A 57,671-nucleotide genomic window follows, 5' to 3' on the forward strand; every position below is an offset into this window, starting at 1 on the left:
TTTGACTTGCTCAATAACGTTGTTGCTTTTCTGTCATTAATGACAGGGCATTTTCGCTCGTTGTTCAGTTTTCAAAGAACAATCTTATGTCTTTCATTTTCTTGCGTGTCAGCCGTTTGTCTCAGCGGCGACTTTTATAATATATCACAGGTGCCTATCTTATTGCAAGTACTTTTTTTCGACTTTCGACATTTTTTTTAATCTTGTCTGCTGTCGATTTGTTTCACTCGCAAAAGCGGCGAGTTCTAATGTATCACAGATCTCTAGAACTCGTCAACACCAAATGACATATTTTTTGCAAGCCTCATATAAAGAGACGCACCAAGCTTATTCAGCTCAGTACGTCTCCCCTTAGCCCGTCTACGATGTGGCGGTAACCATATATCTTAGCTCAAGGGCTCCAGACTCTTTGGGCTCCTGCATAACAGCAACTTCTCTAATGTAAGCACGCTTGACTAACTTGTGAATGACCAGGGATAACTCGATTCGCAAAGGACTGATCGACGGATGGCTTTGCAGCTCCCCGATACTCCAAGGCTCCTCACGGCTATTCATAATATCCAATAAGATCGAACAGCATACTTTCATCTTGCTCATAACGGAGAACTCGCACGCCAGCATAACAAGCTGCACTCGCTGCTCCAGCGTCTCCGGACTTGCCGTCAACTCTTCATATAACTTGTACACGCCGGGATGTACCCGTCTAAGCTGCTTCCATACGGTAAGCTCCGGATGTCTTCCTTCTTCTATAAGCACAATATGCGCCCAATGATGAAGAGCCGTCAGCACATGACTGTACGCATCCAGCAGATTGCCATCCAATAGATCCTGTTTTGCCTGCAAATACGTTCTCAGAAATCCGGTAAATTCGATGAATTGCTTTTGCTCACGCATGGATTCAGGGAACAGAAGCATCCGTTCACGAACGCCTGCCAGATAACCGTCGCGATCCAACCATATCTCCCCCCGCACTAACCATTCAATAATATTGCGATTCTCGCCGCCTGTAATCCACTTATCCAGCTCATCACGATGTACCAGTCGAATAAGCGCTCGTTCATCGTCCAGTTGAACATGCTCCGCGGATTCCACGTCGACAGATCGCTCGGTCACGAGAAGCACTAGCATATCTAAACCATCAATAAGCGGGTTATAGGAGTACGGGTTTTTGATGACAGATATGGCCAACAATCCAGGCAGTTCCCGATAGGTGTCTATTACATGCTCTCTGATATGCTCCACTGGGTTCCTCCGTATAGCTAATCGAAGTAGATTAGGCTATAATAATAATCTACAGATTTATTCCTTTTCGACAAACCGGATGCACTTTCCTGCTTTCCGTCGTAGAAATTGCGTCTTATTTTCGTAAGCCAATAGTCACAGGAAGGGTATGAATAATGAAAAAGATCTTTTTTAAATCGGCAAAAATCAATGAATTCCGCCTTTGGGGACTTGTCTTTACGCTAGTCGGCATGGGGATTATGATACTGGGTACCGCCGGTATTGTCCTCTGGGGACAAGCAGGCAAAATCATTGCGGGAATCTTCATGGTATTCGGCATGATAGCGCTGCTCATAAGCGTGGCCATCTACTTCTGGGCCGGCATGATGTCGACAAGCGCCACCATGCTGCAATGCCCGGAATGCGGAAGACAGACCAAGATGCTGGGCAAAACCGATCGTTGCATGTTCTGCCGTACGATCCTTACGTTGGACCCCTCCCAAGCGACTGATCTGAAGGTGGAAGACATTAAAGCGTAACTCATCCGTATACATAACAAGACCTCCGAGCGATAGCGCCCGGAGGTCTTGTTTTATTAGGAAGAACGTCATTATGGCATCTTGGTCAAAGCTTCATCAATAGCTCCCCAAATGGAAGGCGTCTGGAATGATCGCTGCCAGGTGGCAACTCCAGCCAAATCATATTTTCGCGCAATCTCCACTCTCGACTTCATGGAGAGCTCATCTTCGATCCAGATCCGCTTAAGCGCTCCTTCTTCCTGATATTCCACATAATGCTGTCCAGCAGCTTCGTCCAGTACCGGCTTCAGCTTCTTCTCGCTAATGATGGATTTCACCGTCTCCATCCCTACAGCTTTCGAAGAAACCTTCACAGCCCCGGACTCATCCTTCTGCTCTGTCCAAATTCTCGTATATAACGGCATGCTCAGGATAAGCTTGCTTGCTGGCACGCCGTCTTCCTCCAGAATACGGGTCATAGATTTCTCTACCCAAGGCAGCGAAGCGACGGAGCCGGCTTTCGGGCTGGAAGCCCAATGCTCATCGTAGGCCATGACCATCATATAATCGACGACCTTGCCAAGTGCGGGACGATCCAGGAAGACCGACCACATCTCGCTGTTCGACTTCGGCGTCACATCGATGGAGACGACGAGTCCCTGCTCATGAAGCAGCGGCGTCATTTCCTTCACGAATTGCACCAGATTTTCCTTATCCTTCGTATAGACGTTCTCAAAGTCAATGTTGATTCCTTGCAGGTTATAGATTTCGGCGAAGGCCAGCAGCTGTTGGATCATAGAGAATCGGGTCTCAACAGTCGACAGTGCTTCGGTCGTCTGCTTCGGCTCGAAGCCGTTGCTGAATAGTCCCCATACCTGATAACCGCGATTATGCGCCCACTTCACGTAAGCCGGGTCCGCTTTTCCTTCAATGGTGCCTTTGGCGTCCTTCAGCTCGAACCAGGTTGGACTGACGACATTGACACCCGGCATGTCCCCAATCTTGGACGTATCCGTCTTCCGGTTATAGACTGCTTCCCATGTCAGATTAATTTTGCTGCCCATGACCTTCCATGGGATAAAGGCTTTTGGCTTCTCACGCTCCGGAATCTGATCGATCTTCGTTAGTCTCAGATCCTTTTTGTTCATATACCCGACATGACCTGCTGTGTTCTGAACAAGCATCCATCCGTCGGCTTCTTCCCATATGCGTACTGTATCTCCTTGGGGAACCTTGAACAAATACGGCTCTCTAATAGAAGGAGCAACTCGAATGGCCGAGCCATCCTTCGACGTAGCTTCCGCCAGTTGAATGGCTTCGGCTTCCCGAACGATCGTAATGATCGAGCTGGCCTCGTCATATTCGGCATGAATGCCGAACAATTCCTCAAGCGGCTCCGTAGGAATATACACGGTATTATCCACGACTTCCGCAGCTATCGTTAGCTTGTAGTCGCTTTGATTCATAATCCCGGTCAAGGCATCCGTCTTCAATCGCAGCACCTTGTCTGCTGTAGTCATGACAAGCGTCTTGGACTCTTCTTCATAATGAATCGGCTTGTCCTCTCCGAGCAACGTCTCCAGCAGCGGAAGCGGAAGCTTCACTCCCCCGTCGTCTATGACAGCCCCGTACCCCGTATCCTTGCCGGATACGACAATCGGGTTCGCCGAGCTATAGCTTGGTGCTTGATGTTCATTGCTTGGGATGAACTTCATATATCCGAACCACCCGAAGGTAATAATGGCCGCTGCAAAAAACAATACAAGCATTAGACCGCAGCCGCCTCTTCGTCTCTTGCGGGTTGCGCGCCCTACATTCGTCTCCAATCTCTCACTCTCCAATCCACGTATTGAATCAAGTCTCCTCTCAAACAAAAACGTGCAGTGTAGCGTATGATCGCTTCCGGCACGTTATGTGTAAAGACTTATCTAGTTTATATACGTTTTATTTCGCGGTTGTGTTGCAGGAAGTACACAATCCGTATATTTCCATCCGATGACCCTGTACCGTAAAACCCGTCTCTCTCGAAGCAGCCTTCTCCACTTCAAGCAGCGGCGGGTAACCAAAGTCGACAATTTGTCCGCAGCTCTTGCAGATGGCATGATAATGATCGGATAAATCCGCATCGAACCGGCTTGAATCGTCGCCATACGTAAGTTCACGCACTAAGCCAGCTTCTACAAACAACCTGAGATTGTTGTATATGGTCGCTACGCTCATGCTCGGAAATGCCGGTGAGAGCGCCTTATAGATCTCATCTGCTGTAGGATGAGACTTGGAATCCATTAGATAGCTTAATATGGCGTGACGTTGCGGGGTCATCCGGACGCCATTCATCTTCAGTTGCTCTAGTGCCAATTGAACGCTGGCCGCCATTCCCCTCACGCCTTTCTATATAGTAGTTATTACTATTGTACGTTCACGTTCGCAAATTTGTCAATGAATGCACCGTTCGCCTAAAGTCCCTGACCATGTATCGATATGCTGTTTGTCGCATTAATATGAATGCGATAATCGCCGTCTCCAATGACACCTCGCAGCGTTTTGCGCGTCTGGACCAGCGGAAGATCGGTCGTAAGATTGCCGAAAGTTACCGATCCATATACCGTATAGCTGCCGCTATATGGTACGTGAAGATTGATCTCTCCCACAGAGCTGTCCAGATCCCAGTTGCCGCCAACGACAGAACTATCGATCTCCACGTTGCCGTTCAATGTGTTCGCTTTAATGTCCATTGCAGCGTTCGAGATCCGAATGCCGCCGTTTTTCGTCTCGGTGTCCAGATCGCCATAGATATCACTCAACTCCAGATTGCCGTTCATCGTGCTTGCAAAGACATCATCAGTCGCAGATTCGACTTTGATGCTCCCGTTCTTCGTCACGAGACTGCTCTGCCCTTGAATGGAATACGCTTCGAGACTGGCGTTAATGCCCTCCACCGATATATCGCCATGAATGGCGGTCAACTGCACGAGACCGCTCGCACTCCGAACAAGCACGCCGCCCTTCGCATACACATCCATGACTGTAACCGAACCATTGCCGCTGTTAATGTTCAGCTTCAATTCTCCCACTCCAGGCGATCTCTGTTCTTCCGAACCCATAGAGTCACCTGTATCGATACCCGGCACCGGACCGTCTTGCACCTGATCTTGACCCGCACCGTCTTGGGAAGTGCCGGAATCGCTCGCCAAGCCATCTTCAAGCGCAGTATCGCCCGGCTTGATCGGAGCATCCGCTTCTTGCGATTCTACGGTATGATCAAGCGAATTCTCCGCTAAAGGCATGCCGGAATCTTCCGGTAAAAGGGAGCTTTCTGATGCGCTGTCACCTTCAGCCTCTTGGGGGCCTTCAGTCTGCCCGTCATCGGGCTCCTCCGGGGGCGGAGTTGGCGGCCCCATGATGTCTTCCTGCGGCTCGTCCAGCTTCGGTATAATGATCTCCACGTTCATCTTCGGCAGCCGATTGCCGTTCGCTCCGTAGGCTTGCCCCTTCCCTTCTAACACCGTCTCCACGCCAGGGACGGCATGAATGAGGGACTGCTCCGCAACAGCCTTGGCCTCAGCCTCGTCGGTCAGATCAACCCATACGGTCGTATAGATCTCGATTTCATTGACTTCGCCCATGCGGACATGAATATCACCATTGGCATTCTCAATCCGCAGCGATTCCACGCTATCGTCGAAGGGCACCTTCATCACATTTTTGTCAAAACGGAAGCCGTTCTCCTCCGCATATTCCTTCCTGCCATTCAAATCCACATTGAACTGATCGAGCCACTTCACCGGAAAATCCGCATACTGCGTCACCGCATAGGCTGTGACTACAATAACAAGAGAGGCGGCTATGCCTGCGGCATCCAGCCGGAGACCCGCTGCTTTCCGCTTCAGCAGCGTGCTGTACAGGATAATCTCCATGCCGAGGAACACAAACACAAGCGGCCACCAATCCCTCAGCAGCGCAATGTCATTGCGGCCCCGAATATGGTCCCATAGCAGCAAAGCGCCAAGAACCAGCAGGATGATGCATGCCGTTATCCGCCCCAGCCTGAACATAATGCCGTCTCCCTTCCTTGTTGCGCGCAGCCATAAGAGCGAGACGAGCATAAGCAGCGGTCCGACCGACCACTCCGCCAGCTCATTCATCCAAGGCAGCATAATGGCAGGCGGCTTCAGCAAAATCAGCATGAACGCGCCTGCAAGCGTCAGCCATATTCCATCCCTAAGCCTTAGCGGGACATCTTCCTTCTTGTGCTCGTGATCAAATTGCAACACCTCAAAGACGCTAATGAAATAGAACACAGGCAACAGCAACACCAAATATACAATAAGCAGAAGATGCCTGCCTCCGTCGGAATCCGCCAACCGGAAAATCGCAACATAGTCAAGCAGCAAAGCGGCCAGCAGAAGAAAACCTCTGGCATACTGCCCATTCCGAACATGGCCGAGACCTGGCAGCGCAAAAGCAAGCAGGATGGAAAGCAGCCTACCGGCCTGCCGTTTTATTCCGAGCTTACCCAACGTATGCCCTCCAGTTTCTTCAGTTCGTCCATTAATTGCATCAGCTTCTCGTTCTTGCGCTGCGGCATGATAATATGCAGCACAAGCTTGGTCAGAGGCTCATCGCTGCCCTTCCGCTTGTCGCTATCCGCCACGTCTTCCATATACATTTTTTTGATCGTCACCTTGCGGTGATCCAAAATGTGATTGAGCTTGTTCATTACAGCAGACAAGTCCGCAGCATGGACGCTGATGAGATGTTCCTTTTTAGCTTTAATATACCGCTTCTCCAATTTGTTAAACAGCCATAGCGTAAGTAGAGCCATCACCGTGACGCTTGCGGATGCAAAATAAAACCCGGCGCCTACCGCCAGACCAATCGCCGCAACAACCCAGAGCGATGCCGCAGTGGTCAGTCCGGTAATCGACTTGCCTGTGAACAAGATGGTGCCAGCGCCCAAGAAGCCCACACCTGTAATGACTGCCGCTGCCAGACGAGCCGGGTCGACTCGTACATTCGGCTCCTCTACGAAATCCGAAAACCCGTATATGGACAAGAGCATCAGCAAGCAAGCGCCCAGACAAACCAAAATATTCGTACGCAGGCCTGCAGCGTGATTCGATTGCTCACGCTCCAACCCAATCAGGCCGCCAAGCAGCAATGCTAGTGATAAACGGATCAATATGTCCACTTCATCAATAAACCATGGATTATGCAATGCGCTCAATGTCATCATCGTCGATCTTGACCTCTCATCTTATAATCTTAGCACCCTATCCCTGCCTACCTCATCATATGCGGCAAAAGGCGCGACTCATCTCTACATGATGAATCGCGCCTTACAGGATACGAGGTCAATCGTTATTGAAGACGCTCAAGCAGCAGCTTGTTGACAAGTGCCGGATTCGCTTTGCCCTTCGTTTCCTTCATAATCTGTCCGACAAGGAAGCCGATTGCCTTCTCCTTGCCAGCACGGAAATCTTCGACAGATTGCGGATTTTTCTCGATGATTGCATCGACAATGGCTAGAATCGCACCTTCATCGCTAATTTGAACGAGGCCTTGCTCCTCTACGATCTGCTGCGGCAGCTTGCCGCTCTCCAGCATGGCTTTGAATACGGTTTTGGCGATTTTGCCGCTGATGGTGCCCTTCTCCAGCAAGCCGATCATCTCGCCTAGTCCTTGTCCGGTAATCTTGACATCGGACAATTCAAGGCCGTTCGCATTCAGATAGCCCAGCAAGTCTCCCATAATCCAGTTCGAGACGGCTTTCGCATCCTTCGTGTAAGAGAGGCTCTCCTCGAAGAAATCAGCCAGGTTCTTCGATGAGGTGATGACCTCGGCATCGTAGGCCGGCAAGCCGTAATCCGCCGTATAGCGGGCTTTGCGAGCATCAGGAAGCTCCGGGATGGAAGCGCGGACGCTCTCCTTCCACTCTTCGCTAATATGCAATCTGACCAGATCCGGGTCCGGGAAGTAGCGGTAATCATGCGCTTCTTCCTTGCCGCGCATCGAGAACGACTTGCCCGCAGCGTCGTCGAACCGGCGTGTCTCCTGTACGACTTCCCCGCCCGCGTCCAGAATCTCTGCCTGACGGAACTGCTCATATTCCAGTCCGCGCTGTACGCCGCGGAATGAGTTCATGTTCTTCAGCTCGGCGCGCGTGCCGAACTTCTCTTGACCGTATGGACGAAGGCTGATGTTGGCGTCGCAGCGCAGGCTGCCCTCTTCCATCTTCACATCAGACACATCGCAATACAGCATAATGGCCTTCAGCTTCTCCAGATATGCCTTTGCTTCCTCTGGCGTGCGGATATCCGGCTCCGATACGATCTCGACAAGCGGCGTGCCGACCCGGTTGAAGTCGACCAGCGATGCGTACCCGCCGTCTACGTGCGTCAGCTTGCCCGCGTCTTCCTCCAGATGAAGGCGCGTAATGCCGATGCGCTTCGTCTCGCCGTTCACTTCGATATCTAACCAGCCATTCTCGCCGATCGGCTGATCGTATTGCGAGATTTGGTACGCCTTCGGCGAATCCGGGTAGAAATAGTTTTTGCGGTCGAATTTGCTGACGTCGGCAATGGTGCAGTTCAGCGCCATCGCAGCTTTCATCGCGTATTCCACAGCTTGGTGGTTCAGCACCGGCAATACGCCGGGATGACCTAGGCATACCGGGCAGGTATGGGTATTGGGCGGTGCGCCGAAGGAAGTAGAGCAGCCGCAAAAGATCTTGCTGTTCGTATGCAGCTCGACGTGCACTTCCAGCCCGACGACCGTCTCGTATTTGTTCGCTACAGACATTCTTATCGTTCCTTTCCTAAGCGTCCTACTTGTACGCGATAATTACAGCTGCGGGCGCAGCTTGTGATGGTCGGTATGAGCCTCGAAGGCATGCGCGGCGCGAAGCACCGTCGATTCGTCGAATGCCTTGCCGATAATTTGCAGGCCGATCGGCAGGCCGTCAGCCGTTCCGCACGGAACGCTGATCGCCGGAATGCCGGCCAGACTGACTGGAATCGTACATATATCATTCAGATACATCGTTAGCGGATCGCCGACTTGCTCGCCGATGCGGAAAGCTGGAGTCGGAGCCGTAGGTCCGATGATCAGGTCGTATTGTTTGAAGATGTTGTCGAAATCGCCTTTGATCAGCGTGCGCACCTTTTGCGCCTTCAAGTAATAAGCGTCGTAATAGCCGGAGCTTAGCGCATAGGTGCCGAGCATAATGCGGCGCTTCACTTCCGGTCCGAAGCCTTGGCTGCGCGACTTGCGGTACAAGTCGATCAGGTTGTCCGGGTTGTCTGCGCGGACGCCATAACGAACGCCGTCGAAGCGAGCCAGGTTGGAAGAAGCTTCGGAAGAAGCAAGCAAATAGTACGTCGCGATCGCATAGTCGGTATGCGGAAGCGACACTTCCTCCCAGGTTGCCCCTAGCGATTCGTAGACTTTCAGCGCATTCATAACCGCTTCCTTCACGCGCGGATCGATTCCTGCTCCAAGGTATTCCTTCGGAACGCCAATGCGGAGCCCCTTCACGTCACCTGTCAGGGCAGACGTGTAATCCGGAATGTCGACCTTCGCGGATGTAGAATCGCTAGCGTCATAGCCTGCAATCGATTGGAGCACATAAGCGGCGTCCTCGACATTCTTCGTCAGCGGGCCGATCTGATCCAGCGAAGATGCGAAGGCGACCAGGCCAAACCGCGACACGAGGCCGTATGTCGGCTTAAGGCCTACAATGCCGCAATAAGCGGCCGGCTGACGAATGGAGCCGCCTGTGTCAGAGCCGAGCGAGAAGTAGACTTGTCCTGCCGCTACGGACGCCGCAGAGCCGCCGCTGGAGCCGCCCGGCACGTAGTCGGTATTCCATGGATTGCGCGTCGGGTAGTAGCTGGAGTTCTCGTTCGAGCCGCCCATAGCGAATTCGTCCATGTTCAGCTTGCCGATCGTGATCGCATCCGCGTCCTTCAGCTTGCGCGCGCTTGTCGCGCTGTAGATCGGATTATAATTGCTCAGGAATTGGCTTGCGCAAGTGGTCAGCAAACCTTCCGTTACGATATTGTCCTTAATGCCGGCCGGAAGGCCGAACAGCAGGCCTTTGTCGCCGCCTTCTTGCAGACGCTTGTCCATTTCATGCGCTTGCGAGCGGGCGCCGTCTTCATTCAAGGTAAGGAAAGCCTTAATGGATTCATCGGTTTCCTTGATTCTCGCGTATGACGCGTCTACGAGCTCCGTTACGGACAGCTCTTTGTTGTTTAGCTTGTTATGTACATCCTGCAGGCGTAGGTCAAACAGTGCCAACAGTAGCTCCTCCCTTCAAATAAAACCGTAATTTATTCAAGCACCGCCGGCACTTTGAATTGACCGTCTTCCTCGTCAGGCGCGTTAAGCAGCACCTTCTCAATCGGAAGCGATTCTTTCTTCACGTCGTCGCGCATGACATTCGTAATCGGCAGCACGTGGCTGGTCGGTTCAACTCCGTCCGTATCCAGCTCGTTCAGCTTCTCTGCATATTTCAATATCGCGTTGAGTTGCTCGGTGAACTGAGCTTTCTCCGCATCGCTCAAATCCAGACGGGCCAGATTGGCGACATGCTCAACATCCTTTAATGTTATGCTCATCAGGGTACTCTCCTCTGCAAAAGTCATTCTTTTTATTATAGCCTACATATGCGCCGATCAGCAATGATAGGGTACGGATTGATGCGGGCCCCTTCAAAACAAAAAGGACGGAGGGGACCCAAGTCCCAAGCTCCGTCCTTCCGCCTGCGCGAACCGTTGCCAGACGCGGGGCGCAACAGGTTAAATCCACGCCTTCAGGTTAACCTGGCGGATGAAGTCCTCGCGGCTGATGGGCTCCTTGCCCGCATGCTCTTCCTCCGCTTCTTCCTCATCGCCCTTCATAATCCGCTTGAACAGCTCTTCGTTATGCGTGGCAAGCGCATAGTCGATGAGAGTCTCCCGCTCAATGCGGTCTACTTCCAATTGAATCAGCACCTCTTCCAGTTCCACGTCCTCATCCGGAACGAGAAAGTTGCGATTCGCCTTCGGTACCCGCACCACATAGTCAAACACATTGTCTGCATTGCGGTCGTACGCGATTATATAGCCATACTCCCCAATGGGAAGCTTTTGTTCGAATTGGTCAGCCACTATGACAACCTTGGTTCCTAGCTGCAGCATAAGTCTCAACCCCTATTTCATCGTCGCTGTGCTTTTTACTTGTCTATTATCCTACTAGAAATTAATATTCATGTCCAATAGGAGAATCATAGAGTGTAGATTGGAACAGCAGCGGGAAGTAAAAGAGGGGTTAGCTCCCTTCTCTTCCAAGCTCAAGCAGCGCGGAAGGCAGCTTGAACTGCTGGTTGCCCATAAGCAATTGCGTCAGCTCCTCCGCACCGTCTTCGCCCTGCGTTTCCTTAATGACGGAGATTTCCCGGTGCAGGCGCTCCATCTGCAGATCAAGCCGATTGGCGGAGTCAGATGCTTCCTTCAGCTCCTGAAGGAGGCTCGATGGAACGGACTGATTGTATTTGTAAAATATTTTATGCTCCAGACTCGCCCAGAAGTCCATCGCAATGGTACGAATTTGAATTTCTACGCAGACGCTCTCCTGCCCGTCCGACATAAAGACCGGGACCTCCACTAGAAGATGAAGGCTCCGATAGCCGTTGGGCTTCGGATTCTCGATATAGTCCTTCTCCTCATTGACGCGGAGACCGAATTGGTTCGTCAGCATATCGCGGATATGATAGATATCCTTAATGAATGAACAAGTAATGCGAAGTCCAGCGATATCTTTAATTTGATGCTTGATATCCTCCAGCACGAACGGAATGCCTTTGCGGCTAATTTTTTTCATGATACTCTCAAGCGACTTTACTCTTGATTTGGTATGTTCGATCGGATTGTAATCATGCAGAAATTGAAATTCTTCCTTTAATATCTCTATCTTGGTCTCCAGCTCATTTAGCGCGAACTGATACATCATCATAAACCGTGTAACTTCATTCTTCATCTTCTTGAACTGTTCGAATTGTATTGGCTTCATAACGAATCTCCCTCTATAGGAACGGCAAGCGCCGCCCTTCACTTCGGATGAATCCATCTTAGTATGAATGAGACCGCAATTGCAAATAAGACAACCGGCATCAACCTGTATATGGAAAAAAGGGCATTCCGCACTGCAGGCGATCTGCAGGCGGAATACCCCTCATGCGCAATATCAAAACGGCCACTGCCGCTATTTCGGTCCATTAGACCTTCTCCAACACTCCGCGATTGTCAGCCGAGCGAATCTCGGCCTCTATGATCTCGAGCGATGCCGCCGCGCTCTCCGGCGTGCACACCGATACCGGCTGGCCCTTCGTCACAGCTTCCAGGAAGTACTTCATCTCCCTGTAATAGCCCATATCCGCCGGCAGCTCCGCGATGAAGCCGGGCTGATCGTTCGGATTGACGCGAAGCTGATCCCGCTCGAATACCAGATTGCCGCCCTCGAAGTTGATGCGGTAGGACATGGCGAAGCCGAAGTCGCCTTGAAGCGACCAGTCAGCCTGCGCGTTCAGCACCTTGCCGTCCGCATAGATATAGTTGGTCGAGACGCTGTCGTAGGCGCTGCCGGGAATGACATTTCGCGCGATGGAGGATACCCCATCCGGCTTGCCGAACAGCCAGTTGATCATATCCGTATCATGAATATGCATATCCAGCATGCAGCCGCCGCTCAGCTCCCCGTCCAGGAACCAGCCCTGCGGCGTCCCGCTGCCGCGGAAGAAGCTGCCGGACAACACGTTTCCGTAACGCCCATCGGTCACGCATTGCTTGGCATACTCGTAAGCCGGCCAGAAGCGGAGGCATTGTCCAATCATTAACGTCTTGCCTGTCTCCTTGGCCGCCTCGGCCATCCGATGCGCTTCCTCCGACGTGCGGGCGATCGGCTTCTCGCACAAGACATGAATGCCCCGCTGAAGCAGTGAGATCGTCAGATCGGCATGAAGAGGCGTCGGCAGTGTAATGTTGACGACATCCAGCTCTTCCTTCTCCAGCATCTCCTCGATACTCTCATACAATTTGTAAGGCGACAGATCGTACACCTCTTGGGCCGTTGCAATGTTGCCCCATGCAGATGCGTTTTTCAGCTCTTCAATACGAGTATCGCATACGGCGACCAATTGCACCTCTGCTCCTTCGTTCATAAGCCGCACGTAATTGTCAAAGTGCATCCGTCCCATAAAACCAAATCCGATAAGTCCTACTCTAAGCATCCTCATCTCTCCTCATCATGTAGGTTAGGGCTGACTTTCATTAGCTGCGGCCCAGAATGGCGTCCATCGCTTTGGAAGTATTAAAGATGATTTGATCCGTGTGATGCGTATAAGGCGGGATCATCTCAGCCGTCGCATAGCCCTCATAGCCGATATCCGCTAATGCCTGAACAACTGCAGGATAATCGACATCGCCAGCCAGCAGGTCTACAAACCCGTGCAAGCCGCCGGCCTGTCTTCTGTAGTCCTTGAAATGAACCTTCTTGATCCGGTGGCCCAATATCCGAATCCATTGCTCCGGGTAGCCGCTGTGCACGACGTTCCCCACATCAAAGTAGGAGCCGACAAACGAGGAGTTATGCGCGTCGATGAAGCCGCGAAGCTCCAGCGGCGAGAGCAGGAACTTGTTCCACACATTCTCGATTGCGATGGATACGCCTGCTGCTTCCGCATGTGGCGCCAGCTTGCCAATCGCCTCCAATGCCCGGTCATAAGCACGGTCATAGGACACCACCTCAGAGCCCGGAATGAAATCAACACCCACCGCGCCCGGGATAACCAGAATCGCATCCACACCAAAAGCCGCAGCCAGCTCCAATTGTTTTTTGCAAATATCGATAGCCTTCTGACGCTTGCTCTCATCCTCGCTCGTCATGGCGTAATCCCAATACAGTCCCGTCGCAAGTCCCGCGATCTCCAGTCCTTCATCCTCCAGCATCGACTTGATGGCAAGGACATCCTTGTCAGTCGCTTCAAGCCCCAGCTCTCCAGTCCCATTCAACGACAGCTCCAGACCGTCAAAGCCGGCTTTCTTCGCAATCCGGGCGCATTCCAAAATGGTGCGGTCAGCACGGAACGACCAAATGTTAATTCCTTTTTTCATCCGTAGTGCCCCTTCCTCTTTGTCGGATTCCGTTCAGTTGAGATGAACGGTTATTCATGCCATAATACCTTTATAATAACCCCTCAATCACCATTAATATTTAGCGGGAAAAGTTATTATTTGCACAAATCCATTCAATTGATTGCAGAGAATTTAGAGGAGGAGAACGACATGGAGGAGAGCAGTTTTCCGCTGCGGCGCCATGCCCCGGTGAAGGAATGGTCGCCGCGCATCCATTACGCCCAGTTCCAGCGGATGCCCACGGGCCACCTTCCCGAGAGGCGCATCTATGACTTCGAGCTGCTCTATGTAAGCCAAGGCGAAGCCGCCACTACGATGCAGGGCCAGCGTCATGGGCTGTCCGCCGGGCAGCTGATCGTGCTGCCAGCAGGCGTCTACCACCGGAATGAGGCGGTATCTAGTCCGGATACGCGATTTTTGGGCATTCACTTTGATTTCTTCGACGAATTGGATATCCAGACGGAAGCGGATATGATCGTGAGTGAAGAACATGTTCAGCATCACCGCTTTGCGCATGAGGCGGTTGCTGACGGATTCCAGCCGTTATCGCTACAGCCCGTCTATACGCCAACATTGGCCTGTGTGCAGCTATTGGAGCAATTGGTACAGGAATTTACGCTTCGGCCTATGGGCTATGAGCTGGCTTGCAAGGCTTTGATGCTGAACATCCTGACGCATCTGCTCCGGCTGCAGCAGTCCCGCTCCCGCTCGCTCACTACACAATACAGCGGCAAGCTGATGGAGATTATCGACGAAATGGAGCGTAAGCCTGCCGAGCCATGGTCGAATGCGGGCATTGCCGAACGGATGAATCTCAGTCTCGATCATGCCGCCAAGCTGTTCAAGCAGATGGCCGGCTTGCCGCCCAATGAATTTCTGCACAACGTCCGCCACCGTGAGGCGCGACGCCTGCTTCGGGAAACCGATCTGTCCGTAGAGCAAATTAGCGAGCAATTGGGCTATTCCGGCATTCACTACTTCAGCCGACTGTTCCGCAAGCATGAGGGCATATCCGCGACCGAATACCGTAAGCTGTCCCGCGTGCTGTGAGTCCTTCGTTTGGGCCGCAAGCTGCCCATACAATCCTCTGATACGCGGGATCGGCGTCTGATTGCGGACATCCAACACGTATTCGTGAGCTTCAGATTCCGCATTTGTATAGGCATCTATCACATTCATCTGGGCGTGAACATACACTGATCCTGTCAACATTCTCTACTGAAAGGCAGGAACTACACGCATGGCTGATTCCTACATGGACTTCACATCGCCGAACACCCAATTTACTTATACACTGTCCGACAATCCTTTTTTCAAAAAAGATGCCCAGAACGTCATTAATACGCTATCGATTAATCAATTGAATACGCTAGGCAATGCATCTCTGCTGGATATCTTTCTAAGCAAAGACAATGTGGTCGAACCTCATATTCATCAGAACGCGACTGAACTCGTGTACTGTATTGCCGGCGGGGCTGTCGTATCACTCATCAATCCTTTTACGAAAGAGCTGCTGAACTTCACGATCGCGCCTGGCCAAGTTGCCAATGTGCCGCAAGGCTGGTGGCATTATGAGGTGGCCAATCAGGACAACACCCATCTGCTGGCCATCTTCGACGCTCCGGTGCCGGAGGTCATCTTCGGCTCGGATATCTTGCGGCTTACGCCTGCCCATGTGCTGGCGCATACCTATTGTCTGGATGAGGCCAAGGTGAAGGATACGCTCGCTCCAATTACAGACACCGTCATCATCGGACCTCCCGCTTCCTGTTCCAAGCAGCATCCGACTCAGATGCAGCCGATGATGAATCACGGCGGCATGAACATGTCACAGATGGCTCCTGCCCCTTTTCAGCAAGCGAACCAGAACCAGACCTATCATTATCCGAACCGTCCGATCTCCGGCGAATCCGAGAGCTGCTATGCTCCGCTGGATCAGCCCTTTCATCCGATTCCGTTCCTGTATCGGAGATGGGCTTAACGAAGGCCGCGCAGCACTAACAGACGACAAAGCAAAGAAGCTACGCATGACGCACGTAGCTCCTTTGCTTATTTCTTTATGGAAAAAGACTGTATGCTCATACAAAATACAGGCCATCAAACGCAATCACGTCGTCGTCAACCGTATAACGCTTAGTCTCAAGACGCTTAAGGATTTCATTCGAGAACTCTTCAAAGGACTGGGCAATGACCTCTTCATAGCCCATCCCTGTCTTCTTGCTCCAGATTAGCGGCTTGATGCGATCCTCCCGGACCCCATTCACCTCTTCCTCATCCTCCAGCAGATCGTTCAGCATGGACCATGTTTCTATGATATCCGGAATCGGCACATATATCGGCTGCGACACCGCTTCGATATGCGCTAGTATGCTGGCCCAGGCTTCCTGCGCAACTGCGCTTCACCACCACTCTTCATAAGCTCCGCCTAAGGGCAAGGCATCATCCTAAAGCCGCATCCTACCTAATCTGCCAAAGAAATCTCATGTTTAGCAAATCGGTCCCTTAGCTCCGCTTCATGCGGAACCCACTCCCAGTCGCTCCATATCGATAGACCTGTGAGCTCGATTAGCTTGTCTGCCGCTTGTGCCGGACTCGCCATGCTTGCGAGCACATCCATCTCTTCCTGAGGAATATCCAGTGCTTCCCGCAAATAGTCATCATGAAGCCGCTCTTCCTGGAGACCATACTCGCTTCTGGTCCACTCTTCGCAAAAAATTCGTTCGGCCTGAATCTCTCCCTTCTGGAATACCGACAGCTCGAAAATCTCATCATGAATAAATCCGACCGTCATGACTGGCTCTGCGACAAGCCTGGACAGCGATTTGCCGATACGCTTCACCGTCCCCCATACAAAATAGTCATGGAGAACACTGACCCACTTTTCGTTGTTTTCGCTTATATACAGGACAAGCTTGTCCTTATCGGATTCATGGTGTGTCCCCGTTATGTCCGTGTCCCTCTGATCCTCATCCGATAACCCTAACAAGTCAGGGTTCTGTGTCGCTAACGCTCTGAATGCTTCAATCGACTTCTCCAAGCTGTCCGACTTCATATGCAGATTCGCAAATGATCTTCCCAAAGTCTCGCCTCCTGTATTCTGCCGGCAACCCTACGCTTCTTGCAGGCATCATGTTGGTATCTTATTTCCATTATAGGTATTGACCCTCCGCGGTCTACCGACTTTTTACCTGAATTTGGGGGCGTTGGGTCCCCCTTCTTATCCTTTTGAAAATAAAAAGAGCCCCAAGCCATATGGCTTGGGGCTCCCGCTACTTGCATAAACCATCCATCCTTATACTGCGTTCACAACAATCTCCTCATCATCATTGCGATTGAACGCTTCGCGGTCGAACTCGCCTTCAGAATTGGCTACAAGGAGCGACGTAACCGTTGTGCCTGTCGCATTGACCGCTGTGCGGCCCATATCGATCAGCGCTTCGACGCCAGCTACTATCGCAATGCCTTCAAGCGGCAGACCAAGCGCCGTCAATACGACTGTCGTCGAGATAACAGCCGGACCCGGCACGCCTGCCACACCGATGGACGAAATGATGCTGACCAACACAAGAATAATGTAGTCCGTCAGGGACAATGTGATGCCGAACAGCTGCGCCGAGAAGACGGCGACGATAGCAGGCCATACCCCGCCGCAGCCGTTGAAGTTGACCGACGCGCCCAGCGGAGCGACGAAGCTCGCAATCCGAGGAGAGACATGCAGCCGCTTTGTAATGACTTCTAGGTTAATCGGAAGCGTAGCGTAGCTGCTTCGCGTCGAGAAGGCGACTGCGATCATCGGATAGATTTTGCGGAAGAACTTCAGCGGGTTCACTCTGGCTACGAGCAAGACAAGACCGCCGAAGATAAGCACAAAATGCAAAATCAGAGCCACATAGGAGGATATGATAACACTGCCAAGCTCCGTCAGCGTCTCCCAGCCATAGCGGGCAGTCATGCCTGCGATTAGGGCGAATACGCCGTATGGCGTAAGGCGAATGACGAACTTGACGACCTGGTGAAGGATCTGAGTCAGCGAATGGATCAGATCGCGAACCGGCTTCACCGTTTCTTCGTTTTTGGAGCCTACTTTAATAATCGCAATGGCAATGAAGATCGCGAAGATCAGGACAGGTACAACCTTGCCTTGCGCCGCTTCATTAATCGGATTGGAAGGCACCAGCTCCAGAATAACCTGCGAGAAGGTCGGAATTTCGCGTGCGGCAAATTCAGCCGGAATATCCAGATGCAAGCCTTTGCCCGGATTGAAGGCAAGCGCGACCAGTAGACCGATAATCGAAGCGATTCCCGTTGTTCCAAGGAACCAAGCGAACGTCTTAAAGCCGATTTTCCGCAAATAGTCCAGACTCTTCAACGACGCGATGCTGTTCAGCACCAATACGAATACGAGCGGAATAACGAGCATTTTGATCAAGTTGACATAGATGCTGCCGAAGGTCGTAATGCCTTTGATCTCGAATGATTCGAGGCTTTGGAATACGATGCCTGTAATAACTCCGATCCCCAAAGCAATCAATACCCGGGTACCGAATCCAACCCGCTTCCGGGCAAGGAAAAACAACAGCGCAAACACAAATACGGAAACGACAAAGCTGTACCAATTCGTTTCGATGGCTAGTAACAAGTTGTTATCTATTTTATCCATCCGATTAAACCCTCCTAATCCTATAATTTTTATCGGAATATCGTATTCAATTTACAAACAATAAATGACATTGTCAATCCGTTTTACGAAAAATAATTTTATGGAATGTTATGGGAAATGATGTTTTTCTTTAATTCCGACAAAAACTATAGGAAAAATTAAAATAATCATTGACATCGTGTATCGGTCCGCATACACTAAAGCCAGATACAGTAGGAACAGCCACTTTTATAGGGACTGCGAACGATCAAATTAATCGACTGGATAACCAGAGATTCAATGAGAGCGAGTTTTTGCTCTTGTTGGGTCTTCTTTTTTTGTCCGAATTCATAATAAAGGAGGGTCTAGGGCGGACTGTATCCCTCTCGTACAGCAATTGGCAAGCAACGACTACAAACAAGCTCCTGGCATGGAGCCATCGCGAAAGGAAGGTCTACCAATCATGAAAAAACCAAAGGTAAACAAGCTGTCCATTACACTGCTCGCATCTGTCGCCGCGTTCACCGTGCTTACGTATGCAGCCGTATCCGCCAACAAGGCTCAAGTGGAGTCTTCCCATAATGATCCGGGTACGCAAGAGATTGTCGCTGCCGCTGCCAACGAGTCGGAAGCTCCGGCTGCTGAGGAGCCGGTTGCGCCAGTGAACGAACCGTCTCAAGCGGTTGCAACGGAAACGGCTGTAAACGACGCTGCTGTCGAAACAGTGGCACAGGTTGAAAAAACGGAAGAAGAAGCTCCTCTTGCAGTTGATGCTCCGGCAGCGCCTGCCGCAAAGACAGCTATAGAAGCGCCAAAGCAAGAATCGAATAACGGAGCAGCGAAGACATCCGCTCCAGCTCCGGCAGACAATAAGACGGCAGTAGAGACGACAAAAACCGAGCCTCAGCCATCTGCTGAACCGCAGAAGGAAGCTCCTGCTGCGACAACTCCAGCGAAAGAGAGCAAATCTCCTGCGCCTGCTGCTACGACTGAGCCGAAAGCCGCGCCAGCACCGGCTGCTACGGAATCCAGCCCAAGCAAATCGATTAATTTCGTCAACAATTCCAATTCGTCCAAACCAGTGACGGTTGCAAAGCCGGAGCCTGCTAAAACGAATAGTACTTCGGAATCGTCGTCTTCCGGTTCTTCCTCTTCGGGCTCGGCTCCGGCAGCTCCTTCCAAGCCGACGACGCCAGCGCCTGCCACACCTGCGCCAGCGCCATCAACTGGCGGCGATAGCAGCTCGGAAGAAGAATGCTAATCCCATTACAATCAGAGGAGAGATACAACTATGCAAAAGCGCAGCTTTAAAACGATACTGACGTTGTTATTGGCGCTCACTCTGGTACTGCCGGCGGTCTCCGCCGGCCCTGCCAGCGCAGCGGACAACGCTCCTGCGAAAGTCGCCAAGTACGGCACTTATACCTCCTATTTCTCTGACTCATACAGCGAGCTGGCTGGCAAGTCGAACGTATTCGAAACCTTGACTTACCACCAGCTGTGGAACTTGTTCAATTCAGACGGTACATACGTCGTTCTGTTCGGTGGCGCGTGGAGCGATCACACGCAATCCGTCATTGGTTACATCAATGATGTAGCGAAGGAATACGGCGTTAAAGCAATCTACAACTTCGATACTAGATTGGACGGGGACACGGCTTCCGCCGATATTGCGGACAGCAGCAGCCCGGATACATACCGCAAGCGTTATGTGGAGCTGGTGAACCAGCATTTGACGAACCTTGAGCTTGAAGGCGCGGCCAAAATCTCCTATACCGTCGGCGCCCAATCTGGCGAGGCCGACCGTATCGAATCACCTTATCTGTTCGTCTATAACCGGACCAACGGCGATGGAGCAGCCCCGATCGTATCGGACTTGCAGGAGCTTCTGACCGAGGCAGACTTCCAGACCGATGGCAAGATCGATCCTGCCAAGGTGGAAGCCTATAAGGCAAAGGTACGCGAGGTATTCGATCCGATCTCCAAGGAAACGGACGGCAAGAAGGCAGCCATCCACTCCCTGATCGATAACGAAAGCTATTTCAGATCCACTTACAATGCAGCGGCGGGCCGAACGGTCTTCACAGGCAGCCGCGTTGTATTCCAGACTGTCACGTATGACGAGCTGAAGAAGCTGCAAGAGAGCTCCGGCGACTATGCCATCCTGTACGGGGGTCCTTGGTGCCCGAACACGCAGCCGGTCATCGATCTGATTAACCAATGGGCGATTGACGAAGGCATTCAGACGGTCTATACATGGGATACAAGACTGGACAACGGCTTTGACCCGGTCACAAAAGAATTCAAGAGTGCCGAGCTTCATGTGCGCGACGTGAATCATCCCAATGCCCGTATCTACGTCGATCTGGTCAATCAGTATTTGACGAACATTACGACAGCGAACAGCAAGCATGCGAACGGCAATCCCGCTGCACCGCCAGAGACGCCTAGCGGCAGCTATCTGATCTGGTCCGGCGAAGGCGAGGGCAGAGTCTATGCGAAGCGCCTGCAAGTACCTTATGTATTCACGTATAACAAAGACAATGTCGACTCCACTGGCACTTCCGCTCCAATCTACGGACATGTTGAACTGATGTACACTTGGACTAACATTGAAGAAGGCCATACAAGCGGCAACCGCGACCGTTTCAAAAAAGCGCTGAATCTGCTGTCTACCAGACAAGAATCGGTGCCGACTGATCTGACTACGGTCAATGCTTCTTCGTCCAGCGCCAAAAATGGCCAAATTAAAGGCGTATCCGAAGCGCTGGAATACAAAGCGAACGGTTCCGATGCTTACCTGCCTGTAGAAGGCACATCCATCACAGGTCTGGCGGCTGGAACCTATCAAGTCCGCTACAGGGCAAAAACAGGTTATAATGCAGGCGCTACAGAGCCTACAGAACATTATTATGCAGCCGGACAAACGGTGGATGTCATTGTGAGGGCGAACTCGGGCTCCCCTGGAAGCGGAGACCCAGGCCCTTCAACTCCATCTCCGGAGCCGACTACAACACCTGAACAATCGGGCAGCAATGGCAAGCCTGTTGCCGTGACGCTCCCTGCAAGCAAGGATGCAACATCGGGGATTACAGTTGCGGTTGTAAGCGAAGAGGAAGCTGCGAAGCTGATTGAGGTTGCGAAGCAGGATGCGGCGGCTGGCAAGCCGACTGCTGTAGAGCTGAATGTGAAAGCCGACTCCGCTGATGGCACGACGCAAGTGACGCTGACGCGCGAGGACTACAACAAGCTGATTGCCGGCTCCAATGTGGAGCTGAAGGTAAATGTAGGGTTAGCCTCCATTGTGTTCGATTCCGCAGCCTTGAAAGCGATCGGCGAGTCGAAGGATACGGGCGACATCAGCTTTATTGTCGCCAAGTCCTCGCTCACAGAGGATGGCAAGCAAGTGCTCGGCGACAGACCGGTCTATGACCTGAGCGTATTCGCCGGCGAAACATCCATATCGGAATTCGGCGGAAGCGAAGTGTGGGTCAGCATCCCTTACCGTCTGCAAGCTGGCGAGGATGCGCAAGCCATTATCGTCTACCATGTCACAGGTGAAGGCGAGCTGCATACGGTGCGCGGTCAATATTCCGCTGCTGCGGGAGCTGTAGAATTTGGGACAACTCACTTCTCGCAATATATTATCGGTTACAACAAAGTGGCATTCACCGATGTCCCTGCAGGCGCTTGGTATGGTAATGCCGTCACTTTCCTCGCTGCCAGAGACGTGACGAATGGCTCCGGGAACGGCGAATACAATCCAGGAGCAGCCATTACACGAGGACAATTCATCGTCTTGTTGCTGAAAGCATACGGAATTGAAGCGGATGCTGCGAATGCAGCCAACTTCTCCGACGCCGGCAACACGTATTACACCGGCTACCTGGCTGCCGCGAAGCGTCTGGGCATTACGACAGGCACTGGCGACAATCAGTTCAAGCCGAACGACCTGATTACACGTCAGGATCTGTTCACGCTGCTGTACCGTGCGCTTGAGGTTCTGAAGGAAGTGCCGGCGAAGCAATCGAATGCTTCCACCGCTGACTTCAGCGATGCGGGTCAAATCGCAGCGTACGCTCAGAAAGCGTTCGAGACGTTTGTGGCTAGCGGAGTCGTATCCGGCAACGACGGCCAGCTGTCGCCAAAAGCGAATACGACAAGAGCACAAGTCGCTCAAGTGCTGTACAATTTGCTGGCGGCAAATTAATTCCTTCTATATAGAAGGTTCTCTACCCAACGATTGAACAATTTTAAGTATGATTGCACAACAGGCAGCCCTCGGCTGCCTGTTGTTTTTGCTGTTCATAAAGTGCAACGTTAAAGGGGCAATATCATGGCATCGTCGCTCCAATTGCGTTCTTTTCGCTGAATACGGGCATTTAGCGCTTAATCGGACAAATCTCCGCAAGTGTGCAGAAAACGCTTGCCAATTACTAAGGAAGTCTGTAGAATCATCAAAGGAATTTGTCGAATTTCATTAAAACTTCAAGGAGAATGATCTATGAGTAAAACGATCGGCGTCCACGAAAGGCCGCCAGCCGTCCCAAGCCTTCTGCTCAGTCTGCAGCATCTATTCGCGATGTTCGGCTCGACGGTACTCGTACCCAACATTTTTAAGATCGATCCCGCCATCTGCTTGCTGATGAACGGTATCGGCACCCTGCTGTACATTCTCGTTACAAAAGGCAAGATCCCGGCTTATCTGGGTTCCAGCTTCGCCTTCCTCGGACCTGGCGGCGCGATTATCGCCAGTGAAGCGGCAGGCGGCGGCTATGCGGCAGCGCTTGGCGGCTTCATCGCGGCAGGCGTTATCTTCACCGTTCTGGCCTTCATTATTCAAGTAGCCGGCACGGAATGGCTGAACGTTGTCTTCCCTCCTGCGGCTATGGGCGCGATCGTCGCGATTATCGGTCTTGAGCTTGTGCCAGTTGCAGCTAAAATGGCCGGTTATATTCCTGGCGATAAGGATGATCCTCTTACTTGGGTGATGAATCCCAATCTCGTCATCATATCGACAGCAACACTAGCTGTTACGGTTCTCGGTTCGGTGCTATTCCGCGGTTTCATGAGAATTATCCCGATCCTGTTCGGCATCATCTTCGGCTACGTACTGGCTTACTTCATGAAGGAAACCAACTTCGACAATGTGGCCGATGCTTCCGTCTTCACCAGCCCGACCTTTACATTCCCTGAGTTTCACTGGTCGGCGATTATAGCGATCGCTCCGGTCGCGCTGGTTGTTATCGCTGAGCATATCGGCCACTTGATCGTAACAGGCAATATTGTGGGCAAGGATCTGACCAAAGACCCCGGCTTGCATCGTTCAATGCTCGGCAACGGGATCTCCACCATTCTGTCCGGCTTTGTCGGCTCCACGCCGAATACAACCTACGGCGAGAATATCGGCGTACTGGCGATCACGAGAGTCTACTCTACTTTCGTCATCGGCGGCGCAGCGGTGATCGCCATCGTCCTGTCGTTCTCCGGCAAGTTCTCCGCGCTTGTATCCGGTATTCCTACCCCGGTTATGGGCGGCGTATCGCTGTTGCTCTTCGGCGTTATCGCAGCCTCCGGCTTGCGGATGCTGGTGGAATCGAAGGTCGACTACAGCAAACCGACCAATCTGTTCCTTACAACTGTCGTTCTGGTCATCGGCCTGAGCGGCGTGAAGCTTACGTTCGGTGACGTATCCTTCAGCGGCATGTCGCTGGCGACAATCGTAGCGATCGTGCTTAGCCTGCTGTTCAAGCTCTTCGAAGTGCTTCGCATGACGAACGACGACGACGCAGCCGCTCATTAATAGGACAAGCTGCCCTGCCAGTGAACCTTCGGGTTCACCGGCAGGGCTTTTTCGTATTATCGAAACGAAACAGGTCCGGCAATCGTATGTAAAGTCATATATCGATGAATATGGAACATGTTGTTCGTTCTGTAAGGAGGTATGCCCTATGTCCGGATTCGGACTACTTGGTTTGCTTATGCTGCTTATTATGTTCATGCTGTTTCTTCTGAATATCGCCTCCAGCGTATGGGCCTATCGCGATGCAAGACGGTTGGGCAAAAACAATGAATACGCTTTACTCGTTCTTGTCGGCACGATTGTGTTCCCCGTTGTAGGCTTCATTATTTATTTGGTTATCCGCAAAGACTAACCCGCTCCCCACCTTTGCGCTTCTGCCACATCATCCTCTCGTGTAATACCTGAAGCTTCCAGTCACAAGCGTCTCGTCCTATCATCGCGGCCGATGGGCCGCATCCTTTCTCCTTCCTCGCCGTCTGCAATTTCACAATCTTGCTTTTCCATCTTAAACAGCGTACATTCGTTCCGTCTTTCCGCTATACTAGGAGCAGAAGGAGTGAGACGGATGGCGAAAGAGCCGAATGATCGATTAACGACTAGTCTGGCAGCTCATGTTCATAAAAGACGACCCGGCATCATCTCCGAGGAGCAATGGACCGCCATCTGTGTGAATGACGGCTCCTATGACGGGCGGTTCTATTATGCGGTGCGAACAACGGGCATCTATTGCAGACCTTCCTGCAAATCCAGACCCCCGAAGCGAAGCAACGCGGAGGTCTTCCCCACTTCAGCAGACGCCGTCTCTGCCGGCTATCGGCCGTGCAAACGCTGCAAGCCTGCTGGCGAACGTCTGCCTGACGAGGAATGGTCAGCTCAAATTGCCGCATATGTGGACCGGCATTATATGGAGGAGCTTGATCTTGCGACGCTGGGCGAGATTTGCCACGGCAGTCCCTATCATCTGCATCGCACGTTCAAGAGAACAACGGGTATGACGCCACTTGCTTATATTCAGCAAATTCGGATGCAGCATGCTGCAAGACTGCTAGCCGAAACGGACAGCCCGGTATCCCGCATAGGCGAGCTCGTCGGCATTCGCAATACGCCTTACTTTATTACCTTGTTCAAGAAAACAAACGGATTGACGCCTGCCGTATTCAGGCAGCGGCAGCATATAGGAGGGATATGAGGATGGCAACACTGACGAGAACTCGCGAACAAACCGTTTACGGAGCGCTGCTTGAGCACGGCAGCTGGAGTGTGCCGATTGGGGCTACCGAGAACGGGCTATGCTGCGTAGGAGCAATCGGAGAATCACTAGAGGATTTGATCCGGCGCGAATCTTCCCGATACAAGGCGTCACATTGGGTGCGAGATGACGACAAGCTTAAGGTGTATATGAACCAGCTTAAGCAATATTGGGACGGAGAGCGCCTATCGTTTTCGTTCCCGCATGATGTCAAGGGAACGCCCTTCCAACAAGCCATCTGGGAGGCGCTACAGGCCATACCATACGGCGCTACAGTCTCCTATTCGGATATTGCACAAGCGATCGGCAAGCCCGCAGCGGTACGGGCGGTCGGAAGCGCGATTGGAGCCAATCCCGTGCTGATCACCGTCCCATGCCATCGTGTCGTGGGCAAAAACGGCGCGCTCACAGGTTACCGCGGCGGCCTCCCGATGAAAACCAAACTATTGGAGCTGGAGCATGAACATGCGAACCGGGCTTTATTATAAACAACCAAAAACCGTACTGAACAAAGGGACAGGCTTCCTCTCCGGCTACACCCATTCGCTTAACCCGTATGCGGGCTGCGCGTTCGCTTGTTCCTATTGCTACGTCAGAGGCATGCCCGTCTCTCTCTTCCGTCAGCAGGAATGGGGGACATGGGTCGACGTCAAGCAAGGCGCGGCGGAGGTGCTTCGGCGCCAGCTTCGCACGGCGAAGAAAAGAGGCCCTGTCACCATCTTCATGTCATCGAGCACAGATCCCTATCAGCCCGCCGAATATGGAGAGAGGGTCACAAGGTCGCTGCTGGAGACAATGGCCCAGGAACCGCCGGACTTTCTGCTCGTACAGACGCGCAGCCCGCTGGTCACGCGCGATATCGACTTGCTGAAGCGGCTGGGAGATCGGGTGCGCGTCAGCATGACGATCGAGACGGACCGCGAGGATATGCGCAAGCTGTTCTCTCCGTCGGCTCCTCCTATTGCCGCGCGACTGCGGGCGCTGGCTGCGTTAAGCGAAGCAGGCATTGCCACGCAAGCGGCAATCGCCCCGCTTCTTCCTAGCAGCGAGAGCTTTCCTCGCCTGCTTCGCCAAGCGACCAGGCGCGTATGCATCGACGACTACTTCAACGGCGATGGCAGCGGCGGCAAGCGGACGCAGCGGCTGGGTCTGGAAGCTCTATATCGTAAGCATGGCTTATCGGAATGGTACCATCCGGAGGCTTTGCAGCTTGTAATCGAGCGCATCCGCCAGGAATTCCGGGATGGCGAATGGCTCGTTAGCCAAGAGGGCTTCGAGCCGTAACAGGGAGCCATTACAGCTTCTCGTATCCTTATCGCGAGAAGCTTTCAGTCAGGCGGAAGAATGCTTTTAGCATATCAGGATAAGGGTTGAGCAAATAGAAAGAGCGGCATCCAATGGATGCCGCTCTTATCTTTATAAGAAAAAACTCGCAATAATGCCGCCTAACGCCGCCAGCGTGCTTATGGCGCCGCCGAAATTACAAGCCCTAAAGGCAATAACAGGATAGAGAGAATGAACAACATTCGAACAGCCTCCTCCTACTATGAACCTATACCGAGCTCATAAGCTATTGCTTGGCAGCCTCGCAGAACTGGCGCAGCGCCTGCTCCACAATAAACCGCGGACAAGCCAGATTAACGCGCAGCCAGCCTTCGCCCTCTACGCCGAACATAGAGCCTTCGTTGAACGCAACTTTTGCTTTCTTATGCATCAGTTGCTTGAGGCCGTTCTTGTCAAGGCCAAGCGCACGGCAATCCAGCCACAACAGATAAGTGCCGTCTGGCTTCATCGGCTTCACTTGCGGCAGATGCTCCTCCAGATAAGCGAGCGCATAATCCAGATTGCCCTTCACGTAGACAAGCAAATCTTCCAGCCATGCCTCGCCTTCATTATAAGCCGCCACAACCGCATCCTGCGCGAAGTGCTGCGCCATATGAATACTCAGCGTCTTGATTCGCTTGTCGAGGCGCGCTCTCATGCCGCTGTTCTGTATAACCATAAAGGAGGTATGAAGTCCCGGCAGATTAAAGGTTTTGGTCGCAGCCAGGCACGTAATCGTAATATCTGCAAGCTCTTCCGATAGCGATGCGAACGGTACATGCTCATGGCCGGGGAAGATCAGATCGCAATGAATCTCGTCCGACACAACAATAACGCCATAACGAAGACAGAGCTCGCCCAGTGCCAGCAGCTCGTCCCGGCTCCATACTCGCCCGCCCGGATTGTGAGGGTTGCAGAATAGCAACAGCTTCGCGCCGTCGCGGAACAGAGACTCCAGATGCTCCAAGTCCATCTCGTAGCGGCCGTCCCGATTGATTAGCGGATTAAGGGCCAAGACCCGCTCATTGCTCTCGACTACATCGTAGAACGGATAATAGACAGGCGTCTGTATCACGACTTTATCGCCAGACGCAGTGAACTGCTCGACAGCCAGGCTCAGCGTCGTGACGACACTTGGGCTGTCGACAATCCAGTTTTTCTCGATCTTCCAATAATGTCTGCGCTGGAACCAGCTCATAATGGCGTCAAAATAATCATCCGTACGGATCGCATAACCGTATGCTCCAAGCTCTACCCGCTTGTGCAGAACCTCTCTTACAGCTGGAGGGCTCGGGAAGTCCATATCGGCCACCCATAACGGTAAAATATCCTTATCTCCGAATAACGGCCCTACTTGATCCCACTTGTAGGAACGCGAATTTTTACGATCAATCAACTCATCAAATGAATAAGACAAAGCTATCACCCCGTCGTTGTTATCGCTCCTCATGCCCGAGCTGGTCTATTTCTCTATCTTAACCATTCCTCTATCTGAAATCAAAGAAAATCAAGCCGCAGCAAAAGATCGCCATCCACTGCCGCATGATGCGAAGGGATGACGATCTGTTTGGGATTGGTTATGCTAATCGAATGCCGGTATGACTGCGCCTTTATAGGTATCGTTAATGAAGGATTCAACAACCGGCGATTTCAGAGCCTGCACCAGCTTCTGTATGGCGGCATTGTCCTTATTGTCCGGCCGGACCGCCAATATATTGACGTAAGGAGAATTCTTATCTTCAATAAAGAGCGCGTCCTCTGTCGGATTAAGATCCGCTTCCAGCGCGAAGTTGGTATTGATCGCCGCGATGTCCACCTCATCCAGTACCCGCGGCAGCGTAGCTGCCTCCAGCTCCACAAACTTGAAGCCGCGCGGATTGTTCTTAATATCCGATACCGTCGCTTCGACGCCGGCACTCTCATCCAGCTCGATCAATCCATGCTGCGCCAACAGAATAAGCGAGCGGCCGCCGTTGGTCGGATCATTCGGAATGGCGATTTTGGCCCCGTCCTTCAGTTCATCGATCGATTTGATTTTATGCGAGTAGACGCCGAAGGGCTCAATATGAACGCCGGCTGCCTTCACCAGATCATAGCCGCGATCCTTATTGAATTGAACAAGATAAGGCTCATGCTGAAAGAAGTTCGCGTCTAGCTGCTTCTCGTACAATTGCACATTGGGCTGAATATAGTCGTTGAATTCTACGACCTCCAGCGTGACGCCCTGCTCCTTGAGCACGGGGATTAAATGGTTCAATATGGCGGCATGCGGAACCGGCGAGACGCCAACCTTGAGCTTGACGCTCTCTCCTTGCGGCTGGCCGCCTTCCGTGCCGGGGGAGGATGGCGAAGCGCCTCCCGTTCCGTTGTTCGCTCCATTGTTGCCGCAAGCTGCCAGCATCAGAGCCAGCAGACATAGAATCAGCATTTTAATCGAATCGTTTCTCATGTGTACCTTCACCTATTTCTTATGGAATGGTTGGATCGTTACCTTCGGCTGAACGTCCGGACCAGCATATCGCCCACCGTTTGCAAGATTTGAACCAGAATAAGCAGTAAAACGACAGTTACGATCATGACATCCAGACGGAAGCGCTGGTAGCCGAAGCGCAAGGCAAGATCGCCTAGCCCGCCGCCGCCAATTACGCCAGACATCGCGGTATAGGAGACAAGCGTAACGGCCGTTATCGTAATCGCCGCAATCAACCCCGTTCGAGCCTCCCGAAGCAGCACATGCAGCACAATCATGCCCTTCGAGGCTCCCATTGCTGTCGCTGCCTCGACGACTCCCTTGTCAACCTCACGCAAGGAGGTTTCCACCAGCCGGGCGAAGAATGGAGCGGCGGCTACGACCAGCGGCGGTATCGCTCCCTTCACGCCAATAGACGTGCCCACGATTATTTTCGTAACCGGCATGATCAGAATCATCAGGATGACAAACGGAACGGAGCGCAGCACGTTCACGATAACCGACAGTATGCCGTACAACGCCCTATTCTGCAGCAGTTGGCCTTCAGAGAACAGGAACAGCACAATGCCTAGCAGCAGCCCCAGTATAACCGTGAACAGCAAGGAGAATACGAGCATATACATGGTTTCATTCGAAGCTTTGAAGATGTCGTCCCATCGGACATCCGAGAAAAAAGAAAACGGGTACGAACCAGCCATTGTAGCCACCTTGCCTGTCATAGTCTGCTCACCCCTAGTCCCTGCTGGCCCAACTCTTCAATAATGCGATCGACCTCGGCATCGCTGCCCCTTAGCTCTACAATCAACTGCCCATACGGAACATCCTTCATCTTGGATACGGTGCCTTGCAGAATGGCGAATGTCGCTTCCGTACGCCGTACGGTCTCATACAGGACAGGCTCATAGGTCTGATCTCCCCGGAAGTGAATACGCACCATTCTCCCTTGCGCGCGATAAGCGTCAATCGCTTCGCTCCCGAATGTATCGGACACTTCACTGACGAACTCTCTCGTGATTTTGTCCTGCGGATTAAGAAAAACGTCCAGTACCGTGCCGCTCTCCACAATTCGGCCATGCTCCATTACGGCGACGCGATCGCATACGGAGCGAATGACCCCCATTTCATGCGTAATGAGCAGAATGGTGATGCCCATCTTGCGATTGATCTCTTTCAACAGCGTCAATATGCTATCCGTCGTCTGCGGATCAAGCGCCGAGGTCGCCTCATCGCAGAGCAGCACCTCAGGATCGTTGGCCAGCGCTCTGGCTATGCCGACGCGCTGCTTCTGTCCGCCGGAAAGCTGCCTCGGATAATGATGCTGATAGGCAGTCAGACCGACCAGCTCCAGCAGTTCATCGACACGCGTCTTGATCCGGTTCGCGCTGAGCCTGGCGATCCGCAGCGGGAACGCGATGTTATCCCGCACGGTCGCGGTCGTAAGCAGATTAAAATGCTGAAAGATCATCCCGATCCGCTTCCTTTTCTCCTGCAGCTCCCTTTCTCCTAACGCCGTTAACTTGTCCCCGCCTACAATAACCGTGCCCCCGGTTGGCCGCTCCAGCAGGTTCACGCTGCGAAGGAGTGTGCTTTTCCCCGCTCCAGACCGGCCGATTACACCGAATATTTCTCCCTTCTCCACCTTCAAGTTAATGCCGCGCAGGGCGATAAAGGATGATTTCTTGCCGGTCTGGTATACCTTCTCGATGTCGATGAGATCAATCAGCGGGAACACTCCTTTCTGGATGTGAATCATACTCAACGATAAGGATGGAATATCTGCTTTCCGTTACACATTCAGGATTGACCCTATTTTTCATATTAAGCACCCATAATATTCATAGGACCCCTGCCCTTCATGAAGCAAATTAAGCCAGTCAGGATTGAATGGAGGGGGAATCCGCAGTATCCGACAACACAGAAAAAGGCTAACCCGTGAGACACGGATTAACCTTTAGCTGTCACGTAACTAATAATGGTACTCTCTCTATTGCTTCCTTAAAGAGTCACATTGCATTCGGCATGGGATCGGCCAACGTCCGCCAATCCATCTCCAACTCCTGATCGGTCAGCAGACAATCGTCAAGTCCTGCCGTAATGCCTTCCCTGTCCATACTGATGCCGATAAAAACAAGCTTGTTGATTCGGTCCCCATAATCCGGATGCCATTGTCTCGCCAGATCGGGTTCCTCCAGCAGGATGGCTTTCTGTTCCGCTGCCGGAAGCGCGGCTACCCAGTAACCCGACGGGCCGAATTGAACGGATGGCCCCGCTTGGCTGAGGCTTTGGGCCAGCTCGCTGCGTGTAGCCAGCCACACGATTCCTTTTGCCCGGACCACTTCAGGCGACCAGTCCTCCATCCAGCTCATGAGCCGAACGGGATGGAACGGTCTTGCGCGCTCATAGACAAAGGATGAGATACCGTATTCCTCCGTCTCCGGCGTATGAACGGGCTTCGACAGCTCCTTCATCCAGCCCGCTGAGACGCTGGCCTCTTCAAAGTTGAACAAGCCCGTATGCAAAATATCGGACGGCTTCACGCGTCCCTGCTCTGTACGGATGATACGCGCTCTAGGCTGCAGCTTGCGCAAGACTCCTTCCAGCTCGGCAAGCTCCTCTTCCTCCACCAGATCACATTTGTTAAGCAGCAGCACATCACAAAATTCGATCTGGTCCATCAGCAGATCGACCACATCGCGCATATCCCCTTCCCCTACCGCCTCATTGCGGTCCAGCAGTGATTGACCCGAGGAGAAATCATGCCAGAAGCGGTAGGCGTCCACGACTGTCACCATGCAATCGAGCTGGCAAAATTGCGAGAGATCGATGCCCAATTCTTCATCAACGTAAGTGAACGTTTGCGCGACGGGCACCGGTTCGCCTACCCCGGTAGATTCGATCAATATGTAATCGAACCGCCCCTCCTTCGCCAGCCGCTCAACCTCCTGCAGCAAATCATCGCGCAGCGTACAGCAGATGCAGCCGTTGGACATCTCCACCAGCTTCTCTTCCGTCCGGCTGAGCCCGCTCCCGCCCCGCACCAAATCAGCGTCTATGTTCACCTCGCTCAAATCATTGACGATCACGGCTACGCGCAAGCCCTCCCTGTTGTTCAGCACATGGTTAAGCACCGTCGTTTTGCCAGAACCGAGATAACCGCTTAATACCGTTACCGGGAGCTTATTGGGATTGCCAAGGGTGGTTTGTTCATACTTCATGTCATTGCACTCTCCTTAATCGTAATTATTACGATTATAAGACACGAAATGAGGAATAGCAAGTTTGAAATAGGATTGGCTCCCATGCAGCGTATGTAGATGAGTTACCTCATATTGGTTCATACTCCCGACAAGTTGGGCTAAGATTGCCTGCTGATTGCATCACCTGTAGGCGGGCATCGGCATAGAATACAAAAAAAATCAGCACCACAAGTGCTGACTTCTCAAGCTTTCCTCGTACGTTCATTTTGATGAAAATGGAGTGATTTCATGTCATATTTTCCGTTCGGCCCACCCTTTGGGCCACCCGGGGGACCTCCAGGACCGCCGCCAGGCACTGGACCAACTCCCGGTCCTCCAGGCGGTCAGCAAATGGCGCCAACCTCGCCGCCGCCTTCATTTGTTCCACAGCAGCAATCCGCATCCTTGCTAGCTGTCGATCCGGGCGGAATTCGCCGCTGCATGTTCCGATTTACGTATATCTGGATGCATCACGGCCAGCAATTCTGGTTTTTCCCCGTGTTCGTAGGGCCAAACTCAGTAGCAGGATTTCGATGGACCGGCTTCTCCTGGATGTACGCCGGCTTTGATCTGAGATCGATTCAATCGTTTACCTGTGTTTAAGGACGATCATTTTGTCTTTGCAGATAAAATTAAACTTCGTATTCAGTTTATCCGGGCCAGCCTTCTTCAGCAGCTTGAACACATGTTCATTCAATTTTCTCACACGCTTCGGAATAGGCACACAGATATAGCCGGGGTGATGTTCTTGATCACAGCATGAACAGCATCCGCCTTTTTTCGATGAAGCACCGGCAGCAGCAGCATTGTTCGCGATGGGAGAGAAGGCATTGGCCTCAGCCATAGCCGCCACCGGGGTTGCGCCGGCATTCTCGCGGATAACCCGGCTTTGGCTCGCCACGTTGCATTGCGCAGCATTGATGAACGGGTTGCTTGCAGGGATAAATGGGAACATGACATTGTTCGGGATGTTGTTATGCGCTTCTCCAGGGTTGGAAGGATCGTTAATCGTAAAGCTGTCCGAGTTATTATTCAGGAATCGGCCAAACAGAACATGTCCCGCTTCATGCGCCAAAGCGTAGGTATCAATTGCATCGTCACTCATGACACAATTACCTACAATACGGAAATTTGTTGTGCTGACAAAATTGTCAAACTGCGGACCAGCATTGCCGATCGCTCCTGAGCTTAAGGTTGGCCCGCTCACATAGACGACGTAAATGGCTACCGCATTATTCGTCGCCGCTTTCGTCTGCGAGATCAGATTGACGATTCTGGGATCGCTAATCCCCGGTACAGTGTTCGCAACTAGCGTCACGTCATCTCGGAAAATAATCTGCAAGTTGTTGAAATTGATATTGCAGCTTACGCCAGGGAAAAAACCTGTGCTCCATACCGCTGTCGCTCTTGCAATATCATTCGCCACCCTTGCCAGACGCAGCTCAGCCGTATCACTTGACCTAGCGCCTCTTGTGAATATACTAACTACATCAACTGTCGCCATTCATAAACCGCCTCCTTCAAAAATCTAAATTAAGGGTTGTACAATAATAGAAGATGCAGCAAGTTCAAGAATGGCTTGGACAAACAGACGCAACAACCATCTGTTTTTTCTACAAATAAAAAAAGCTTAACCAGGCACACAATGTCCGGTTAAGCTTTTTATGATGGTTCGCTGGCCAAAAACGGCATATCACCGTTTTCATTTCTTCATTATTTCTGGATTCCCCTTGTAAAAATGCGAAACGCCACCATCAATTGATCTCCGAGTTTCCCTTCAACTCCGCTAGTACACCAATCCATTAAGGTGCCTTTATATAATTTCAACGCCGTCTGCGCCATCTCTTCAGCTGGAATGTCACCGGTCAGCTCCCCTGCTTGCTGGGCTTTTTGGAAAATAACCGTCAGAGCATCTACCTTGGCTTTCATGCTGCCTTGAATCGTTCCCGCCGAGCCGGCGGACAGGAGCTGCTGAAGGGATACTCTCACCAGAGTCCGGTTGCCATTAAACGAGTCTCCTAATTCTTTTACCAGAGACAAAATTTTTGGCGTAAAGGGAGCTTCTGCCCGCTCGCTGATTTGGGTGATTTCGCTAAAAAACAACGCTTTTTGAATGCGGACTAATACTTCGTCTTTCGTACGAAAGTAATTAAAAAAGGTGCCCTTTGCCACACCAGCCAATTCGGTAATATCAGCTACGGTTGTTAAGTCATATCCTTTGCTGGAAAACAATTGATAAGCCGCGTCAATAATGTTTTCTTCTGTTATGCGCTTCTTCTCTTCCCGATTCACACATACAGCCTCCCTTGCCACTCATTGTATCACGACATCGGCTTTTCTTTAAGATGAACCGCCAAGCTAAAAGTTGACTGATAGTCATAATTTTGTGTATAATTCAAATTGCATTCCAAGTCATGCTTTGGGAGGCATTAAATCAATTCCAAGATGAATGGTTCCGATCGAAATTAAAAAGCAAAGCGGCCATAGATTCTTGATCCGCTGCTCAATATGAGGTGATGCGTTTGTACAGTCGATTTTATAAAAATATGAGGCATAATAATCTCGTCAGAAAGAAGCTGGGCATGCCGCCGTTTCGAAAACCCTGTTTTTTTTATTTCAGAAAGTTGTGTTTCTTTAAGTGAAACCACTATAACCATGTGTACAGCAAAAAGCCCGGAAGAGATCGATCGCGAATCGATATCTTCCGGGCTTTCCTTTCGTGCAATCGCACCTCCATCAGCGCTTCGGATACAGCGGATAATCAACCGTCGGCGGCACATCAATCAGAATGAGCCGGAGCGGCATGTCTTCATCGGCTTTGATGATGACATCATGATCATCATCGGCACGCGCCACGATGAAGTCTCTTGGCTTGAAGGGAGTCGAGTCGCTGCCGTCTCCATCAGACCATGTGCCGCCTCCGCGAATGGCGAGCGCCGTCAGCGCCCGGCCGCTTGATACCGGATGCCTGTACGGCCTGCCGGCATCGATGACGACGTCCCACATTTGTGCGTCAACTGTAAGGGAGATGGGCGAGCCGTCGCCTATAATCGTTTTCTTCAAGTAGCCGTCTCCCGACTCCTCGGGAAACTGATCGTGCTCGTATTGGTTGTACGTCGGTTCCATCTGAAGCGCCTTCTCTATATGAGGCTCGAACCAGATTTGGAAGCCCTCCATGTTCGGACCGACGAACCGTTCCTCGTGGCTGACGCCCGAACCAGTCTGCATGAGCTGCACGCCGCCGGCACCAATGGTGCTCCGTGTCCCCAGCGTATCGCCATGCTGGGCTTGGCCGGAGACGACGTAGGTCATGATTTCGAATGCCTGATGGGGATGAAGCGGAATGCGGCCTTCTATTGCCGTCTTTGCCCAAGCCCAGTAGAATAGCGGTCCAACCCGTTTGATTACCGAGCCTTCTCCGGAGAAGCCGATTGGCTTCTGCTCCGTAATATTGCCCCCGTCGAAGGCGCCGATCGCTTGAAGTGCAGGTCCATATACCATCGTTTGCATGAAGTTTCCCTCCTGGAAATGTTAGTTTGTATTCTTTTGCCCTTATGTTGCGAGAGCAAGATGTGCTTAGCGGATTACCAGTTGCCGATAGCATACGCTCCCGGTCCAATTAAGGCGAGACCGACAGCGACGACGATGAGGATCAGATTGTATTCCATGCCGTTCTGCGTAATCCACAAGCCGTTCTTGCCGTGAACCTTGACGATTGCTCCAATCATCGGAATAACGATCAGTGCGGCAGCGATCGGCATCCAAAGGCCGAGCGCCAGCAGCAATCCGCCGATTACTTCGAACAGCCCGATCACGATTGCTGCTCCGACACCAGGCTTGATGCCGATGGAATCGAACCACCCTCCGGTTCCTTTAAGCCCCGGGCCGCCGAACCAGCCGAGAAGCTTCTGGGCGCCATGCCCGGCAAAAATCAACCCGATAACTACTCTCATAATAAGTAACCCTGTATCCATATTCATGTCTCATTCTCCCTTAATTCAAAATTGTAATTCTTTAATTTAAGATATAAGCTATATTTTCAAGCCCTCTATGAGCGAGTCTTCCTCCGTGCAAAATGAGAAGTACGTGATGCTAACGCTCTCCATCCGAATTCTCACGCCGATCTGCTGTACTGACTGTTCCCCTAGTGGGCCCCCGACAATAGGATACACAGCTGCAGCAGATTGCTCTGCTGTCCGTCATATGGTTTCCCTCCGTTTCTTCATTTATCTTAAATTTAAGATATATGAATTTAAGTTAATTGTCAAGGGCCTTTTCAAAAATAATAATGGGCTCCTGAAAGACGAACGACCGCTTCCCGGCGGAATACCGAGTAGCGGTCGCATTCATCTAGGACAACCGTACAACAACTAAATAGATGCCTTTACTTCGTAAATCTGACGGTAAACGTCCGGCCTTTCGCTCCCGCCACATTGACGGTCAATTTGATAGATGGCGATACTTGCTGCACCGTTATGGCCGGATCGCTCGAATCAAGCGTCCATCCCGCACGGCTGAGCTCCATCGAGATTGTAGATTGGCGCTGGGTCGGATCAGACACCGCAATGACAAGCTCGTTGCCCGTCTCCTTCACAACGGCCGAAGCTGGTCCTCTCACGGCAATTCCATCCACTACGGCAGAGGTCCAGTAGTTGATCGCCGTCAAGCCAAGCGTATGCTCCCTAACCGATTGGACGCTTGTGCCGTTGCTCAGAACCGTAATGTCGGGTGATTCGCTGTAGCTTTGCGTCGTGGCGGTGTCGGCATTAGGAAGCAACACATAGGAGTAGTGACCCATGTTCGGATTTGTTCCGTGCGGGAAAGCTACGCTCGTATATTCCCTTGTGACCGGAGCTGTGGAACCCCCGCTGTTCACCTCGCTCCAGGAGCCCGTGCGCAATTCCCGCTTTCCTTGCAGCGTAGCCGCTCTCGGGAAGTAGTAGCCGATATCCCCTTTGCCATCGCCGCTCAGATGTGCCCAGGTCACATCGGACCATACCGTATTCCAGCCCGGCTGCACAGGTTGAACCGTTCCGTTGACCGTCAGCGCCTGGCCGCCGCTCTGCACCTTGCGGTTGTCCACGATCGTCTCCACCGTACGCCCGTCTCCGCCTGTAATACCTGTTCCTATCGCAACGATTTCATTATCGAAGAAGAACCATGACTTCTTGCCGGTCAACGAGCTGTTCTCCATATCAAGCTCCATGCCCGCTGACCCGTAAAGCCCATCCAGAGTAGCTCCGCCCGCCCATGGCTTGGAGCTGAAATAATATTTCCAGTCTGTTAGCGGAGCTGTCGCGTGATCCGTTGTAATGCCGGGCAGCCGAAGCATATCCGCCGTCGCCCAGTACCCGTCGCTGAATTGAGTCAAATCATTATTGTACAGATAAGTCACGCCATTGCCGGTATGCCAAGGCTTCTTATTCTCGCCGTTGCCGTATTCATAGCTGGCAATACGGCTTGAGGACATGCTGATGCCAACGGCGAAGCCTGGCCGCGCATGAACGACGCGATCCATGGAGGCGAACACCTTGTTCCGGCTTGCCTCCTGCTCCGGCAGAACAGCGGAATCACTGAGCAGACGCTTGAGTTTGTCAATATCGTATACGCTTAAGCCGACATAGTAGTTATCGAAGGAGGTATCCTGCTGAAGCCAGCTCTTCAGAACGGACTTTATACGGTCACCTTCGGCTGCCGGTGCCGAATGGGCCAGCCGAAGCATGCTGCGGATGGCGCCCCGGGCCGTCGTATGATCCGTAGACAGTTCCCGGGATATAGCACGCCCGCGCACCATATCCATCATAGCCCCTTTATAGATAAGTGGCTCGAAGGAATCTTCGATCCAGCGATACACATTGCCGGCTTCCGGGTCGTCCGGCATCCATGGAGATTGATGCAGCAGGTCGAATAAGTCGCCCAGCCGGTCCAGCAGCACTGTGCCATAGCTTCCCGTATAAGCAATATAGCCATGTTGGACGAATGAACCGTCTCTGTAGAAGCCGTCCCCTTGCGTCACAAAACGAAACACAGGACTAAGCGCGTTCTTCGCTTGAGCAAGCTTGGAAGCAGATTGCCCCGTAGCTCCGCGCAGCGCAACGACAAACACTTTGTCCGCGAGATTGGCTCCCGTCTCCACCAGGCTCGGCTGAACGGTCCTCCGCGCCGGATCGGGAACAAAACGGTCAATCGCCCGATTGAAATTGCCTAATTGAACGGATGACAGGTTGTCATACAGCAAAACCGCAATATCGTTCAAATGCTGGGGCGAGCCAATCTCCCAATCCCACCAATTCTTATAAGGAGAGACGGTCTCCTTGTACCGATTCGCATACATCCAGTCCAGCGCAGCCAGCAGATCCTGCAGCAGCGCTTGATTGCCATATAGCGGCGAACCCGCTGTGGCATAGGCAAGCGCCATGTCCTTCAATCGGCCATAAGCCCCCGTAACATGGGAGGATTCCGTCTTACTGGACAGATCGCTCCATAGATAGCTGCGGACGCTTTGTTTGTTCATCCGATCCCAATGTCCGCTGCCGCCGCTATTGCTTACTCGGCTTGCCATTGCGGCAACAGCAGCGTTCATATCCGCATCCGCAGGATTGTAATACGCGTTGCCGGTCAATTGCAGAAGCCGCTTCTCCCGCACTGCGCTGAACAGGGACGGATCGACTGGCGGCTGTGAACCGCCGCCGCTGATGGATACGGCGTCGAACCAAGCCGTTCCGGTAGCGCTTTCATAAAACAATTCGATTTTGACTCGCGTCACATTGGCCGGAATAACGAGCTGCAGCGTTTGCTCCGTCCATCCCGTCGTTCCCTTGATCGGTGCCGATGCCGGACCGTCGCTAATTTTCACATTGGCGCTGTTTAAGTATTGCGTCCTTATGAATGCACCGCCATTCGATAAGCCGGATTGCAGCGCTTCCGTCTTGATCCACCCGCTTAGCAGATACGTCTCTCCCGGCGCAACCTCGACCGTTTGCAGCACATCTGCCCGCGCCGAAGCCGCTGCGCTGATCCGAAGCGAACGGGAACCTTCGTAATAGACGGCAGAATCGACGGCCAGTACCGGGGATCCCACAGGAACCCAGTGGGTCCAAAAAGCTGGCTGGGACCCTTGCCAATAACCTCCGGCGGACTGGACCGTCTCGAAGCCGCCATTTGGCACATCTGCCGCCGCCGCTTCCGCAACGGATCTACCCGCTTGCGGAAGCACGTCCGCAATCAAAACAACCGATAGTAGAATACTTGTCGCATAACGCAGCCATACACTCATGTTACATTCCTCCTGATCATTTAATGTAAGCGCTATCATTTATAAGAATGTGATCACTATAACTTGTTTCTTTTTGTAGTGGAGGGTCTATTTTTGACTTTGTTGTGCGTTTTTTTGTCCAAGCACAATAGGCGCTCGCCGGATAGAAGCTATGCTTCCTCCAACGAGCGCCGATGCTTGGTGATCGCCTGACTGCTATAGCACGATCAGACGAACCTCACGGGGCGCTGCGCCCAGCTCATCGAAGATGAGCAGTTCATTATGCTCCCGCAGCTTGTCTGCCGGGATTTTATAATACTCCTGAGGCCCGATCCCCCAATATCGTCCGATGCAGAAGCCGTTCACCCAGACCGTTCCTTTGGTCATGCCGCCAAGGAACAGCTTGAGCTTGAAGCCCGCTTCCCCTGCTGTTGCCATATCGCTGCCGCTCCAGTGGAAGCTCGCCCTCCACCAGCGCGGGCTAGGTTCTAGTGAGGCGCTGGCCGCTTCCATATCGCCGACAGCGCTCCATTCGCGCCTCCGCTCCGGCAGAGCGGCGGGCATCGTCATCCACGAATCCAGCATGTTCGAGCTGTGATACAGATACAGGCTCAGCTTCGGAATGGAGGTTAGGCCCGCAGCCTCCAGCTCCAGCAGATTGTCCCCTGCCAGCAGCAGACTGCTGGCATCAGCAACGCCATAGGGAGCGTCATCCCGGTTCCATGCCGAATCATTCTGCAAGCAAAGCGGAACCTGATGTCCATTCAGGCGCAATCTGGATAATCCATAACCAACGATAATCGCCCGGTCATACCCTTGCTCGTTGCTCCATGTTTTGTATAAGCCAATCCGTCCCTCTATCTCCGGCAGTTGCCGCAAGGAATGAGCACACCCGGCTCCGTCTACCTGCCAGCCCTCCAGCAGAGAGATGCGGCGGCCATCCAGCGCAGGCGCTGCGCTAAGCCCTTTGGGCTCCCCCAGCGTCGCCGTAAAGTTGTAGCGCCCCATATTCTGGCACCAAATCTGCAGCAGGTTGCTGCCCTGCTGCACAGGCAGGGTTACCGCAGCCGCCCCGATCTCATCGCTTCCACCGGCATATGCGCCGTTGATGAACACCTGGACAGGATCTTCAATTCGCGGTAGAAGCAGCGTCCGCTGATCCGACCGTTCCGCTTCGAATCTCGTCTCATAGAGCAAATGCCCGCTGTGCTTGCCGAAGGTGCTGAAGTCCAGAGGAGCCTGCGCCACACTGCCGGCTTCCCTGTAGTCATCCGGATTCTCCGGCGCATAGTGCCAGTCTTCCAATACCGGGTGAGCAGGGTGCTGCGCCGCCGCTCCATTCGGCACGCCGGCTTCCTCTACCGCTGCACGATGCGTCACCTCTAGCTGCAAGAGCACAGCTTCCCCGCTCCGAATTGTAATCATTCGCGGTTCAGATCCGTGGAAGAGCTTAAAGTGAAGATGACCTCCCTCCAGCTTACTCACTTGAAGCGGAAGCGGACAATCCACCTCGTAATTCCCGATGCCGCCCATATTCAGAACGAGGGAGGATCGCTGGCCCGGCTCATGATAGAGAACGCCATGGCCACTACGGATACCGGTCGTAAAGCTTGTCAGCGTGTCGATGACGATTCTCTTCCCGTCTTGCGTCTCGCTTGCCGCCACGCCTGTAACAACCGGCAGCATTCCGTCTCCTTCTACCGTGAAGTCAGCCCATACCGGCAGCTCTCCGAATATCGCCTGCCCGCTGACTCTCTCTTTATCCCTATTGGTCACGAAATGCAACATGCCATCGGCATGCCGCAGCGTTCTTCCCGTGAAAGTCTTGCCCAGCGGAACAGGACAATACACCTTCTCCGCTTCCGTCAGCACGTTCTCCATCCAGCTGACGAAGGCATGAAACCGCTGGAGCGCCTTATACTTGGGAGTAGGGACCAGATATTCGTCGAGCGGCGCATCGTAATCGTACGAGGTAACCATGAACGTATCTTCGCCGATCGTGCGTCCTGCCCAATGATCGAAGTTCGTCCCGCCGAAAAACATATAATAGTTGATCGCCGTAAACCCTGCCTGCAACAGCTCGTAACATGCGCGCTCCAACTGCGGCGCGCTCTTCTGGCTGGCCTTGGCTCCGCCCCACTTCTCGAACCAGCCGATCCAGAATTCCATGACGCCTTTGGGCTGGTCCCTGTACCGCTCCTCCAATATGCGGGCGTGCTCATCCGCACCAGACCAGAAGTTGCGGAATTCCACTGCTCCCTCTACACCGCCATAGCAAGTGACCAGCGGCACATCAATGCCTCTCGCAAGCAGTCCGTCCCGCAAATATGCCATGTAAGCCCGGTCCGGCTGCCCGTAGGCCTGGAATTCATTCTCCACCTGTACCATAATAACGGTTCCGCCCGCGGGCCATTGATGCCTCGCTATCCGGGGTACGATCTCATCCCAATAGCGATCGACATGGCTCAGAAACCGTTCATTCATCGTTCGGTACTGGATGCCTTCCTCCGCCGAGAGCCACCAAGGCAATCCGCCGAAATCCCATTCCGCGCATATATATGGACCGGGACGGACAATGACATAGAGGCTGCGCTCCGCGCATAAGGCAAGGAAATGCTCCAGATCCTTGTCCCCGCTGAAATTCCAAATCCCGAGAGCTTCTTCGTGCCAATTCCAGGGGATGTACGTCTCCACAGTATTGCAGCCTGCCAGCAGCACCTTGTCCAGCAGCTCGGCCCACTCGCCCCTTGTCAGCCTGTAATAGTGGACGGCTGCGGAGCGGATGAACAAGCGTTCCCCTCCGATTATCCAGCTATGCCGGTCGTAAGTGATACGCTTATATCCATGTTCCTGCGCAGATGCCGCTCCGACTATTTCGTGCGTCCTCCTATCATCCCGGTCGTTCATGATATTGTCCTCATGCCTCTCCTTCATCATTGCCCTCCCCGAGCCGCTTGCAACGGATACCAATATCCGCGAATGCCGCGCTCCAGCCTCATTAACGCTTCCAAATAATAATAGTCGCCCCAGACCGTGAAATCATCCGGCGCAAGATTGCCCCTGACATAGTACGAGCCATGTCTTAGCAGCCCTTCCGCCTCAGGGTCGTCCATCGTTGAATAACGCGCAATTAGCGAATCGACCGAAGCCGTTAATCCCGCCTGAAGCTCGCCTTCATCGGGATCACCAGCTGGCAGATGCTCCAGCAGCTCTTGCAGGCCGGCGGCGACAATCGCAGATGCCGAGCTGTCCCGGTACGTATCAGGTCCCACCGGCGCATGAAAGTCCCAATATGCGACATGATCCTCAGACAGGCGACGGAGAAAATATAACGCCATCCGCTTCGAGGTATCCAAATAAGCCTTGTCGCCCGTATACCGGTAAGCCAGCGCAAAACCGTACACGCCCCAAGCCTGCCCCCGTGTCCAGGTGGAGCCATTGCTGTAACCCTGATGCGTCGTGCCGCCAATCGGCTCGCCACTCTCCTGATTGAATATAAAGGTATGATAGGAGCTGTCGTCGCCGCGCACCAGGTATCGCCTCGTCAAATCTGCTTGCCTCACGGCAGCTTGCCGGAAGCGCTCCTCCCCCGTCTCATTGGCAGCCCAGAAGAGAAGCGGAAGATTAAGCAGGCAGTCGATTATAATGCGACCGCCTTGAGCTTCATCGCCAGCCGGTCCCCACGCTTGAATGTACCCGCCGGCATCCCGCCAACGCTCCATCAGCTTATCCGCTGCCCGCAGAGCAAGCTCTCTGGCATCAGAGTGGCCCAGCACCAACCATTCCGCTTTGGCCGACAGGGAATACAGGAAGCCGATATCGTGATGATCCAGCACCGTATTATGCTCAAGCCTCAGCCGGAAGGTGTCTGTCACCTTGCGGGCGGCATCGGCAAACACCTGATCACCGCTATATTCATAACAAAGCCACAGCATACCCGGCCAAAAACCGTTCGTCCAATCATCGTTTTCGATACGTTCATATGCCCCGCCGTTGCTTCCGATATGGGGAAACTTCCCGCCAAAGGCGTCGATATTCCGCCTGATTCGTGCGACGGCATCCTCAATAGCCTGCTTGCGCATTCTCATCACTCTCCCAAGCTTTGCATTTGCTCAGCATTGTACCGCTTCCGGGGCACGCGACCTAGGGCGTATTTTTGCTCCAATGTGCACTATTTTGATCCTGCATGATTCATATGCCGTTTCCAGCACCTCTACTGCATTCTATGCTTGCCAAAGGACAAAAAAAATCCCGGAAGACCGGAACTTTACTTGTCCCGATACTCCCGGGGCGTTGTGCCCATATATTTTTTGAAAACCTTGGAGAAATAGGTGCGGTCCGAATAGCCCAGCTTCAGCGCTACCATCTCTACCGATTCCTCGCGCTGCTCCAGCATGCGGGCGGCTACCCCCATCTTATGGCGATGCAAATAGTCGGTAAAGTTTTCTCCCGTCAGCCGCTTGAAATAGCGGGAGAAGTAACTGGAATTCAGGCACAGATGATTGGCTGCATCAATAGACGTAATATTGTCGAACAAGTGGTCCGCAATGTAATGATCGATTTCTTGCAGCTTCGGCTCCTTGTTCACGCCTTCATCCTCTGCCGCGCGCATGTCCAGCAGCCGCTCCAGCCTCCAGCGGAGCATGCCAAGCGTATCCTCCAGCGTCCCTGTTCCTTGCAGACAGGCGTAATATTGCTCGCTGACCGTATGCGGCGCGTATTGCAGCTCCAGGAGCCGCAGCAGCTGCACAGCGAATTGAATCAGCTCTGCGGAATCGATCCCGCGGCTGCGCGCCGTCCCGGCTACGCTCTCCAGGCTTTGCAGAAGCTTGTCCCGATTCTTCTCCCGAACGGCATCGGCGATCTCCCGCTTCTGCTGCTCCAGGAAATGGCCGAGCGGATAAAAGAAAGGCTCCTCTTTATTCCCCGTCCAAGCCAGCAGCGCGCCCGGCGCATAATAGCTTCTCTCCTTCAGACGCAGCAGCCGCTTGTAGGCAGCGCCTATGGCGGACGCTTCCAGCTTGCCCGGGCCGCACAGCATCCGTACTTGCACCTTGAGATATTGGCTGCACCGCTCTTGCACTTCTCTCAGGTATGCCTGCATCCGCTGCTCATAATTGACGGTGAGGGACGGCTTGTAATTTTGCAGCGCGATCAGTCCGCGTTCCTCGTCGAATACCGTAATCCCCTCGTAGCCCTTGGCTACTTCGCTTGCTATGTTATAGACCGAATATCGAATGAGATGGATATCCTTCGCTTCATAGCGCGGAAGCAGCGAGGCGTACTCCAGCATGCCGAGGGCCAGCATGTAGGACGGGTAATGCCACGCAATGCCAAGCCGCTTCGCCGCTGCAATATGCGCTCCCGTGTCTCCGCCCTTCACCAGCTGCCGGAACAGGGACAGCTTCAGCACATCCGCATTGCGAAGCAGATCATCGCGATAGGAGATTTCATCCGGCAGATGGGCGGCGGAGCGGAGGCTCTGCACACAGCCCAGCAGACTCGCCTCCAGCTGCTCCGACGTCAATTCATCCTTGATGAGATAATCATTAGCGTTCAGCGTCAGCGCCTTCTTCGCGTAATAGAAATCCTCGTGGCAGGTCAGAAAGATTATGCGCGTCTCGGGACTTTGCCGCTTGAATTCCGCCGCCAGCTCCAGCCCATTCATCTTGGGCAGGCCGATATCGGTGATGACGATATCCGGCTGCAGCTCCCGGAACAGCTGTAGCGCTTTGACACTGGAGTACGTATCACCGCAGACCTGCAACCCAAGCCCCTTCCAATCAATCAGCTGGCGCAAATATTTGAGCATCGGCACATCATCGTCTATGAGCATCACTTTGTACATCTTAAGTCACACCCCCCTTTCCATCGCTGAACCGTCCGCCGGTATTCGAATTTCGGCCATCATGCCTCTTTCCTGCTTTCGGGCAAGCCTAAGCTCCGCGCGGGAGCCGTAAGCGAGCTGCAAGCCCTGATAGACGCTAATAAGGCCAACACGCTCATAGGATGCATGCTCGGACGCCTCCATCGGGTCGAACAGCCTGTTCAGCATCTCAAGCTTATCGTCCGGCATGCCCCCGCCGTTATCGGTTAACGTAATGATAACCAAATCTGACGCCTCATCACGGCAAACCTTGACCCCGATACAGGCTTCCTCCTCCAGCTCCGCAAAACCGTGAACAATCGCATTTTCCGCCAAAGGCTGGAGCAGCAGCTTCGGAAGCATCACATCCTCCAGCTCCGCAGGAATATCGGTCACGAATGCGATATGCCTGTCGTTGCGCATCTCCATAATCTCGATATAATGCTGCAGCAATTGGCATTCTTTCTTCACCGACGAAGGTTCGTTCACCTTCATATAGGCACGCAGCAGACTCATCAGCGCATCGATCTTCATGCTGTGCTCGCGGTCGTTGTGAACGGCTAGGCTGCATTTGATCGAATTAAGCGTGTTCAGCAAAAAATGCGGACGGATCTTGGAGAAAATCGCCTGCATCTCCATCACTCGCTTCTGCTCCTGCTCCTGCTCAATATCGGCAATTAACTGATTGATGCGATCCAGCATATCGTTCAGCGTACCGCCAAGGGCATTGATTTCGTCCTTGCCCCTGACTGGAAAGCGCACCGTATAGTTGCCTTCGCCGAATTGACGTGCAACCGCTTCCAACTTGCGAATTGGACGGTGCAAACCTCTGGCCATCAGCAGCGACAGCAGATAGAAACAAGCGACGAACGCCACGATCAGCATCGCGCTGGCAAAATAGGTTTTGGAAATTTGGCCGAGCACATTTTCTTCCGGCAGATCATAAATGAGCCGCCAATTCGTTCTTGATATCGCAACCTCACTGCGGACGGAGCTGATTTGATCTTCTTCCAGCAGGGAAGCATCTCCTGCGATTAACGAACCTGCGCTGTCCAGCAGCGCGTAGGAGCCCGAGCTGGTCTGACTGAACAGCTTCTCAAAGTAGCCTTTGGAGATACCGATCACGATCGAGGCCATATATTCATCGGCGCGATAGTCGCGCATCGCTCTTGCAGCATAATAATATTCATTTTCGCCTTGCCGCTCGCCATGCGCCATGCCGAGCCACTGGACCCGTCCCGACAGCGTCATGTCAAGACTGCCTTTCACCTGATTCCAGTGTCTCTCCAGATAGTCCATGCCACCGGGACTCTCCGCAGACGGAATGATAAACCCTTCCGGATTGACAAGGAACATATGCAGCTCCGAGTTCAGCGCCTTCATCGAAATGGGGCCGAAGCTGTCCTTAAGCGCAATATATTGCTCATAGTCCGTAAACTGCTCAATTCCCTTCATCGTCATAAAATGCTTCAGCCGGGGACGCAGATTCGCATCCTGGATCATAAAATCGGACGCAAATACGAGATCATCCACCGTCTTGGCAATATCGCGCGCCATAACGTTCAGCGTCCCCTGATTAGAGGCGTGAATCTTATCGACAATATTGGCCTTCGTCGTATGATAGGACAACAGCGATACCGCAATGAGCGGCAGCAGCACCAGGATCAGGAACGAAAGCTGGATACGTCTATAGTATGAAAATTGGAACATGTCCATCCTCCTTCCGCCTATCCATTATACTGGCCGCCCTCTGACATGAACAGAGAGAGGAAAGGGAAAAGGGAACATCCGATAGGGATGTTCCCGGGCGCTAGCGTAGCCGCCTTGTTATTTGCTGTTCTTCTGAATGACTTTATTCGCTTCGTCAACCATCCACTGCTGCGCTTCATCTGCAGACTGCTTGCTAAGAATGAATTTGCTGAAGCCGTCGGTCAGAATTTGATCCAGCTCCTTGTCGTATGAGACGACCACATTGGAAGCAGGAAGCGGCTTGATCTCATCTGTGAACAGCGTGTACATCAGCGAATCCAGATCGTACAGCTCCTTGTTCTCTCCGATCAGGCGCTCTACGATTGGCTTCGCGTCTCCCTTGATCCAGCCCGGCAGCTCGATGCGCGCTTCGCCCAAATTCGTAGAGATGAAACGAGCGAACTTGTAGGACTCTTCTTTATGTTTCGAGCTTGCGCCTACCGATACAAAGTTGCCGCCGATAAAGACGGATGGATCTGCTCCTTTGGAAGGCAGCGGCACAGGCGCAATAGCCGTCTTGAACGTATGCGGATATTTCTCCGTATCGCCGATCTCCGAGATCATCCAGCTGCCTGTCAGCATCATCGCTGCTTTGCCGTCGAAGAACTCTGTGCGGTAAGCCAGCTTCGCACCAATAACATCGGAATACGGCTTGGCCGACTTATCTTCCGCTTCCATCGCGCGGCGAAGCTCGAAGAAGTACTTGAAGGTAGGGTCGCTGAAGTTTGTCTCGCCTTCCTCCGTCAGGAACGGATGGCGCATATTCACTTGCGCTGCCGGATTCATATACAGCGGCCAGCTATGGAAGTAAGCTCCGAACTGCTTCGTGCCGTTGTTGTCCTTTGTCAGCTTTTTGGCATAGTCACGGAAGTCGTCCCATGTCCAGCCTGCCTTTGGCACCTCAAGCCCCGCTTCATCCAGCGCATCTTTGTTCAGCACAATGAAGTTTGTTGTTGCATTGGTCTGAATACCATAGTAATTGTCGTTCATCTTGGGATTAACCATATATTCTTCTTCCGGCTTCATGCCTTCTGCCGCATAAAATTCATTAAGCGGAGCGAGTACGCCATTCTGCGCACGTGCGAACAATTCGGATGAATTCGGGAATGCGATCAGATCCACTTGCTCCTCGGAAGCGACCAGGAAGTCGAGCTTCTTCATCGTCTCCAGCGAGTTCCCCGGCACCAGCGCTACCGACTCGACACGAATATTCGGATTTTCTGCTTCAAACTGCTTGATATACTCGGCTGTCGTCTGGGCTTGTACATCATTGTCCCAGTTGAAATACCGAATGGTTACCTTCTCTTGCGCCGCCGGCTCCGAGCTTGGCTTCGGAGTTGCACTGCCGGTATTCCCGCTATTCCCGCCATTCGAGGACGAGCAGCCTGCCAACACCGTTACGGCAAGCAGGATGATGCTTAAAAGCAAAGTCGCGTGCTTCTTCATGTTATTTCCCCCTGAACATAAATTTGTTAGCGCTACCGCGATTACATGACTGATTATATAGCCGCCGATCTTGCCGGGGTGTGTACAATTTGATTCTATTCGTGCAAAGATTTGACTTTATCACCCGGTGACGCGTTATCCCTTTACGCCGCCAAGCGAGATGCCTTTAATGACATGCTTTTGCAGCAGGATAAAGATAATGACCAGCGGTATAATCGCAGACAAGGAAGCCATCATCAGCACGGCGAAGTTGTCCGCATAGTCGTCGCGGAACAGCTGAATGCCAAGCGTAATGGGATACAGCTTCTTGTCCAGCAGGAAGATCAGCGGATTCTGGTAGTCGTTCCAGGTCCAGATGAACTTGATAATGCCGACGGTCGCCAGGATCGGCTTGCACAGCGGCAATATAATTTTCCAGAAAATTCTGAAGTAACCCGCTCCGTCCATCTTGGCCGCTTCCAGAAAATCATTGTGGATGCTGGCCATAAACTGGCGCATCAGGAAGGTGAAGTAGATGGAGAACATGCCCATCATAATAAGTCCGGTATGTGTATTATACAGTCCCAGCCACTTCATCAACAGGAAGCGAGGTACCAGCGTCGCCTGCTCCGGGATAATCATGAACGAAAGCAGCAGCGCAAAGATCAATCCGCGCCCCCGGAATTGCATCTTCGTGAAGGCAAAGGCCGCCATTGAACTAATGATCATCGTAATGGCTGTCATCAGAACCGCTAGCTTCAATGAATTGAAGTAGAACAAATGGAAGGGAACATTGCCCATCCATACCGCCTTGAAGTTGCCGACCGCATTCCACGCTTGCGGTATCCACTGTATTGGGAAGGCCATAACATCCTTCTCATATTTGAAGGCTGCGGAGATCATCCATAGCAGCGGCACAAGAAAGATCAGCGAGAAGGCGCCCATAAGTACCGTCGTAATGATTTTGGTTAGTTTGCTTTTAGTTGTATGCATCGGTCAGGCTCCTCTCTAATCTTGTGCAAATCGCTTCTGCAGCACCCACGTCAGCATCGTCAACAGCCCGACGATCAAGAAGAGGAGCCATGACAGGGCGGATGCGTAGCCCATGCGGAAGTTCTGGAAGCCCTCCTCGTAGATGCGATAGACAAGCACCGTAGATGAGTTGAAGGGTCCTCCCGATGTGAGAAACGCTACGATATCGAATACTTTGAATGACCCGATCAGCAGCGTAATGAACAGGAAGGTCGTCGTCGGCGCGAGCAGCGGCAGTGTAATTTTGTAGAACTTCTGAAAGCTCGTAGCACCGTCTATGCTTGCGGCCTCATACATCTCCTCCGGTATGTTCGTCATGCCGGCGAGATAGATGATGATAATATAGCCGACAATCGCCCATACCGCGATAATGGCAATCGACAGTAAGGCAAAGTCGGGGTCGGCAAGCCACTTCGGAGGATTCTCGATGCCAATGGAGAAGAGCATCCGGTTAATCGGGCCTTCTGACGGATGATAGAGCGCGCTCCATACAGCCCCGATCGCAATGATGGAAGAGATATAAGGAATGAAAAACGCTACTTTAAAATAGCTCTGAAAATGGACGCGATTATGGATGATGACCGCCAGAATAAGCGATAGGATCATACTGACGGGTACAGTCATCAACGTGTAGATGAGATTGTTGCTCAAGGCTTTATGCACCTTCACATCCGACAGCATCTCTTTAAAGTTGTCGAAGCCAATCAGCTTCACCGAAGACAATCCGCCCATCAGATTCCATTCGCTAAAGCTTAAATACAGGGAAAAAAATACGGGAAACACATACAGCAATATAATGCCGATTGCTTCCGGGCCAAGAAACAGCCAGCCGAATAAGGCTTCTTTGCGACTGTTGTTCCAGAAGCGGCGTTTTGGCGCAGGAGCTTCCGCTCCCGCTGGCTTGCTCAATTCCATCAGGGTTCACCTCTGCCATCTGTAGTAGTGTTTTCATCTTACGCCGACTGAAATCTGACCACAGGCAAGAATTCTGACTGAAACGTGCATTTTTTTGACCTGCTGCCGGCATGGCATCCCTGGCGATTATTTGACGATAAAGGATTGATCCGCATGCCCGAGCTGACGGCGGAGCCATAATACCTCGCCGGTTAATTGAACCTCGGCGAAACGATAGCTTTGCGGTCCTTGCCGCGAAATAATCACATAATCCGAGATCCCTCCGCTGCCGCTTCGTATCTCGAATCCGATGGCCTGCGCCTCGTTCAGCACTTGCTCGCTTTTGCCGCGAATGTCAATGGGTGCAATCGTCAGCTCGGCTTCTTCCAGGCGGTCGAACGGACGGAGAAGAGTCACGACTGTCGTATACGGCCCCGCTTCTTCCGTCTCCAGCACAATCTTGGCGGATCTATTTTTTTCGTTGTAGTGCCGCGCAATCCAGCAAGCCTCCTGCCGGATTCGGACTCCCGCTCCTGCGGTCTGCATGAGCAGATTGCCACCTTTCTGATGCGCGGTAACGATTCTGCCCCGTTGATGGTCCACCTGAAGAGGCGTATCCTCCGCAAAGTGGAAATGAACGCCGTATCTATGCTTGCCAGAGGAACGGAACGTATCGACGATGATCCAATACTCCGGCTTGATATAGAGGATTTGGCGGTGTACGGCGACCGGAGAGCTTAACCTCCAATACCCATCATGGCCCGCTTCGGTATAATCGTAACGCTCGCTCGCCTTGAAGAACGCATTAACTGGCAGAGCAGGCTTCTCCCAGCTCCATGTGTCGATATATTCGGTTGAGGGAAGCCCGTCCACCGACAGCGTATTATGCTGAAGTGATGGCTTAAAGTACTGCCGCTCCTTGCCCTCCTTGTACGTATAGCGGCCGGTATCGATTAGAAAATCCCTGCCCCTCGCATGTAGCTCCACATGGAGCAGATCATCATGTCCATGGCCGGACATCGCCAGATGACCGCCGTCCATGAGCAGATAATCATCCTGCCTGCCCCAGCCTGAGCGCATGACCATCAGTCCAGCAGGCTGTAAGGCTTTGGATGTATAGTCAGGCAGCTTTCCGGCCAGCCGGTCATAGGCTGCGATCCCTTGGGCGCCAAAGTACCACAGGCTGTCGTAGTCCGGGGACGGATAAGCGAGCGCCCTTAGGTCCTGCCGCCCGAGCAGCAGCGCGCCTTGACACCATTTGTCCCGCACATCGACATCGTCGCTGTCGCTCAGCATCGGCTGGCGGCGATTCGGCTTCGCAATCGCAATAGAAGCATCCAGCATGGCATGAAGAACGGCGTATAATCGCTGGCGAGGGGGCTCGATGTTCAGTTCGCCAAGCCATACCGTCTCAAAGAGATGATCCAGCACCTCATGATGGTATTGCGGCGATTGCTCGCCGTGGAAGCCGTCAGCCAAAAACTGAGCAGCCGACATCTCTTCCATTCGGTCCAGCGCAGCTCTCTTCCATTTCGCGGCATTCTCCAGCTCGGGATACATGACGGCGATCTGGTACAAGCCGTTAGCCGCAATAAATCCCCAATTGCTCTGCACATCAAAGGCGGTATAGGCCAGATGCAGAAACTCGCCATGCAGCTCTGCCTGCGACTTCAACAGGCCCTCCAGCACGATCCGCTCCGCATGCCACTCCGACGAAGAGGCGATACACGCATAGCCTTTCAGCCAGTTGGTGAATCGAATCGAAGCGTCAATACGGCGCCAGCGTGAATTCACATTGTAGCCACGATGCACGCTGTCCGCCATCTCTTCCCGACTGATCCCGTTGTTCGCGCACCAATCCTTGAGCAGACGAATGTAAGCCTTGGCGAAGCGCCCTTCTCCTGTTAGCCAATAGGCTTGTCCCAAATCACGCATATAGCTCATCCGATTGAGCATATACGTCCACTCAACGTCGCCTTCGCGGACATAATCCCACTGGATGTCCCCCTGGAACGTTACCGGCTCCTGGCAAGGCTCCATATCCCAGCGGGAGTTATAGATGAAGGTGCCTTCCGCAGCCAGCGCCGCCCGGCGGATGGCCCTGCCCGCTTCCTCCGGCCACAGCTCCAGACACGCCTTCACAATGAAAGCACGATCCCCCGGCGACCAAAAAAATTGCGGCTTGCCGCTCACGTTCCGCTCTTGCTTTTCCATGAATCCATCCCCCTGTATCTAATGGTATTGGCAAAAGAAGAGCAAGCCCGCAGCCATCGCTGAAAACTTGCTCTTCTACTCTCTTATGCGTTTCTCTCTTAGCTGCCTGGATGTGCAAATATAGACGGAATTCTAGTTTAAACCTGTTGCAGTGTTAACGGGCCAGCCAGCCTCCATCGACAGCGAGGACATGCCCGTTCACGTAATCCGAAGCGCTCGAAGCGAGGAATACCGCCGCTCCCGCAAGGTCTGACGCCTCGCCCCAGCGCGCTGCCGGAATGCGGCTGACAATCGATTGATTGCGCGCTGCATCTTCACGGATCGCTTTCGTATTAGCTGTAGCAATATAGCCCGGCGCAATCGCGTTCACCTGCACATTGCGGCTTGCCCACTCATTGGCCAGCGCCTTCGTCAGCCCGGCTACCGCGTGCTTGCTTGCCGTATAGGCCGGAACGAGAATGCCGCCCTGGAAGGATAGCAAGGAGGCAATGTTAATGATCTTGCCTTGCTCCCTCTCCAACATGCCCTTGCCGACCAACTGGCTAAGCTGGAAGACCGCATGCAAATTAACGTCAATCACTTCATGCCACTTAATTGTGTCATACTCTGCAGCAGGCTCCCGCCAGATGATGCCGGCATTATTCACCAGAATGTCGATTCTCTCGCTGCCGATTTGTTCTTCATACTGACGGTTCAACTGATCGAGATCGCCAAGGTCAATCCGCACTTCCCGGGATTGACCGCCAGCTGTCGCAATCCGGGCAGCGGTCTCCTCCATATTGCCGCGATGACCAAGCAGCAACAGCTCAGCACCCGCCTCCGCCAGACCAAGCGCGATGGCTTGGCCGATTCCGGAAGCTGCGCCTGTCACAAGCGCTTTTTTGCCTGCTAGTGAAAAAGGATTATTCCTCATGCTCGCATCTCCTTATTTCAAGGTACTCATCGGGACGCTGTCCATGTCCGTGAACGTATAGTTTTCCCCCGCCATCGCCCAGATGAACGTATAGCTGCTAGTCCCGACGCCAGAGTGGATAGACCAAGCCGGAGAAATAACCGCCTGTTCATTGCGCACGACTAGATGGCGTGTCTCTTCCGGCTCTCCCATAAAGTGGAACACCAGGCCATCCTGCGGCATATCGAAGTAGAAATACAGCTCGCTGCGGCGGTCATGAATATGCGCCGGCATCGTATTCCACATGTTCCTCGGCTCCAGCAGCGTCATGCCCAGCATGAGCTGGCAGCTTTCCACGCCGTCCGCATGAATATATTTGTAGATGGTCCGTTCATTGGATTGCTCAATCGATCCCAGATGAGCAGGTGTCGCTTCCGCTATCGCTACCTTGCGCGTCGGGCAAGAACGGTGCGCAAGCGTCGATACGAGATAATAACGCGCAGGCTGCGCCGCATCATTGCTATGGAAGGTCACCTCTTTATGGCCCAAGCCGATGTACAGGCAATCCTTGGCCTCAAGCTTATAGGTAACTCCGTCTACGATGACATAGCCAGGCGCTCCTACATTAATAATGCCAATCTCCCGGCGCTCCAGGAAATATTCCGTTTTCAGCATATCGCCCGCTTCCAGCTTCAGCCCTTCCGCCGTAGGCACCGCGCCTCCCATAATCATGCGATCTTCATGGGAATAACACATACGCAGGCTGCCTTCCACCATCAAGTCTTCAACCAAATAGTTCGCTCTCAGCTCTTCTGTTCCATAACGACGCGCATCGTGAGGGTGTACTGCATATCTGTTTTCCATTGTTTCCGCTCCTTCTTTTCGTTTCCTATTACTATGCGGTATAGAGCGGCCTTTGACAGGACATATTTTTGACCCGGTTGTGCATTTTTTTGACTTAGCCAGAATTTTCGATTTTCCGCATTTGAATAGTAATAAAAAAGAGCAGCGGATACAATCCGCTGCTCTGCTTACCAAATCGATCATATTGTTGAGTATTAACTTATAAGAGTTGAAGCTTCTAAAATCTTCTTCATTGAACAGCCCTTTCTACATTTCTGAGTTTTATAAATATTACCACACTTATATAAAACCCTTTTTTGACTGATAAGTTGCAAAAAACCGGCCATCCATAATGGCCGGTTCTCGCGATATTTCGTAGATTGATCTATGCCGTTTGTTTATTACGTTTGTTGAAGTTCATCAGTGTGTACACGCTGCCTGTGAGCGACAGTCCCCACAGCAGGCCCTTCGCAAAGTATGCCATCGGCACTTCGTAATGCGTGATAAGCAGGCAAGCCAAGAACAACAGCGAGCTTACTACAGCAATGGCATTTTTCATCGTTTATTCCTCTATGGCAACCATCACTAGATTTTATAAGCCTTCATCGCCTTACGAATCTCTTTCCAGCTTGGGCGCTTGCCGTACATCAGGACGCCTGTGCGGTAGATTTTAGCCGATACGTAGACTGCGATGTAGATAGTCACCAGCAGCAAGCCGATCGACAGGGCTGCTTCCCAGAATGGAACATCTGTCAAGCCGAGACGCAGAATCATCACGAATGGCGAGAACAGCGGGATAAACGATGTTACTTTGACCAGCATGCTGTCCGGTGCGCTCAGGCTGAAGATTGCAATGTAGAAGCCTGCAAGCGAGATAATCGTCATTGGCATAGTCGCTTGACCCAGATCCTCTGTGCGGCTTACGATAGAGCCGACAGCTGCATACAGCGTCGCGAACAGGAAGAAGCCAGTCAGGAAGAAGATAATCGCATACGCAAGCAGAAGCGGATCAATCTTCGTCAGATCAATGTCGAGACCTGCCAACGCGCCTTTGTTATGCGGCAGCGATACGTTGAGCAGGATAACGATAACGAAGAACGATACCTGGCTCAGTACTACCGTGAACATACCGAAGATTTTGCCGAACATGCCTTTCAGCGGCGATACGCTCGTAATCAGAATCTCCATAACGCGGGAGCTTTTCTCTGCCGTAATTTCCGCCGCAATCAGCTGGCCGGAAGTGATAATCGCCATGAACAGGAAGATGATGATGAAGTAGATCAGACCCATGTTCACGCCTTGCTCTGCCGGCGTTCTGCCGCCAGCGCCCTCCGCAGAGGAGATTTGCACTGCTTCGATCTTGATCGGCGCATTCAACTGCGCGACTTGCTCATCCGTCAGTCCGGCATCTTGGAGAATCGTTGCCTGGCGAATCAATTGAAGTGCGCCTGTCAAATTCTCAGTTAGCGAGAACTCCATCATCTTCTCGGATTTGTAGCTCATCTCCGGGTATCCACTTGGCGTCATCGCGCCAAACTCCAGGTAACCTTTAATATCATTGTCTTTAATCGCTTGCTTCAGCTGCTTCTCATTCTCTTCGGCGCTGCCTTTGTCAGGGTAAGCTATGAGTTGAAGCTTCGCATTCTCTTGCTGCTCGTAGAAAGCCTTCAGGCTGTCGCCGGTTGCCGTTCCTTCAGCCGCTTCCGTATTCGCAGACTGAATGTAACCGATATTCGTCGTTTTATCCCCACCCTTATCGAACTGGGAAATGATATAAGGAAGATTAACTCCGATACTTAAAATGACTCCGATAATAAGCGTCGTTACAAGGAACGCCTTGCCTTTAAATTTGTTGCGCGCTGTAAACCCTACTACTGTCCAAAAACTATTCATGGCGATCACCTACCGTTTTTATAAAGATTTCGTTCAAAGTTGGTTCCTTAATCTCGAATCTGGTGACAGTCGATTGGGCCATCGCATGGCGCAAAATCTCGCTGCCTACCGCTTCATTCTGGATGCCGATCTCATAGCCGTATTCCTGCAGCTTCACGCCTGTCACGCCGCTAATGTTCTCCAGACCTGTAACGTCATTCTCTGTGCTCAAGATGACACGCTCACGCGGATACTGCTTCTTGATGTCCTTGATGCCGCCCTTCAGCACCGTGTTCGAACGATGCAGGATTGTAATGTTGCGGCATAGCTCCTCGACATGCTCCATGCGGTGTGTCGAGAACAGAATGCTCGTACCGGAGTCTCTCAGCTCCTTGACCGTCGACTTCAGAAGCTCGACATTGACCGGATCAAGTCCGCTGAACGCTTCATCCATGATGATGATGCTCGGACGGTGATTAACAGCAGCGATGAACTGGATTTTTTGCTGATTGCCCTTCGACAGCTCCTCGACGCGCTTGTTGTAGTATTCCGGAACCTCGAATCTCTCGAGCCAATACTTCAAGTTCTGATCGGCATCCTTGCGGGACATGCCGCGCAGCTGGGATAAGTAGATGATCTGATCGCTGACGCGGATTTTCGGATACAGGCCTCTCTCCTCCGGCAAATAGCCGAGGCGGCTTAGCTGCTCATTGCTGTAAGGCTTACCGTTGTATTTGATCGATCCGCCATCCGGATAGATCAGGCCCAGTACCATACGCATGGTCGTTGTTTTGCCTGCGCCGTTCGCGCCCAGCAAACCGTAAATTTCACCTTCGCCCACTTCAAAGCTGATGTTGTTGACCGCCGTCTTCTCGCCATATTGCTTCATGACTTGTTCTACTACTAATGGTTTCATCTCGCTTTTCCCCTCGCTTCATGTACTCGTTTGCTTATTCCATCTTGCAGCAGCAATGTGCTCATAATTTCATCAAGCTCC

General features: G+C 52.5%; 50 protein-coding genes (1 of these 50 running past the window's edge). 11 read left to right on the forward strand and 39 right to left on the reverse strand.

Going from position 1 to position 57,671, the window contains the following annotated elements; genetic code table 11:
• Positions 1 to 360 precede the first annotated feature (360 nt).
• The gene (locus ACFVSO_RS26435) at positions 361 to 1,242 is read right to left on the reverse strand and encodes a nucleotidyltransferase-like protein (protein WP_387479727.1); all 882 of its coding nucleotides are present in this window, start codon (positions 1,240 to 1,242) and stop codon (positions 361 to 363) included.
• Between the two features lie 164 nt (positions 1,243 to 1,406).
• Between ACFVSO_RS26435 and ACFVSO_RS26440 the strand changes: the two genes are divergently transcribed.
• Positions 1,407 to 1,760 carry a YgzB family protein gene (locus ACFVSO_RS26440; protein WP_387479876.1) on the forward strand — a complete coding sequence of 118 codons (354 nt, stop codon included), beginning with the start codon at positions 1,407 to 1,409 and terminating at the stop codon, positions 1,758 to 1,760.
• Positions 1,761 to 1,831: 71 nt separating this feature from the next.
• Here the strand turns inward: ACFVSO_RS26440 and ACFVSO_RS26445 are convergent, their stop codons facing one another.
• The 11 genes from ACFVSO_RS26445 to ACFVSO_RS26495 all read right to left on the reverse strand — a co-directional run bounded on the left by ACFVSO_RS26445 (position 1,832) and on the right by ACFVSO_RS26495 (position 13,891).
• Positions 1,832 to 3,565, reverse strand: a complete 1,734-nt coding sequence (locus ACFVSO_RS26445; RefSeq protein WP_387479728.1) for a glycosyl hydrolase family 18 protein — start codon at positions 3,563 to 3,565, stop codon at positions 1,832 to 1,834.
• Between the two features lie 118 nt (positions 3,566 to 3,683).
• Positions 3,684 to 4,115: a peroxide-responsive transcriptional repressor PerR gene (gene perR, locus ACFVSO_RS26450; RefSeq protein WP_387479729.1), complete on the reverse strand. Its 432-nt coding sequence runs from the start codon at positions 4,113 to 4,115 to the stop codon at positions 3,684 to 3,686.
• Between the two features lie 80 nt (positions 4,116 to 4,195).
• On the reverse strand, positions 4,196 to 6,259 hold the full coding sequence (locus ACFVSO_RS26455; protein ID WP_387479730.1) for a DUF4097 family beta strand repeat-containing protein: 2,064 nt from the start codon (positions 6,257 to 6,259) through the stop codon (positions 4,196 to 4,198).
• Complete coding sequence (locus ACFVSO_RS26460; protein ID WP_387479877.1) at positions 6,241 to 6,957, reverse strand: MgtC/SapB family protein; 717 nt, start codon at positions 6,955 to 6,957, stop codon at positions 6,241 to 6,243. The genes ACFVSO_RS26455 and ACFVSO_RS26460 overlap by 19 nt, the downstream gene beginning before the upstream one ends.
• A gap of 143 nt (positions 6,958 to 7,100) precedes the next feature.
• Complete coding sequence (gatB, locus tag ACFVSO_RS26465; protein WP_387479731.1) at positions 7,101 to 8,540, reverse strand: Asp-tRNA(Asn)/Glu-tRNA(Gln) amidotransferase subunit GatB; 1,440 nt, start codon at positions 8,538 to 8,540, stop codon at positions 7,101 to 7,103.
• A 42-nt stretch (positions 8,541 to 8,582) separates the two neighbouring features.
• Positions 8,583 to 10,040 carry an Asp-tRNA(Asn)/Glu-tRNA(Gln) amidotransferase subunit GatA gene (gatA, locus tag ACFVSO_RS26470; protein ID WP_387479732.1) on the reverse strand — a complete coding sequence of 486 codons (1,458 nt, stop codon included), beginning with the start codon at positions 10,038 to 10,040 and terminating at the stop codon, positions 8,583 to 8,585.
• Positions 10,041 to 10,072: 32 nt separating this feature from the next.
• Entirely contained in the window at positions 10,073 to 10,360 is a 288-nt protein-coding gene (gene gatC, locus ACFVSO_RS26475) for an Asp-tRNA(Asn)/Glu-tRNA(Gln) amidotransferase subunit GatC (protein ID WP_387479733.1), read from the reverse strand.
• 180 nt (positions 10,361 to 10,540) lie between these two features.
• Positions 10,541 to 10,921 (reverse strand): ATPase, encoded by a 381-nt coding sequence (locus ACFVSO_RS26480; RefSeq protein ID WP_387479734.1) that lies wholly within the window; start codon positions 10,919 to 10,921, stop codon positions 10,541 to 10,543.
• Positions 10,922 to 11,051: 130 nt separating this feature from the next.
• Entirely contained in the window at positions 11,052 to 11,792 is a 741-nt protein-coding gene (locus ACFVSO_RS26485; RefSeq protein WP_387479735.1) for a GTP pyrophosphokinase, read from the reverse strand.
• A gap of 205 nt (positions 11,793 to 11,997) precedes the next feature.
• The gene (locus tag ACFVSO_RS26490; protein WP_387479736.1) at positions 11,998 to 13,008 is read right to left on the reverse strand and encodes a Gfo/Idh/MocA family protein; all 1,011 of its coding nucleotides are present in this window, start codon (positions 13,006 to 13,008) and stop codon (positions 11,998 to 12,000) included.
• A 40-nt stretch (positions 13,009 to 13,048) separates the two neighbouring features.
• Complete coding sequence (locus ACFVSO_RS26495; RefSeq protein ID WP_387479737.1) at positions 13,049 to 13,891, reverse strand: sugar phosphate isomerase/epimerase family protein; 843 nt, start codon at positions 13,889 to 13,891, stop codon at positions 13,049 to 13,051.
• 171 nt (positions 13,892 to 14,062) lie between these two features.
• Between ACFVSO_RS26495 and ACFVSO_RS26500 the strand changes: the two genes are divergently transcribed.
• Positions 14,063 to 14,962, forward strand: a complete 900-nt coding sequence (locus ACFVSO_RS26500) for a helix-turn-helix transcriptional regulator (protein WP_387479738.1) — start codon at positions 14,063 to 14,065, stop codon at positions 14,960 to 14,962.
• Between the two features lie 190 nt (positions 14,963 to 15,152).
• Positions 15,153 to 15,893 carry a cupin domain-containing protein gene (locus ACFVSO_RS26505; RefSeq protein WP_387479739.1) on the forward strand — a complete coding sequence of 247 codons (741 nt, stop codon included), beginning with the start codon at positions 15,153 to 15,155 and terminating at the stop codon, positions 15,891 to 15,893.
• A gap of 97 nt (positions 15,894 to 15,990) precedes the next feature.
• On the opposite strand, the gene ACFVSO_RS26510 is transcribed toward ACFVSO_RS26505, so the two are convergent.
• From ACFVSO_RS26510 to ACFVSO_RS26520, 3 genes are all read right to left on the reverse strand, one after another.
• Positions 15,991 to 16,260 (reverse strand): hypothetical protein, encoded by a 270-nt coding sequence (locus ACFVSO_RS26510; RefSeq protein WP_387479740.1) that lies wholly within the window; start codon positions 16,258 to 16,260, stop codon positions 15,991 to 15,993.
• A 113-nt stretch (positions 16,261 to 16,373) separates the two neighbouring features.
• A complete protein-coding gene (locus ACFVSO_RS26515) occupies positions 16,374 to 16,991 on the reverse strand; it encodes a hypothetical protein (RefSeq protein WP_387479741.1) in 618 nt (205 codons plus the stop codon).
• A gap of 213 nt (positions 16,992 to 17,204) precedes the next feature.
• Positions 17,205 to 18,572: a dicarboxylate/amino acid:cation symporter gene (locus tag ACFVSO_RS26520; protein ID WP_387479742.1), complete on the reverse strand. Its 1,368-nt coding sequence runs from the start codon at positions 18,570 to 18,572 to the stop codon at positions 17,205 to 17,207.
• Between the two features lie 442 nt (positions 18,573 to 19,014).
• Here ACFVSO_RS26520 and ACFVSO_RS26525 point away from each other — a divergent pair, with 442 nt between their 5' ends.
• The 7 genes from ACFVSO_RS26525 to ACFVSO_RS26555 all read left to right on the forward strand — a co-directional run bounded on the left by ACFVSO_RS26525 (position 19,015) and on the right by ACFVSO_RS26555 (position 26,887).
• Complete coding sequence (locus ACFVSO_RS26525; RefSeq protein WP_387479743.1) at positions 19,015 to 19,812, forward strand: hypothetical protein; 798 nt, start codon at positions 19,015 to 19,017, stop codon at positions 19,810 to 19,812.
• 30 nt (positions 19,813 to 19,842) lie between these two features.
• Entirely contained in the window at positions 19,843 to 22,761 is a 2,919-nt protein-coding gene (locus tag ACFVSO_RS26530) for an S-layer homology domain-containing protein (protein ID WP_387479744.1), read from the forward strand.
• Between the two features lie 294 nt (positions 22,762 to 23,055).
• Positions 23,056 to 24,354 carry a uracil permease gene (gene uraA, locus ACFVSO_RS26535; protein ID WP_387479745.1) on the forward strand — a complete coding sequence of 433 codons (1,299 nt, stop codon included), beginning with the start codon at positions 23,056 to 23,058 and terminating at the stop codon, positions 24,352 to 24,354.
• A gap of 148 nt (positions 24,355 to 24,502) precedes the next feature.
• Complete coding sequence (locus ACFVSO_RS26540; RefSeq protein WP_387479746.1) at positions 24,503 to 24,706, forward strand: PLDc N-terminal domain-containing protein; 204 nt, start codon at positions 24,503 to 24,505, stop codon at positions 24,704 to 24,706.
• A gap of 213 nt (positions 24,707 to 24,919) precedes the next feature.
• Entirely contained in the window at positions 24,920 to 25,543 is a 624-nt protein-coding gene (locus ACFVSO_RS26545; protein ID WP_387479747.1) for a bifunctional transcriptional activator/DNA repair enzyme AdaA, read from the forward strand.
• An 11-nt stretch (positions 25,544 to 25,554) separates the two neighbouring features.
• Entirely contained in the window at positions 25,555 to 26,091 is a 537-nt protein-coding gene (locus ACFVSO_RS26550) for a methylated-DNA--[protein]-cysteine S-methyltransferase (protein ID WP_387479878.1), read from the forward strand.
• Positions 26,069 to 26,887, forward strand: a complete 819-nt coding sequence (locus tag ACFVSO_RS26555) for an SPL family radical SAM protein (protein WP_387479879.1) — start codon at positions 26,069 to 26,071, stop codon at positions 26,885 to 26,887. Before ACFVSO_RS26550 ends, ACFVSO_RS26555 begins: the two co-directional genes overlap by 23 nt.
• A gap of 286 nt (positions 26,888 to 27,173) precedes the next feature.
• On the opposite strand, the gene ACFVSO_RS26560 is transcribed toward ACFVSO_RS26555, so the two are convergent.
• The 5 genes from ACFVSO_RS26560 to ACFVSO_RS26580 all read right to left on the reverse strand — a co-directional run bounded on the left by ACFVSO_RS26560 (position 27,174) and on the right by ACFVSO_RS26580 (position 32,611).
• Entirely contained in the window at positions 27,174 to 28,343 is a 1,170-nt protein-coding gene (locus tag ACFVSO_RS26560) for a MalY/PatB family protein (RefSeq protein WP_387479748.1), read from the reverse strand.
• 165 nt (positions 28,344 to 28,508) lie between these two features.
• Positions 28,509 to 29,375: a MetQ/NlpA family ABC transporter substrate-binding protein gene (locus tag ACFVSO_RS26565; protein ID WP_387479749.1), complete on the reverse strand. Its 867-nt coding sequence runs from the start codon at positions 29,373 to 29,375 to the stop codon at positions 28,509 to 28,511.
• A 38-nt stretch (positions 29,376 to 29,413) separates the two neighbouring features.
• Positions 29,414 to 30,019, reverse strand: a complete 606-nt coding sequence (locus ACFVSO_RS26570; protein WP_387479880.1) for a methionine ABC transporter permease — start codon at positions 30,017 to 30,019, stop codon at positions 29,414 to 29,416.
• 92 nt (positions 30,020 to 30,111) lie between these two features.
• Complete coding sequence (locus tag ACFVSO_RS26575; protein WP_387479881.1) at positions 30,112 to 31,119, reverse strand: methionine ABC transporter ATP-binding protein; 1,008 nt, start codon at positions 31,117 to 31,119, stop codon at positions 30,112 to 30,114.
• 280 nt (positions 31,120 to 31,399) lie between these two features.
• A complete protein-coding gene (locus ACFVSO_RS26580; RefSeq protein WP_387479750.1) occupies positions 31,400 to 32,611 on the reverse strand; it encodes a GTP-binding protein in 1,212 nt (403 codons plus the stop codon).
• Between the two features lie 372 nt (positions 32,612 to 32,983).
• Between ACFVSO_RS26580 and ACFVSO_RS26585 the strand changes: the two genes are divergently transcribed.
• The gene (locus ACFVSO_RS26585) at positions 32,984 to 33,235 is read left to right on the forward strand and encodes a transporter (RefSeq protein ID WP_387479751.1); all 252 of its coding nucleotides are present in this window, start codon (positions 32,984 to 32,986) and stop codon (positions 33,233 to 33,235) included.
• Here the strand turns inward: ACFVSO_RS26585 and ACFVSO_RS26590 are convergent.
• The 19 genes from ACFVSO_RS26590 to ACFVSO_RS26680 all read right to left on the reverse strand — a co-directional run.
• Complete coding sequence (locus ACFVSO_RS26590; protein WP_387479752.1) at positions 33,222 to 34,136, reverse strand: hypothetical protein; 915 nt, start codon at positions 34,134 to 34,136, stop codon at positions 33,222 to 33,224. The genes ACFVSO_RS26585 and ACFVSO_RS26590 overlap by 14 nt on opposite strands.
• 209 nt (positions 34,137 to 34,345) lie before the next feature.
• Positions 34,346 to 34,924 (reverse strand): TetR/AcrR family transcriptional regulator, encoded by a 579-nt coding sequence (locus ACFVSO_RS26595; protein WP_387479753.1) that lies wholly within the window; start codon positions 34,922 to 34,924, stop codon positions 34,346 to 34,348.
• A 444-nt stretch (positions 34,925 to 35,368) separates the two neighbouring features.
• Positions 35,369 to 36,142: a pirin family protein gene (locus tag ACFVSO_RS26600; RefSeq protein WP_387479754.1), complete on the reverse strand. Its 774-nt coding sequence runs from the start codon at positions 36,140 to 36,142 to the stop codon at positions 35,369 to 35,371.
• Positions 36,143 to 36,216: 74 nt separating this feature from the next.
• Positions 36,217 to 36,612, reverse strand: a complete 396-nt coding sequence (locus tag ACFVSO_RS26605) for a DoxX family protein (RefSeq protein ID WP_387479755.1) — start codon at positions 36,610 to 36,612, stop codon at positions 36,217 to 36,219.
• Positions 36,613 to 37,016: 404 nt separating this feature from the next.
• The gene (locus tag ACFVSO_RS26610; protein WP_387479756.1) at positions 37,017 to 39,908 is read right to left on the reverse strand and encodes a polysaccharide lyase family 8 super-sandwich domain-containing protein; all 2,892 of its coding nucleotides are present in this window, start codon (positions 39,906 to 39,908) and stop codon (positions 37,017 to 37,019) included.
• A 195-nt stretch (positions 39,909 to 40,103) separates the two neighbouring features.
• On the reverse strand, positions 40,104 to 42,824 hold the full coding sequence (locus ACFVSO_RS26615) for a beta-galactosidase (protein WP_387479757.1): 2,721 nt from the start codon (positions 42,822 to 42,824) through the stop codon (positions 40,104 to 40,106).
• Positions 42,821 to 43,969 (reverse strand): glycoside hydrolase family 88 protein, encoded by a 1,149-nt coding sequence (locus ACFVSO_RS26620; RefSeq protein ID WP_387479758.1) that lies wholly within the window; start codon positions 43,967 to 43,969, stop codon positions 42,821 to 42,823. Before ACFVSO_RS26620 ends, ACFVSO_RS26615 begins: the two co-directional genes overlap by 4 nt.
• Positions 43,970 to 44,154: 185 nt before the next feature.
• On the reverse strand, positions 44,155 to 45,735 hold the full coding sequence (locus ACFVSO_RS26625) for a response regulator transcription factor (protein WP_387479759.1): 1,581 nt from the start codon (positions 45,733 to 45,735) through the stop codon (positions 44,155 to 44,157).
• 6 nt (positions 45,736 to 45,741) lie between these two features.
• Positions 45,742 to 47,463 (reverse strand): sensor histidine kinase, encoded by a 1,722-nt coding sequence (locus ACFVSO_RS26630; RefSeq protein WP_387479760.1) that lies wholly within the window; start codon positions 47,461 to 47,463, stop codon positions 45,742 to 45,744.
• 117 nt (positions 47,464 to 47,580) lie between these two features.
• Positions 47,581 to 48,948, reverse strand: coding sequence for an ABC transporter substrate-binding protein (locus ACFVSO_RS26635; protein ID WP_387479761.1), 1,368 nt, complete (start codon positions 48,946 to 48,948; stop codon positions 47,581 to 47,583).
• A gap of 135 nt (positions 48,949 to 49,083) precedes the next feature.
• Positions 49,084 to 49,920 carry a carbohydrate ABC transporter permease gene (locus tag ACFVSO_RS26640; RefSeq protein ID WP_387479762.1) on the reverse strand — a complete coding sequence of 279 codons (837 nt, stop codon included), beginning with the start codon at positions 49,918 to 49,920 and terminating at the stop codon, positions 49,084 to 49,086.
• Between the two features lie 15 nt (positions 49,921 to 49,935).
• Positions 49,936 to 50,874, reverse strand: a complete 939-nt coding sequence (locus tag ACFVSO_RS26645) for a carbohydrate ABC transporter permease (RefSeq protein ID WP_387479763.1) — start codon at positions 50,872 to 50,874, stop codon at positions 49,936 to 49,938.
• Between the two features lie 126 nt (positions 50,875 to 51,000).
• A complete protein-coding gene (locus tag ACFVSO_RS26650) occupies positions 51,001 to 53,067 on the reverse strand; it encodes an alginate lyase family protein (protein WP_387479764.1) in 2,067 nt (688 codons plus the stop codon).
• Positions 53,068 to 53,221: 154 nt separating this feature from the next.
• Positions 53,222 to 53,980: a 2-dehydro-3-deoxy-D-gluconate 5-dehydrogenase KduD gene (gene kduD, locus ACFVSO_RS26655; protein ID WP_387479765.1), complete on the reverse strand. Its 759-nt coding sequence runs from the start codon at positions 53,978 to 53,980 to the stop codon at positions 53,222 to 53,224.
• A gap of 12 nt (positions 53,981 to 53,992) precedes the next feature.
• Entirely contained in the window at positions 53,993 to 54,823 is an 831-nt protein-coding gene (kduI, locus tag ACFVSO_RS26660) for a 5-dehydro-4-deoxy-D-glucuronate isomerase (protein ID WP_387479766.1), read from the reverse strand.
• A gap of 364 nt (positions 54,824 to 55,187) precedes the next feature.
• Positions 55,188 to 55,361, reverse strand: a complete 174-nt coding sequence (locus tag ACFVSO_RS26665) for a hypothetical protein (protein WP_387479767.1) — start codon at positions 55,359 to 55,361, stop codon at positions 55,188 to 55,190.
• 26 nt (positions 55,362 to 55,387) lie between these two features.
• Positions 55,388 to 56,695 carry an ABC transporter permease gene (locus ACFVSO_RS26670; protein WP_387479768.1) on the reverse strand — a complete coding sequence of 436 codons (1,308 nt, stop codon included), beginning with the start codon at positions 56,693 to 56,695 and terminating at the stop codon, positions 55,388 to 55,390.
• Positions 56,688 to 57,590, reverse strand: a complete 903-nt coding sequence (locus ACFVSO_RS26675; protein ID WP_387479769.1) for an ABC transporter ATP-binding protein — start codon at positions 57,588 to 57,590, stop codon at positions 56,688 to 56,690. Before ACFVSO_RS26675 ends, ACFVSO_RS26670 begins: the two co-directional genes overlap by 8 nt.
• Positions 57,587 to 57,671: the end of an ABC transporter ATP-binding protein gene (locus ACFVSO_RS26680; RefSeq protein ID WP_387479770.1), read on the reverse strand. Its footprint extends 860 nt past the window's final position; only the last 85 of its 945 coding nucleotides appear in the window; its start codon lies beyond the right edge, outside the window — the gene reads right to left on this strand; the stop codon is at positions 57,587 to 57,589. The genes ACFVSO_RS26675 and ACFVSO_RS26680 overlap by 4 nt, the downstream gene beginning before the upstream one ends.

Source organism: Paenibacillus sp. NPDC057967 (genome assembly GCF_042887015.1).
Taxonomy (GTDB): Bacteria; Bacillota; Bacilli; order Paenibacillales; family Paenibacillaceae; genus Pristimantibacillus.

Coding starts and splice junctions, on each gene's coding strand:
- perR (WP_387479729.1), bottom strand. CDS start 4,115: ATGGCGGCCAGCGTTCAATTGGCACTAGAGCAACTGAAGATGAATGGC.
- gatB (WP_387479731.1), bottom strand. CDS start 8,540: ATGTCTGTAGCGAACAAATACGAGACGGTCGTCGGGCTGGAAGTGCAC.
- gatC (WP_387479733.1), bottom strand. CDS start 10,360: ATGAGCATAACATTAAAGGATGTTGAGCATGTCGCCAATCTGGCCCGT.
- ACFVSO_RS26480 (WP_387479734.1), bottom strand. CDS start 10,921: ATGCTGCAGCTAGGAACCAAGGTTGTCATAGTGGCTGACCAATTCGAA.
- ACFVSO_RS26485 (WP_387479735.1), bottom strand. CDS start 11,792: ATGAAGCCAATACAATTCGAACAGTTCAAGAAGATGAAGAATGAAGTT.
- ACFVSO_RS26490 (WP_387479736.1), bottom strand. CDS start 13,008: ATGCTTAGAGTAGGACTTATCGGATTTGGTTTTATGGGACGGATGCAC.
- ACFVSO_RS26495 (WP_387479737.1), bottom strand. CDS start 13,891: ATGAAAAAAGGAATTAACATTTGGTCGTTCCGTGCTGACCGCACCATT.
- ACFVSO_RS26500 (WP_387479738.1), top strand. CDS start 14,063: ATGGAGGAGAGCAGTTTTCCGCTGCGGCGCCATGCCCCGGTGAAGGAA.
- ACFVSO_RS26505 (WP_387479739.1), top strand. CDS start 15,153: ATGGCTGATTCCTACATGGACTTCACATCGCCGAACACCCAATTTACT.
- ACFVSO_RS26520 (WP_387479742.1), bottom strand. CDS start 18,572: ATGGATAAAATAGATAACAACTTGTTACTAGCCATCGAAACGAATTGG.
- ACFVSO_RS26525 (WP_387479743.1), top strand. CDS start 19,015: ATGAAAAAACCAAAGGTAAACAAGCTGTCCATTACACTGCTCGCATCT.
- ACFVSO_RS26530 (WP_387479744.1), top strand. CDS start 19,843: ATGCAAAAGCGCAGCTTTAAAACGATACTGACGTTGTTATTGGCGCTC.
- uraA (WP_387479745.1), top strand. CDS start 23,056: ATGAGTAAAACGATCGGCGTCCACGAAAGGCCGCCAGCCGTCCCAAGC.
- ACFVSO_RS26540 (WP_387479746.1), top strand. CDS start 24,503: ATGTCCGGATTCGGACTACTTGGTTTGCTTATGCTGCTTATTATGTTC.
- ACFVSO_RS26545 (WP_387479747.1), top strand. CDS start 24,920: ATGGCGAAAGAGCCGAATGATCGATTAACGACTAGTCTGGCAGCTCAT.
- ACFVSO_RS26555 (WP_387479879.1), top strand. CDS start 26,069: ATGCGAACCGGGCTTTATTATAAACAACCAAAAACCGTACTGAACAAA.
- ACFVSO_RS26565 (WP_387479749.1), bottom strand. CDS start 29,375: ATGAGAAACGATTCGATTAAAATGCTGATTCTATGTCTGCTGGCTCTG.
- ACFVSO_RS26570 (WP_387479880.1), bottom strand. CDS start 30,019: ATGTATATGCTCGTATTCTCCTTGCTGTTCACGGTTATACTGGGGCTG.
- ACFVSO_RS26580 (WP_387479750.1), bottom strand. CDS start 32,611: ATGAAGTATGAACAAACCACCCTTGGCAATCCCAATAAGCTCCCGGTA.
- ACFVSO_RS26585 (WP_387479751.1), top strand. CDS start 32,984: ATGGCGCCAACCTCGCCGCCGCCTTCATTTGTTCCACAGCAGCAATCC.
- ACFVSO_RS26590 (WP_387479752.1), bottom strand. CDS start 34,136: ATGGCGACAGTTGATGTAGTTAGTATATTCACAAGAGGCGCTAGGTCA.
- ACFVSO_RS26600 (WP_387479754.1), bottom strand. CDS start 36,142: ATGCAAACGATGGTATATGGACCTGCACTTCAAGCGATCGGCGCCTTC.
- ACFVSO_RS26605 (WP_387479755.1), bottom strand. CDS start 36,612: ATGAATATGGATACAGGGTTACTTATTATGAGAGTAGTTATCGGGTTG.
- ACFVSO_RS26610 (WP_387479756.1), bottom strand. CDS start 39,908: ATGAGTGTATGGCTGCGTTATGCGACAAGTATTCTACTATCGGTTGTT.
- ACFVSO_RS26615 (WP_387479757.1), bottom strand. CDS start 42,824: ATGATGAAGGAGAGGCATGAGGACAATATCATGAACGACCGGGATGAT.
- ACFVSO_RS26620 (WP_387479758.1), bottom strand. CDS start 43,969: ATGCGCAAGCAGGCTATTGAGGATGCCGTCGCACGAATCAGGCGGAAT.
- ACFVSO_RS26625 (WP_387479759.1), bottom strand. CDS start 45,735: ATGTACAAAGTGATGCTCATAGACGATGATGTGCCGATGCTCAAATAT.
- ACFVSO_RS26630 (WP_387479760.1), bottom strand. CDS start 47,463: ATGTTCCAATTTTCATACTATAGACGTATCCAGCTTTCGTTCCTGATC.
- ACFVSO_RS26635 (WP_387479761.1), bottom strand. CDS start 48,948: ATGAAGAAGCACGCGACTTTGCTTTTAAGCATCATCCTGCTTGCCGTA.
- ACFVSO_RS26640 (WP_387479762.1), bottom strand. CDS start 49,920: ATGCATACAACTAAAAGCAAACTAACCAAAATCATTACGACGGTACTT.
- ACFVSO_RS26645 (WP_387479763.1), bottom strand. CDS start 50,874: ATGGAATTGAGCAAGCCAGCGGGAGCGGAAGCTCCTGCGCCAAAACGC.
- ACFVSO_RS26650 (WP_387479764.1), bottom strand. CDS start 53,067: ATGGAAAAGCAAGAGCGGAACGTGAGCGGCAAGCCGCAATTTTTTTGG.
- kduD (WP_387479765.1), bottom strand. CDS start 53,980: ATGAGGAATAATCCTTTTTCACTAGCAGGCAAAAAAGCGCTTGTGACA.
- kduI (WP_387479766.1), bottom strand. CDS start 54,823: ATGGAAAACAGATATGCAGTACACCCTCACGATGCGCGTCGTTATGGA.
- ACFVSO_RS26665 (WP_387479767.1), bottom strand. CDS start 55,361: ATGAAAAATGCCATTGCTGTAGTAAGCTCGCTGTTGTTCTTGGCTTGC.
- ACFVSO_RS26670 (WP_387479768.1), bottom strand. CDS start 56,695: ATGAATAGTTTTTGGACAGTAGTAGGGTTTACAGCGCGCAACAAATTT.
- ACFVSO_RS26675 (WP_387479769.1), bottom strand. CDS start 57,590: ATGAAACCATTAGTAGTAGAACAAGTCATGAAGCAATATGGCGAGAAG.